Below are 42,438 nucleotides of genomic sequence, written 5' to 3' on the forward strand. Positions count from 1 at the left end.
GTGCGGTCCCGAGGTGCGCGTCGGCCCGTTGTTCACGTTGCCGCGTCGGCCTGCTCGGCCCTGGTTCTTCTCGGAGCTCACAGGGCAACCGCCGTTTCCGTCAGCCGGGCACCGCGCGCCCAGTCGAGTGCTTTCATGAGTTTCTTGCCCTGGGGTTGGACGTCGCCCAGAGCTACTGCGGTCGTTGCAGTCCCGACGAACACCCCGTCCTTGCGGACCAGGACGTGCCCGGCTTCGAGGTCCACGTCCGACACTGCGACCGGGGCTACTTTCAGCCGCACGTCTCCGATCGTCGTCCACGCACCGGGCGACGGGGTCACCGCGCGGACGTGCCGGTCGATCGACGCCGCCGAGGAGGTCCAGTCGATGCGCGCCGAGTCGACGGTGATCTTCGGTGCGTAGGACACGCCGTCTACCGGTTGCGGAACTGCGGAGGCCTCACCGGCCTCGATCGCGTCGAGAGTCGCTTCGAGCAGTACCGCACCACTGAGCGCGAGGCGGCCCAGCAGGTTGCCCGCCGAGTCGGTCGACCCGATGGTTTCGGTGACGACGCCCAGGACCGGGCCGGTGTCCATGCCTTCCTCGAGGAGGAACGTCGATGCGCCCGTCACGTCGTCGCCCGCGGAGATCGCTGCTTGAACCGGGGCCGCGCCCCGCCACGCGGGGAGCAGCGAGAAGTGCAGATTGATCCATCCGAACTTCGGTACGTTCAGCACCGGCCGCGGCAGCAGTGCTCCGTATGCGACGACCGGGCACACGTCGGGTTCGAGCGCGGTGAGAGCGTCGAGGAACTCCGGCTCCGACGGGCGCTGCGGCGTCAACACCGGGATCCCGTGTTCGTCTGCCAGCAGTCCGACGGGCGAGCGTCCGATCTTGCGTCCACGACCTGCGGCCGCATCCGGACGCGTGATCACCGCGACCACGTCGTGCCGATCCGACGAGATCAGTCGCGCCAGCGACGGAACTGCCGGGTCGGGCGTACCTGCGAACACAACGCGCACCAGAGGGCTCCCACGAATAGGTAGAACGGATTTCTCACGAACCACCCATTCTAGGGACCACCCACCGGGCACGAGCACGCCCGTCGATCATGCGTCGGACTCACCGGCGTGCGGTGTCTCCTCCTCGGCCAGAATTCGGTACAGGCGTCTGCGCGCATCGACGAGAACCTCGCTTGCGGCCGCGACCTGACCCGGCGTCCCGACCGCAGCGACCTGACCTGCGGCACCCATCAGCAATCCGATCAGACCCCGCAGGTCCATCGCATCACCTCCGACCGTTCCGCGTACGTCGTCCCACGGAGAACCCAGCTCCTCCCGGTGTTCGTCGACGAACGTCCGGCCGGTCTCGGTCAGGCGAGCCGTCTTGCGACCGTCGACCTTCTCGATCAGGACGAGACCCTCGTCCTCGAGCTGTGAGAGCGCGGGATAGATGGACCCCGGGCTCGGCTTCCACGCGCCCTCGCTCTTCGCGACGATCTGCTGGATCAGCTCGTACCCGTGCATCGGCGACTCGGCCAGGATCAGCAGGACTGCAGCTCGAACGTCACCGCGACGACCTCGTCCTCCGCGGCCGCGGCCGCGGCCGAGGTTGCCCGCAGGCCCGAAACCGCCGGGACCGAAACCGCCGGGACTGAAACCGCCCCGATGATGGGGACCGCCCCGGTGATGCGGTCCCCCGCGCCGTGCGTGTCCGTGGACGTGCTCATGTTCGTAGAAATTTTCCATGTCCGTCTCCTTCTGTATCGTTTGGACGTATTGACGATATATCGACAATACGTTTTCGGCAAGAGTGACGGTCGAGCAGTTCATTGGACGGCGGCCGACAGCTGCCACGAGCGGCTAGCCTGTTCGCACCGAGGTTCGTGTCGATACGAGGGGGCACCATGGCGAACTCACTGAGGAAGCGCGTGATCGCTTCCCTCGGTGCGGTCGCCCTCGTCGTGGCGCTCGCGAGTTCCGGACTTCTCCCCGACGCCGCGTCGGTCGCCCTCGACGACGCAGGCCAACTCGCCGGAGGGATCGCTGCCACCGTCGTGTGCTGGCGCACCGGTGGACGCCGATCCGGCGCACAGCGTCGGTGGCGCCTGCTGATGGCCGCCGGCATGGCGTGCTGGACCGGCGGGATGGTGATCTGGGCCCTCTACCGATCGGTGCTGGATGTGCCCTTGCCATCGCCGTCCTACGCGGACATCGGTTTCTTCCTCTTCCCCATCTTCGCGGTGCCCGCACTCCTGTCCGTGATGCGACGCGCGCCCCATCGCACGGAGTCGGGCAGCACTTACCAGTGGCTCACGTCGGTTCTGGACGGTCTCGTCGTCGTCGGCTCGTTGTTCGTGATCTCGTGGGCGACGGTGCTCGGTCAGGTCGCCCGCTCGGACCGATCCGATTCGCTGCAGTTCCTCATCGCTCTCATGTACCCCATCACCGACCTCGTCCTCCTGGCCATGGTCGGATTGCTCGCCGTGATACCCCGCGTCCTGCGGCGTTACCGGGCTCAGCTCACCCTGCTGGGTGGGGGTCTGACATCGCTGGCCGTCTCCGACAGCCTGTACGCGTACCTGGTCGCATCGGGTGCAAACGAGATGCCGTTGATCGCCGACGCCGGTTTCATCGCCGGACCGGTCCTGATCGCGCTGGCGGCCTCGGCGCCGTCGGTCGTCGCGACGAGCACGGACCCCGAGTTCGCCCCAACACCGGCGCCCATCCGATCACCCGCGCCCATCCGATCACCCGGGCCCACCCGGCCACTCGAGCCCACCGAGTCGCTGCCCGGATCCGGGCACGACCGGACCCAGCTCCTGGTGCCGTACGCGCTGATGGCTCTGACCGGAGTGGCCGTGGCGCTGCAGCGGTTCACGAACGGGACCGTGGACCCTGTCGTCTTCGGTCTGTTTCTCGGCGTGATCGTGCTCGCGGTGGTGCGGCAGGTCATGACGCTCGTACAGAACGACGCGCTCCTGCGCACGCTGTACTCGACTCAGAACGAGCTGACCTATCGCGCGCACCACGACGGATTGACCGGTCTGCTCAATCGCTCCGCCTTCGACGAACACCTCGCCGCCGCCATCGAACGTCACAACGACAACGGCGATGTCGGAGTACTTCTGCTCGTCGACCTGGACGACTTCAAAGCAATCAACGACAGGCTCGGTCACGGAGCAGGCGATCGATCGCTGAAGACTCTGTCGGGTCGACTCGTGGATTCGGTGAACGCTGGAGAACACGGCGGAGTCGTCGCCCGATTCGGCGGCGACGAGTTCACCGTGCTCATCCCGGCATCCATCGATGCCGGCTGCACCACGGCCCGATCGATAGTGGACTCGCTGCGAGAACCACAGGACATCGAGGGCCACGTCGTCTCCATCGGTGCCAGCGTCGGCGTCGTGGAACTCGACGTGTTCGAGCACTCCGTCACCGCTGACGCCCTGCTACGCAACGCCGATCGAGCGATGTACGAGGCCAAGAAGAACGGCAAGGCCGGAGTGTTCGCGTACGACTCCGACGGAACCCTCCGTATGGTCTACAACCTGTCGGTGCAGGGCGCGCCGTTCGACTGGTTCGGTCACGGGCGCTCCGCTGCGGACGCTCAGGGCAGCCGTGGAACCAGTCCGAATATCGTTGCCGGCGAACCGGATCCAGCCCGATTGATCGGACCACCGACCAGAACGTAGGCGCCGGTGGTGGGCAGCTGTTCCAGGTTGCGCAGATTCTCGAGGCTGATGCGATGCCTGTCGTACAGCTTCACCGACACCGGATAGGTGTCGTCGTTGCCGAGGTCGGGCCCGAAGGTGTCGGTTCCCAACGCACCTCGTTCCGCGAGACGACCCGTGTCGATGAGCCACTGCACTGCATCGACGGAGAATCCCGGCTGGTGAGTGACACCGTCGGCGTCGGCGTTCACGTACGCGTCTGTCCCCCAACGCGACTCCCACCCGGTCCACAGAACGACGGCGGCACCGGACGGAATTCGTCCGTTAAACGCCTCCCACTCCTGAAGATCGGCGATCGTCACCGCGTAGTCGGCGTTCGCCGCCGCCTTCTCCCGAATGTCGATCTTCACCGCCGGGAGAAACAGATCCTCCGGAACGAGCTGATCTGCCGTCAGGCCACCGTCCTGGAAATGAGCGGGTGCACCCCAATGCGATCCGGTGTGCTCACCCTCACGAACGTTCTGGAGGTAATAGCCGTCCTCGGCCACCGTCGCAGCCGTCTCGAGCACGAACTCCGGATCGCCGGGGAAGATCGGCGTCGTCGCCGGGTCGTTCACGTGCGAGAGCGACACGATCTTCAGCAGACGGTCCAGCGGTATTCCGAACCCCGGCAGATTCGACGACCCCGACCCCGGTGCCGCCTGGGCGACCGCAGGCCCGGCGAGTTTCGCACCTGCGACGACGGCCAAGCCCGTCGCGACACGTCTGATCAACTGTCTACGTTTCATTTCCCCGACCCCGCTCCGATGTACGACTCGATGTCCAGTCCGACTCGACTGTCGGTATGGACTCTAGGCGCTGAGGGGTGCTGATGGGAGCGTCAACCGATGCGGATCGGATCGATCTGTACGCGAACCGCTTCCGTGTTCTTCCGGGCGCTGCTCGCGGCTTGCGCGTCGGCGAGAGCACGCGCCAGCGCTCCGCCTGCACGACGAGGCACGCGGAGCAGTATTCGCTGTACGTCGCCGGGAAGTCGGTCCTCTCCCCCGCCCGCGGGCAGACGCTGCCCGTCGGGCAGTTCCACGGGCCCGAGGACTTCGGTCTGGGCCGGAAGTTCCGCGGATTCGACGAGCGCCGTGATCGCGGCTGTCGTTCCGTCGACCGCCGCGACGTGGACGGCGGGAGGAAAGCGAACGTCGACGCGCTCGTCCAACTCGCTTCGGGCGTGGCCGACCGGATCCCACCGCACCAACGCCTGAACGGTGGGCAGCTCGGATTCCGCGACCACGACCACCCTGCCGCCGTCGGCACCGGGGCGTACCAGCGCCGACGCCGTCATCCATCGTCTGAGGGTTTCCTCGGCCGCTCGGAGGTCCGCACGCCCGAGCAGTGCCCATCCGTCGAGCAGCAGCGCCGCCCCGTACCCGCCGCTGATCGTCGGTTCCGCACCCACCGTCGAGATCACCAGCGACGCACCGGCATCCACCGAGTCCAGGACAGCGCTTCCACCGGACGTGCGCACCGGAACACCCGGGAAGGCGCGGCCCAACTCCTCGGCGGTGCGGTGCGCGCCGATCACGACCGCACGCAGGGCCCTCGATCCGCACACAGCGCACTTGTGGTTGGTGTCCGCAGCTCCGCACCACCGGCACGTCGGGCTACCTGCTCCGTCGGCACCCGGCGCAGACGGCAACGCGAGCGGTCCGTTGCACCGTCGACATCGAGCGGGGTTGCGGCACTTCGCGCATGCGAGCGACGGTACGTACCCGCCGCGCGGAACCTGAACCAGCACCGCCGTGTCGTTCTTCAGAGCGGTCCTCGCGGCGTCGAACGCGATGGCCGGCAGTCTCGCAGCACGCGCCCCCGGGTCACGTGCCAGCGCATGATCACTGTCCGCCAGCGCGACGATGTGCGGTTGCGCGGCCCGCACCGTCTCACGCGACGCCAACAGGTCGTGAGCCCAGCCCGAGTCGACGAGGGCTTCGGCCTCGGCGGTGCGCGCATGCCCGGCGAGGACGACGCCGCACCCGGTGCCGTGCGCTCGGAGGAGCGCCACCTCGCGCGCATGGGGATAGGGCGAACGTGGTTCGGCGTACCCGTCGTCGCCGTCGTCCCACAGCACCATCAGTCCGAGGTTCTGCACCGGGGCGAACACGGCACTCCTGGTCCCGACCACTACGGACACGTCGCGCCGTAGCGCAGCGAGCCAGCGTCGATAGCGTTTCGCCGGGCCGAGCCCGGCCGACAGTGCCACCACCTGGTCGTCGCCGAGGACGGCCTGGCACGCCGACGCCACTCGGTCCAGATCCCGCTGGTCCGGCACCACTACGACGGCGCTGCGACCCGACGTTGCCGTCACGGCCGCTATCTCCGCGATCCGCCGTGCCCAGTCCTCACCCGGCAGCGCCTGCCAGACCGCTCGGGGTCCACGGCCCGCCCTGAGAGCATCGACGAACGCAGCGCCGTGTGTGTACCTGTCCCACACAGAGGCGTCGACAACTGGGTGGTCGGCAGCGGTGGAGACGGCGGAGACATCCGGCAGCGGCTCCGATTCGACCTTGGCGTGACGCGGCGGGACGGCGAGCCTCAACACGTCGGCGCGCGTTCCTGCGTAGCGGTGCGCAACAGCGTCGACCAGCGTCGCGATCTCCGAGGTGAGGACACGTTCGGGTGAGACGACGCGATCGAGAAAGCCGAGTTTGCCGGTGTGGTCGCTCGTGGCGACACGCTCCACGATGTAGCCGTCGACCAGCCGGCCGGCAAAGCGAATACGCACTCGCACACCGGGATTCGCATCCTCCGAGAGCTCCGCCGGAACGAGGTAGTCGAATTCGCGGTCGAGATGCGGGAGCGGGAGAAGCGGCAACACCCGAGCTACGGGTAGCTCGGGTGCTGCCGCTTTCGGTGCGCTGCTCAGGCGAGTCCCGCGGCCGCGCGGAGCTTGTCTGCGCGGTCCGTCGACTCCCACGGCAGGTCGATGTCGGTTCGGCCGAAGTGGCCGTACGCGGCGGTCTGCGCGTAGATCGGTCGAAGCAGATCCAGATCGCGGATGATGGCGCCCGGACGTAGGTCGAACACCTCCGAGATCGCGGCCTGGATGCGAGCAGGATCGGTCTTCTCGGTTCCGAAGGTCTCCACGAACAGACCGACGGGTGCAGCCTTGCCGATGGCGTAGGCGACCTGTACCTCGATGCGGTCCGCAAGACCTGCCGCCACCGCGTTCTTGGCTACCCAGCGCATCGCGTACGCGGCGCTGCGGTCCACCTTGGACGGATCCTTGCCCGAGAACGCGCCACCGCCGTGCCGGGCCATGCCGCCGTAGGTGTCGACGATGATCTTGCGTCCGGTCAGGCCTGCGTCACCCATGGGCCCGCCGAGAACGAACTTGCCGGTGGGGTTGACCAGCAGCCGGACGTCGGAGGTGTCGAGGGACGGGACGTTCAGTTCCGCCAGGACCGATCCGAGCACCTTCTCGCGAATGTCCGGCGTCAGCAGGTTGTCGAGATCGATGTCCGCGGCGTGCTGCGTGGACACGACCACCGTGTCGAGACGGACTGCGTTGTCACCGTCGTACTCGATGGTGACCTGAGTCTTGCCGTCGGGACGCAGGTACGGCAGGACGCCGCTCTTCCGCACCTCGGTGAGTCGTCGAGAAAGCCTGTGCGCCAGAGCAATCGGCAGTGGCATGAGCTCAGGAGTGTCGGTGTTGGCGTACCCGAACATCAATCCCTGGTCGCCTGCGCCCTGACGGTCGATCTCGTCGTCGGACAACCCCTCGACACGCGCCTCGTGCGAGTGATCGACGCCCTGCGCGATCTCGGGCGACTGTGCGCCGATCGCCACGTTGACTCCGCAGGAGTTGCCGTCGAAGCCCTTCGCCGACGAGTCGTACCCGATCTCGAGCACCTTGTCGCGCACGATCTTGGGGATGTCCGCCCACGCCGTCGTGTTGACCTCACCGGCAACGTGAACCTGGCCCGTCGTGACGAGCGTCTCGACGGCCACGCGTGCACGAGGATCCTCCGTCAGCAGCGCGTCGAGGATCGAGTCGCTGATCGCGTCACAGATCTTGTCGGGGTGGCCCTCTGTTACCGACTCACTGGTGAAGAGCCGACTACCGGACTTGCTCACGTGTTTCCTCTCGACGTGTCAAAAGCGTTCACTTCAGCCAAGCTGTATCTACAAATATTCGACACTAGTCGTGCACAGGATGCCTGTGCACCCTTGCAATCACGGCTGATTCGAACCCGTGCGATGTGTCGATTCCGTGCGCTGTGTCGATTCCGTGCGCTGTGTCGAACCTGCGGACAGTATCGTGCCGACCGCGTCGAGGACGCGGCCTGCGAGCAAGGACTTGGATCCCTCACCCAGTGCGGATTCGGATCCGTCGGCGCCGAGCAACCATCCGTCGTTGTGGTCGACCTCGAACGCCTTGCCTTCGCCCACGGCGTTGACCACCAGTAGGTCGCATCCCTTGCGGGCCAACTTGGCCCTCGCGTAGGTCAGAACGTCGCCGTTCTCGTCACCGGTCTCCGCCGCGAACCCGACGATGACGGTGGAGGCGGGGATTTCGCCTGCTCGACGGGCGTCGACGAGGCCGGCGAGTATGTCGTCGTTCTTGACCAGAGGTATCGAATCGGGCTCGTTCGCGCCCTTCTTGATCTTGCTGCCGGCCACGCTGGCCGGACGGAAGTCCGCTACGGCGGCAGCCATGACGATCGCGTCCGCGTCGGGAGCGAACTTGCGAACCGCGGCCTGCATCTGCTGCGCCGTCTTGACTTCGACGACATCGACAGCGGCGGGGTCCGCCAGATTTGCGGTGTAGCCCGAGATCAAGGTCACATCCGCCCCACGCTGAGCGGCGACTCGCGCGAGCGCGTACCCCTGCTTGCCGGAACTCCTGTTCCCGAGGAACCGAACAGGATCGAGAGGTTCGCGCGTACCGCCCGCCGTGACGACGAGCGTGCGACCGGTCAAGTCACGAGGAAGCGCGTCCGCGCGCTCGGCGAGCAGAAGCGCGAGACCGTAGATTTCGTCTGGGTCGGGGAGTCTGCCTGCCCCCGTGTCGCGTCCGGTCAGCCGACCGGATGCGGGTTCGAGGACGGTGACGCCCCGACTGCGCAGCGTGTCGACGTTGGCGACGGTTGCCGGGTGCTCCCACATCTCGGTGTGCATCGCTGGAGCGAGCAGCACGGGACACCGAGCGGTGAGCAGAGTTGCAGTCAGGAGATCGTCTGCACGGCCGCCGGCGAGTCGAGCCATCAGATCCGCCGTTGCGGGCGCGACGACGACAAGATCGGCTTCCTTGCCGAGCCTGACGTGCGGCACCTCGGGCACGTCGGCGAAAACGCCGGTGTGAACCGGGCTGCCGGACAGAGCCTCGAACGTTGCGCGACCGACGAATTCCAACGCCGATTCCGTGGGCACCACACGAACGTGATGACCTGCCTCGGTGAAGCTACGAATGATGGAACAGCTCTTGTAGGCGGCGATTCCCCCGCCTACCCCGACGACTACGCGCAACGGACCCGGTCCTATTCGATTGTCATTCGCCTTCGGTGTGCTCGAGCAGATCTTCGTGGATCTCGCGGAGCGCGATCGACAGCGGCTTCTCCTGCAGACCCGGCTCGACGAGCGGGCCCACGTACTCGAGGATTCCGTCACCGAGCTGGTTGTAGTAGTCGTTGATCTGGCGTGCACGCTTGGCCGCGTAGATGACCAGTGCGTACTTGGACGACGTGCGAGCGAGGAGCTCGTCGATGGGAGGGTTGGTGATTCCGAGCGGCGTGTCGTAAGCCGGAAGTGCGCTACGCGCGTCGAAGTCGGAACCGGCCAGAGAACTACTGCTCACTATGAATCTCCTGAGTTGTACATCGTGTGTGCTGCGGAGCGCTTTCGTCGATTGCAGGCCGGGGTCAACCGACCGACGACCTACCGACCAACAAGGATACCAACTGAGCACAAGAATGGTCGACATCGGTATTGACAACCACCGTGTCGAACTCCTCCTGCGCAGCCAATTCGACCTTCGCCGTCTCGAGTCTACGTGCGGTGACCGCCGGATCCTCCGTCGCACGCGAGGTCAGGCGCTGGACCAGATCGTCCCACGTGGGCGGGGCCATGAACACCAGAGTTGCCTCCGGCTTCGACACACGTACCGCGCGTGCCCCAGCCAGATCGAGCTCGAGCAGAACGGGCTTGCCGTCCTCCAACGCCGCCTCAACCGGCGCGGCAGGCGTACCGGAACGATGCAGACCACTGTGCACACTCGCCCACTCGAGCAACTCGCCTGCCTCGATCATCCGGTCGAACTCGGCCGCTGTGACGAAGTGGTAGTCCTCGCCGTCGATCTCGCCGGGCCGCGGATCCCGCGTCGTCACCGACACGCTGAACCACAGTTCCGGAAGTTCACGTCGCAACACGCGAACGACGCTGGATTTGCCGACACCGGAGGGACCGGCCAGAACGATCAGCCGGCCCCTCCCGTGCGGTGACGCGTCACTGTCGGACACGTGCCGTACCTCCGTAGATCACGCTTCGAAATCGAATTTGGTCAACAAAGCCTTACGCTGACGATCACCGAGGCCCCGGATGCGCCTCGACGGTGCGATCTCCAACTCGGTCATCAATTCTTGAGCCTTGACCTTACCCACCTTCGGCAACGCCTCCAGCAGGGCCGAGACCTTCATCTTGCCGAGGATCTCGTCGGTCTCCGCATCCGCGAGAACCTGCTTCAGATCGGTCCCGCCTCGCTTGAGCCGCTCCTTGAGCTCGGCACGTACTTTTCGGGCTGCAGCCGCCTTCTCTAGCGCGGCGGCACGCTGCTCCGGCGTCAATTGGGGAAGCGCCACGATTCCTCCGTAACTCGTTCGTCGATGAACCGTGCACCTGTGGTCTCCCGGTGCACGTCGCTGCTGACAGACCAGCGGTAACCAGCAACGACAGCGACGGTACCGACGTGCGGGCCGCGCCGCTAACTCACCCCGTGGCCGACGAGGTCGGTCCTATCGGCTATGAAAGACCCGCCTCGACTTCGTCGCGGAGCGTCGCCGCAGCGCTTCGGAGAGCAGCGACCGACGGCCCGGCAGCGAGAACACCACGCGAGGAGCTGGGAAGCAGCAGCGCTGTCGAGGCGTCGAAGATCTGCGCCAGATCGGCCACTGTCGCACCCTGCGCGCCGAGCCCGGGCGCGAGAATCGGGCCGTCGAAGGACGACAGATCCAGTCCGTGATCACGGGTGGCGCCGACGACGAGGCCGACCGTCGCCGAGCCGTCGCCGTTCGCTGCCGCTGCACCGTCGACGATCGACTGCGCGACCGTCGAGGAACCCGCCGCGGCGTTCTGCAGGGCTGCGCCTTCGGGGTTCGAGGTGCGCGCCAGGACGAACACTCCCCTGCCACCTCGTCGAGCCAGCGAGATCGTGTCCCGCAGGGACTCGAAACCCAGGTACGGCGAGACGGTCACCGCGTCCGACGACAGGTCGGTCCCCTCCCCGAGCCACGTCTGCGCGTACGCGCTCATCGTCGTGCCGATGTCGCCCCGTTTCGCGTCGGCGATCACGAGAGTCCCGGCATCCCGCAGTACCGAGATGGTGCGCTCCAGAACCGCGTATCCCGCACTCCCGTAGGCCTCGAAGAATGCGACCTGAGGTTTCACGACAGCGACCTCGCCGACGAACGCCTCCACGCACTTCTCCGCGAACACCTCGAGCCCCTCGGCGTCCACCGACAGTCCCCACTGCTCGAGCAGTGCAGGGTGAGGATCTATCCCCACGCACAGTCGTCCGCGGTGCTCGATCGCACGGCGGAGCCGTCCGAGCCACCCGTGGTGGCTCATGACGGCCCGGCACCGCCTGCGAGCGCCGCGTGCAGATCCTGCAGCGAACGCACGCCGATACCGCCCGCGATACCTGCCTCGATCCCCAGCACCGCGGCGGACGCGCCCTGCACAGTGGTGATGCACGGAATGTTCTGCGCAACGGCCGCGCTTCGGATCTCGTAACCGTCCACGCGAGGGCCCGAATTGCCGTACGGGGTGTTGATCACCATGGCTACGTCGCCGGCGAGAATGCGATCGACGATGGTCGATTCGCCCGCAGGGACGTCCTCGCCCGATTGCTTGTAGACCTGTTCGCACGCAATCCCGTTGCGTCGCAGCACCTCTGCAGTGCCTTCGGTCGCGAGAATCGTGAAGCCCAGGTCCGTGAGCCGTTTGACCGGGAAGATCAACGAACGCTTGTCCTTGTTGGCCACGGAAACGAACACGGCGCCCGAGGCCGGGAGTGAGCCGTACGCCGCCGTCTGGCTCTTGGCGAACGCGGTACCGAAGTCCGCGTCGATGCCCATGACCTCACCGGTGGACTTCATCTCGGGACTCAGGAGCGTGTCCACGCCCGTTCCGTCGGCACGACGGAAGCGGTTGAACGGAAGCACGGCTTCCTTGACCGCGATCGGTGCGTCGAGCGGCGTCGTTCCCCCGTCGCCTTCCGCGGGAAGCATGCCGCTGGCGCGCAGGTCCGCGATCGACTCACCGAGCATGACGCGGGCGCACGCCTTCGCCAACTGCACTGCCGTCGCCTTGGACACGAACGGCACCGTGCGGCTCGCGCGGGGGTTCGCCTCCAGGACGTACAGGATGTCGTCCTTGAGGGCGTACTGAACGTTGAGCAAACCCTTGACGCCGATGCCCTTGGCGAGCAACTCCGTCGAGCGGCGCACGTTCTCGATGTCCGCTCGGCCCAACGTGATCGGCGGCAGCGCACACGCGGAGTCACCGGAGTGGATTCCGGCTTCCTCGATGTGTTCCATGACGCCGCCGAGGTAGACCTCGCTGCCATCGCACAATGCGTCGACATCGATTTCGACGGCATCCTCGAGGAAGCGGTCGACGAGAACCGGGCGATCGTGCGAGATCTCGGTGGCGCGCGAGATGTAGTCGGCGAGGGATGCCTCGTCGTACACGATCTCCATGCCGCGTCCGCCGAGGACGTACGACGGACGCACCAGCACGGGGTATCCGATGCCGCCGGCGATGTCGCGGGCACCGTCGAACGTGGTCGCGGTGCCGAACTTCGGTGCAGGCAACCCTGCTTCGGTGAGGACGCGTCCGAACTCACCGCGGTCCTCGGCGAGATCGATGGCCTCGGGACTGGTACCGACGATGGGCACACCGGCGGCCTTCAGTCGCTTGGCGAGGCCCAGCGGCGTCTGACCGCCGAGTTGCACGATGACGCCGCGCACGGTTCCCGACGCAGCCTCGGCTCGGTAGACCTCGAGTACGTCCTCGAACGTCAACGGTTCGAAGTAGAGCCGATCGGCGGTGTCGTAATCGGTGGAGACGGTCTCGGGGTTGCAGTTGACCATGACGGTCTCGTACCCGGCTTCCGACAACGTCTGTGCCGCATGGACACACGAGTAGTCGAACTCGATGCCCTGTCCGATTCGGTTCGGGCCCGAGCCGAGAATGAGCACCTTGTCACGTTCACGCTGCTCGGCTACCTCGGACTCCGCCTCGGGGTCGAGTTCGTAGGTTCCGTAGTGGTACGGGGTCTTCGCCTCGAACTCCGCCGCACAGGTGTCGACCGTCTTGTAGACGGGATGGACGCCGAGCTGGTCGCGCAGCGCGCGAACACCGTCCTCGTCCACGAGTTCTGGACGCAGCGCAGCGATCTGGCGGTCCGACAGCCCGTGGTACTTGGCCTGTCGCAACAGCGTCTCGTCGAACTTCTCGGCGGCACGCAGTTCGTTGCCCAGCTCGTGGATCTGCTGGAACTGATCGAGGAACCACGGGTCGATCTTCGTGGCGTCGAACAACTGCTCGAGAGTCGCACCGAGCGCGAAGGCCTTCTCGATGCCGTACATCCGGCCGTCCTTCGGGACCGAGATGTCCTCCAGCAAAGCCTCGAGGCTCACGGCTTCGACCTCGGGGCCGGTCCAGTAGCCCGCGCGCTTGGTCTCGAGCGAACGCATGACCTTGCCGAAGGCTTCGGTGAAGTTGCGCCCGATCGACATGGCCTCGCCGACGGACTTCATCGTCGTCGTCAGGGTGCCGTCGGCGCCGGGGAACTTCTCGAACGCGAACCGAGGTGCCTTGACCACGACGTAGTCGAGCGTCGGCTCGAAGCAGGCGGGTGTTTCCTTGGTGATGTCGTTGACGATCTCGTCGAGCGTGTAGCCGATGGCGAGCTTGGCTGCCATCTTCGCGATCGGGTATCCCGTCGCCTTCGATGCAAGAGCCGACGACCGCGACACGCGGGGGTTCATCTCGATGACGACGAGCCGTCCGTCGGTCGGGTCCATGGCGAACTGGATGTTGCAGCCGCCGGTGTCCACGCCGACCTCACGAAGGATGTCGATCGAGAGGTCACGCATCTTCTGGTACTCGCGGTCGGTCAGCGTCATGGCGGGAGCAACCGTGACCGAGTCCCCGGTGTGCACACCGACCGGGTCGACGTTCTCGATGGAGCAGACGATGACCACGTTGTCGCGGCCGTCGCGCATCAGTTCGAGCTCGTATTCCTTCCATCCGAGGATGGATTCCTCGATGAGCACGTTGGCCGTCGGCGACGCGGCGAGTCCGCCGCCGGCGATGCGTGCAAGGTCCTCGTCGTTGTAGGCCATACCCGAGCCGAGGCCACCCATCGTGAAGGACGGGCGGACGACGACGGGGAATCCGAGATCGGCGACCGTCGCCCGAACCTCGTCCATCGTGTAGCAGACAGCCGAACGAGCCGACTCTCCCCCGACCTTGGCGACGATGTCCTTGAACTTCTGCCGATCCTCACCGCGCTGAATGGCGTCGAAATCGGCACCGATGAGCTCGACGTCGTACTTCTCGAGGATTCCCTGCTCGTGCAGTGCCACCGCGGCGTTGAGCGCCGTCTGGCCGCCGAGCGTCGCCAGCACGGCGTCGATCGGGTTCCCCTGCAGAGCTTCGCGAGCGAAGATCTTCTCGATGAAGTCGGCCGTGATCGGCTCGACGTAGGTGGCGTCGGCGAACTCGGGGTCGGTCATGATGGTGGCCGGATTGGAGTTGACGAGGCTGACGCGCAGTCCTTCCTCGCGGAGCACCCGACAAGCCTGGGTTCCGGAGTAGTCGAACTCACAGGCCTGTCCGATGACGATCGGTCCCGATCCGATGACCAGGACGTGTCCCAGATCTGAGCGGCGTGGCATTACTTGTCAGCTCCCTCGAGGGTGGATGTGAACCGATCGAACAGGTAGGCGGCGTCGTGCGGGCCTGCCGCTGCCTCCGGGTGGTACTGGACCGAGAACGCGGTGCCGCTCAGCAGCTCCACGCCCTCGACCGTCCCGTCGTTGGCGCAGGTGTGGCTGATACGAGCCCGACCGAAGTCGGTGTCGAATTCCTCGCCCGCTTCGCCTTCGAGAGCGAACCCGTGGTTCTGGGCGGTGATGGCGATACGTCCGGTGGTGTGTTCGACGACCGGGATGTTCATGCCGCGGTGGCCGAACTTCATCTTGTACGTGCTACGCCCGAGCGCGCGTCCGAGGATCTGGTTACCGAAACAGATGCCGAAGAGCGGCAGCTTCCTCTCCAGCACCTCGCGAGTGAGCGCAACGTTGGCGTCGGCCGTTGCCGGGTCGCCCGGTCCGTTGGACAGGAACACCCCGTCCGGTTTCAGTTCCAGAATCTGCTCGATCGACGTGGCCGACGGGACGACGTGCACGCGGATACCGCGCTCGGCGAACATCCGTGGGGTGTTGGTCTTGATTCCCAGGTCCACTGCGACGACGGTGTAGCGGGCGTCGCCGCCCGTCGGCTCGATGACGTAACCGGACTTCGTGGTGACTTCACCCGCCAGGTCGGCGCCGAGCATGGAGGGCTGATCCAGGACCTGCTGCAGCATCTCGTCCTGGGTGCCCAGAGCGTCCCCGGAAAAGACGCCCGCACGCATGGATCCGCGTGTACGCAGGTGACGCACCAGTGCTCTGGTGTCGATCCCCGCGATGCCCACGACGCTCTGTGCTTCGAGCTGATCCTGCAACGAACCGGTCGCGCGCCAACTCGACGTGCGCCGAGCCGGGTCTCGAACGACGTAGCCGGCAACCCAGATCTTGTTGGGATCCTGAGCGCTGGCCGCTTCGCCGTCCTCCTGGTTCCAGCCTGTGTTGCCGATCTGCGGCGCCGTGGCGACGACGATCTGGCGGTGGTAGCTGGGATCGGTCAGTGTCTCCTGGTAGCCGGTCATGCCGGTGCAGAACACGGCCTCTCCGAGCGTCCGGCCCTGTGCACCGAAGGTGGTGCCGCGGAAGGTCCGGCCGTCCTCCAGAACAAGAACTGCGCTGCTCACGCCGTTGTCTCCTTCGAATCGTGTCGATCGGTATCGGTGTCCACCCAGATGGGGTAGACGAGTTTGTCGTCGGCGCGGAAGCCTGTGTCGATCTCGGTGCCGGTGGGAAGCGTCCAGCGGATGACGAGCAGTCCGTCCTTGCTCATGACCTTGCCCGCGAGCCCGCGTTCGGTTCGGATCACCGAGATGGACTCCTGCGGAATCCAGATTGTGGACTCCCCGGAACGCTCGAGCAGGATTCCTCGCTCGTGTCGGGACAGCTCACCGGTCGCGCGGTGGCCGATGTCGCCGACGGCGATGCGGTCCTGCCAGCTGGGGGCGATGGTGCTGCCCACGTACAGCCCGGTGGAGGGTTCGATCAGTGTCGCGCCGAGGTCGTCCGGGACCGGTGGGAACGAGCCGATCGAGTCGGCTTGACGCTTCTGCCTGCCTCGCCAACCCCAGAAGATGAGGCCGATCATCGCGATCCAGAACACGATGAACGCGATGACGATAAGAACTCTGTCCATTACTCGCTCACCTTCCGGTCATCGACACTTCCGAGTCCGAGACGGTCGGGGCGTCGAACCACACCGTCGCGAGCGGTGATTCGACCGCGCAGCAGCGTGGTGGTGACCTTGGCGGAGAAGGTCATCTCCTCGAACGGTGTGTTGTGCGACAGGCTGGCCAAGCCCTTGCCTCGCACCGTCCACGGCGAAGCGGGATCGACGAGGACGAGGTTGGCGACCTCCCCCACTTCCACGGGTCGTCCTTGATCCGGGAGGCCGACGATCTCGGCCGGACGCTCGCTCATCACCCTGGCAACACCGCGCCAGTCCAGCAGGTCGGTGTCCACCATCGTCTGCGCAACGATCGCAAGCGCGGTCTCGAGGCCCAGCATTCCTGGACGTGCCTGGGAGAATTCGCAGCACTTCTCCTGCTCCGCATGCGGTGCATGGTCGGTCGCGACGCAGTCGACCGTGCCGTCGGCCAGTCCTCGCCGGAGAGCGTCGACATCCGATGCTTCCCGGAGCGGTGGGTTGACCTTGTTGATCGCGTCGTACGTCTCGAGCCGCGAATCGTCGAGCAGAAGGTGGTGAGGCGTCACCTCGGCGGAGATCGAAATCCCCTGCCCCCGCGCCCACTTCAGGATCTCGACCGTTCCGGCAGTGGACGCATGGCAGATGTGCACCTTCGCACCCGCATCGCGCGCCAACAACGCGTCCCGGGCGACGATGGACTCCTCAGCGGCGCGTGGCCACCCGGTCAACCCGAGCCGAGCCGCAGTCGGGCCCTCGTGCGCCACGGCTCCGACGGTCAACCGAGGCTCTTCGGCATGCTGCGCGACGAGAACACCCAGAGAGCTCGAGTACTCGAGTGCCCGGCGCATGATCAACGGGTCGTCGACGCACTTGCCGTCGTCGGAGAACATCTTCACCTTGCCGACACCACCGGCCATGGTCGCCATCTCGGCGAGCTGAGTACCACCGAGCCCGACGGTCACCGCTCCGACGGGATGCACGTCGACCAAGCCGACTTCCTGCCCGCGACGCCACACGTGGTCGGTGATGACGACGGAATCGGCGACAGGCGCGGTGTTGGCCATCGCGAACACTGCGGTGTATCCGCCCAGTGCCGCGGCAGCAGATCCACTGTCGATGGTCTCGGTGTCCTCACGACCCGGCTCACGCAGATGTGTGTGCAGATCCACGAATCCGGGAAGCAGAATCTGCCCGCTCCCCTCGACGACCTCGGCATCGCCGGCGTCGAGATCGGTTCCGATCGCGGCGATCTGGCCGTCGGACACGAGAACGTCGGTGGCCGGTTGTTCCCCGTAGACGAGGACGTTGCGGAGCAGAACGCTCACAGCGCACCTCCGTCCGAGCCGACGAGCAATCGGAACAGCACCGCCATGCGCACATGAACTCCGTTCGTAACCTGTTGCAATACAGCAGTCCGCGGTGAATCCGCCACCGACGACGCAATTTCCATTCCGCGCAGCATCGGACCGGGATGCAGAACGACAGCGTGCTCGGGCAGAAGATCGAGCCGCTTCTGCGACAACCCGTAGGTGATCGAGTACTCCTTCGGCGAGGGGAAGAACCCACCGTTCATACGCTCCGCCTGCACCCGCAACATCAGCACCGCATCGAGCGCGGGCAACTCGGCGTCGATGCTGTGAGACACCCGAACCGGCCACGTCGACGCTCCGACCGGAAGCAACGTGGGCGGCGCGATGAGCACGACCTCGGCCCCCAGCGTCGACAGCAGAATCGCATTCGACCGCGCCACACGACTGTGCAGAATGTCCCCGACGATTCCGATGCGCTTGCCTTCGATGTCGCCGAGCCGCTGCCGCAACGTCAACGCATCCAGAAGCGCCTGCGTCGGGTGTTCGTGAGTACCGTCGCCTGCATTGATGACCGACGGGCCGCCGGATGCGGAAGCGTCGAAGGACCCACCGGTTCCCAGCCCAGCCGTCCACTTCGCGATCTGGTGCGCAGCACCCGACGCAGGGTGACGAACGATCAACGCATCCGCGCCCGCCGCCCGCAACGTCATCGCCGTGTCACGAAGAGACTCACCCTTGGACACCGACGAGCTGCTGGCACTGACATTGATGACATCGGCACTCATCCACTTGCCCGCCACCTCGAACGACACCCTCGTCCGGGTCGAGTTCTCGAAGAACACCGTCATCACCGTGCGTCCCCGCAACGTCGGAAGCTTCTTTACCTCCCGGCCCAGCAACGCCTGCTCGAACCGGTCCGCGTCGTCGAGCAGTTCGGTCGCGCTCTCACGGCTCAGATCCGCAACCGACAACAAATGCTTCACCGAGCGTCCTTCCCGTCTTCCTCTGGGTCACTCCTGCGGGCTCCGCTCCCGTCTTGATCCGGGTCACTCCTGCGGGCTCCGCTCCCGTCCACTTCCGGGTCACTCCTGCGGGCTCCGCTCCCGTCCACTTCCGGGTCACTCCTGCGGGCTCCGCTCCCGTCCGAAATGCTGACGCGATCGTGGCCGTCGTGCTCGACCAACTGCACCGACACGTCCTCGGTACGCGCGGTCGGTACGTTCTTGCCGACGTAATCCGCCCGGAGGGGTAGTTCGCGGTGACCGCGGTCGACGAGGACCGCCAGTTGAACGGCACGCGGTCGACCGAGGTCGCGCAGTGCATCCAGGGCCGAGCGGACCGTGCGGCCGGAGAAGAGGACATCGTCGACGAGGACCACGAGGGCGTCGTCGACGCCGCCCGAGGGGACGGACGTGCGTTCGAGGGGGCGATGCGGCTTTCCGCGAAGATCGTCGCGGTAGAGGGTGATGTCCAGCGAACCGACGGGCGGGCGGACGCCGGTGAACGTTTCGATCCGCTCGGCGAGTCGCTCGGCCAACGTGGTCCCGCGAGTCGGGATACCGAGGAGGACCACGCGGGGCGCATCCGCGGAGTCGAGTGCCGTCTTCTCGATGATCTGGTGTGCCATTCGAGACACGGTCCGACCAACGTCGGCGGCGGAGAGAAGCTCACGCGACGAGCCGGGTGACGGGGGATCAGGCGTCGAGGGATCGGGGGGCACAACGGACGCAGGCAAACTACGACCTCCTTCTCCGCCTCTCTGGACGGATCGTTAAAGGATGTCTGACGGTGTAACAGCCTAGCAACGACGCTCCCCGACGGCGTAATTCGGGGAGCGTCGCGTGAGCGGTATTACTCGCTGTCGGTGCTGCTGTTCGCGTCGTCCCGGGAGGACACCGCAGCAGCAGCTGCGCGGACCTGTGGGGCGACGAGAACGATCTGGCCGAGAACACCGTTGACGAACGACGGTGAATCGTCGGTGGACAGCTGCTTGGCCAGTTCGACCGCTTCGTCGACAGCGACGACGGGAGGCACGTCGGTGGCGTGGAACAGTTCCCACACCGCGACACGAAGGATCGCCCGATCCACCGCGGGAAGCCTGTTCAGGGTCCAGTCGGTCAGGTGATCGGAAATCACACTGTCCAGCCGGTCCAGGTTCTCCGCTACCCCGCCGACGAGAGTTTCGGTGTACTCGCTGACCGGCGCGATCGAATCGTCGCCGCGAGCGAGCTCGATGCGTTCCTTCGCCAGGTTCACAGGATCGGTGTCCCGAGCCTCGGCTTCGAACAGGAAGTCCACGGCCCGCTTGCGGGCCTTGTGGCGTGCACCGAGCTTCTTCACCGGCTCACCTTTGCCGGCCGAATGGTTCTTCTTCGACGACACGTCAGGAATTCACACGCCCGAGGTAGTTGCCGTCACGCGAATCGATCTTCAGCTTGTCGCCCGTGTTGACGAACAGCGGAACCGACACCTCGGCGCCGGTCTCGAGGGTGGCGGGCTTGGTGCCGCCGGTGGAGCGATCTCCCTGGAGGCCGGGATCGGTGTGCTTGACCTCGAGCTCGACCGTGACGGGCAGCTCGACGTACAGCGGTGCACCCTCGTGCGTCGCGACCTGGACCTTCATGTTCTCCAGGAGGAATCGTGAGCTCTCGCCGACGGTGGCCTCGCTGATGGAGATCTGGTCGAACGTGTCGCCGTCCATGAACACGAAGTCCGAACCGTCGTGGTACAGGTACGTCATGTCGCGGCGGTCGACGGTTGCGGTGTCCACCTTGACGCCCGCATTGAAGGTCTTGTCGACGACCTTGCCCGACAGGACGTTCTTGAGCTTGGTGCGCACGAACGCGGGGCCCTTGCCCGGCTTGACGTGCTGGAACTCGATGATCGACCACAGCTGGTTCTCGATGCTGAGGACAAGACCGTTCTTGAAATCGCTTGTGGAAGCCACTGGCTCTTACGTCTCCTCGTGTTTCTCGTGTTCAGGAACTGCCGTGCGTCACACGAGAGTAAGTTCCTTGCTGGTCATGGTCAGCAGCTCGGGACCGCCGTCACGGACGATGAGTGTGTCTTCGATCCGGACGCCACCGCGTCCCGAGAAATACACTCCCGGCTCGACGGTCACAGCTGCACCGCTCAGCAGTGTACCGGTGCTGGTGCGGGCAATTCCCGGCGCTTCGTGGATTTCCAGTCCGACGCCGTGGCCGAGCCCGTGGAGGAAGAACTCGCCGTAACCGGCCTCCTCGATCACCGAGCGCGACGCTGCGTCGACGGACGCCGTGCTCACACCGGGCGCAAGGGCGTCCCTGCCTGCCGTCTGCGACTGCAACACCAACGCGTACAGATCCTTCTGCCAGTCCTGCGGAGCGCCGATGACGAGTGTGCGCGTCATGTCCGAGTGATAGCCCCCGACCAGCGCTCCGAAATCGAACTTCACGAAGTCACCGGTCGCCAGGACCGCGGACGTCGGGCGGTGATGCGGAACGGCCGAGTTGGGCCCGGCTGCCACGATGGTCTCGAACGAGATTCCGTCGGCTCCGTGCTCGATCATCAGCGATTCCAGTTCTCGGGCGACCTCGAGTTCCGTACGTCCAGCAGCGACGGATCCACGCTCCACCAGCACCGCGAACGCGTCGTCCGCTGCCCGGCATGCATCGCGCAGCAGGGCTACCTCGTGCTCGTCCTTGACCATCCGCAGGTCCTCCACCAGACCGGGACTACGAACGAGATTCAGGGCGGAGTCGAGGCTCGTCCACGCCCGGTGCTGGTCGACCGTGACGACGTGGGATTCGAAGCCGATCGATGCGTTCCTGGGCGCGAGTTCGCCGCCCAGGAGGTACGACGCCGACGCGCGGTCGATCACGGCTCGCAGGTCCGGCACCTGATCGGCGACCTGGGTCACGTAACGCCCGTCCGTGCAGACGACCGTGTTGTCCTCGCGGCCCGGCGAATCGTGAATCGACACGATCAACGCGGCGTTGGACCCGGTGAATCCGGTGAGGTAGCGAATGTTGAGAAGGTCGGTGACGAGCAGGGATTCGAGATCGTTCGCTTCCATGCTTCGCCGGAGCGCGGCGCGTCTGCCGCTGTGATCTACAGGCATTCCTACAAACTACCGCCGGACAGTTCTGTGGGGTCGGACACACCTACCGGCGCGTAGGGCTAGGCTGTCCCCCATGACAGGGTGGGTGGTACGCGGAATCGGCATGTGCTTGATCAACGTGGGGGTGCGAATTCTTCTCGGCGTCACTGTGACTCAGTGGCCTCTGCACGGATCGCAACTCCGGTGGCTGGGCATCGCGGTGGTGTTGATCGCCGTCGTCGTCTGGGCGGGGCTGGACGGCATTCGGGACCGGCGGAAGAATCCAGATCCGGACTACGGCGAGGACTTGACCATGGTCTGGCTCAAGGCTGCGGCATTGGGCGGCCTGGCTGCCGGTCTGGTGACCTGGCTGGTCCAGCTCATCGTCGACTTCAGCGTCGGTCAGAACACCCTCTTCTTCGAACTGACCTCCGGGGCCGCGTTCACGGTGTTGGTCATCTTCATTCCTGCCACCATCGCGGTCTTCCTGGGTCGGCTTCTGGCGGGGCGAGAAGCCAACAAGAAACTTGCGGCCGCGGACGAGGAGCACGCCAAGGAACGGCACGACCGCCATCCGGTGGACAGCACCGCAGGTGCTCCTCAGCAGTCCGGACGGCATCAGTCCGGTCGCGATCAGGCGGGCCGAGAGCAATCGCAATGGTCGGGAGACAACTCCGACACCGAGGTCTTCCCGGCGGTCGAGAAAGACAGGTAGTCCCCTGAGCTGACCGGTGAGGGCATGTGTGCACGTGCACACATGCCCTCACTGGTCAGAGCGGACGGGTCAGAGCAGGTCGGTCAGAGCAGGATGCCGGTGGACGACGAACCCGAGTTGTCCTTCGCGATGGCCGAGTAGGCCGCCACCAGCAGGGACGGGTCCGGTCCTTCGAGACGACCCGGCTTGGCCAGCCCGTCGAGCACAACGAAGCGCAGCAGCCCCGCACGGTTCTTCTTGTCGGACTGCATTCCCTTGAGCAGGTCGCCGAAGGCGTCGCCGTCGTAGCCCACGGGAAGTCCCACTGCTTCGAGCACACTGCGATGACGGTCTGCGGTCGCGTCGTCCAGGCGGCCCGCGAGCCGGCCCAGTTCGGCTGCGAACACCAGGCCCACCGCGACTGCTGCGCCGTGGCGCCAGCGGTATCGTTCACGTCGCTCGATCGCGTGGCCGAGGGTGTGCCCGTAGTTCAGGATCTCGCGCAGGTTGGACTCCTTGAGGTCCGCGGCCACCACGCGTGCCTTGACCTCGACGGAACGCCGAATCAGCTCGGGCAGCACGGTGCCCGACGGGTCGAGCGCAGCCTCCGGGTCGGCCTCGATCAGGTCGAGGATCACCGGGTCGGCGATGAAGCCCGTCTTGATGACCTCGGCGAGACCCGCGACTATCTCGTTGCGCGGGACCGTTTCCAGTGTGGCCAGGTCGACCAGGACCGCCGACGGCTCGTGGAACGACCCGACGAGGTTCTTGCCGGCCTCGGTGTTGATGCCCGTCTTGCCGCCGACGGCAGCGTCGACCATCGCAAGCAGCGTCGTCGGGACGTGGACGATCTTCACGCCGCGCATCCACGTCGCAGCGACGAAACCCGCCAGATCTGTGGCGGCACCGCCGCCGAGGCTCACCACAGCGTCGGATCTCGTCAGTCCGATTCGTCCGAGAACCTCCCAGCAGAAGCCGGCCACGGCAAGTTCCTTGCCGTCCTCGGCATCGGGGATCTCGATGCGGTGAGCATCGATTCCCTTCGCCGCCAACGATTCTCGTACCACTTCGGCGGTCTCGGTCAGCGGAGGTTGATGGAAGATGGCAACGGTCGCCACACCGGCGAGTTCGTCGACCAGATCGTTCAACAATCCCCGTCCGATGATCACCGGGTAGGGAGCAGCCGTTTCGACCATGACGCGCACAGGCTCGGTCATATCGGTCACCTCACACTTTTCTGCTCGTGGTACTGGGTCAGTTTCGAGACGACCTGCCCGACAACCCGCGCCGGACTTCGACCGTCGGTACGTACTCGAATGGACGCGACTCCGCGGTAGAGAGGTCGACGTGTTCGCATCAGATGTTGGTACTTCGCGCGTGGATCGGGCCCGGCCAACAGTGGCCGGGCGGTGTTCGCGCCAGTGCGCCGCAGGCCCTCGGCGACACTGATCTCGAGGTACACGACGGGCAACGGCGCCAGAAGTGCTCGGGTCCGTTCGGACAACACCGAACCACCTCCGAGGGAGACGACGCCGGAGTGCGTCGCCAACGCCTCTGCGACGACGGTCTCCTCGATGCTTCGGAAGGCCGGTTCCCCATCTTGCGAGAAAATGTCCGCGATCGTGCGCCCCGTGGTCCGTTCGATGGCCACGTCGGTGTCCAGAAGCTCGAGCTCCAGCGCCGCGGCGACCCGTCGACCGATCGTGGACTTGCCGGCGCCGGGCGGGCCGACCAGCACCGCGTACGGAGTCATCGCGGAGGTCGGGCAGCTGTGCCCTTCACGTAGTGATCGACGTTGCTGACCGTCTCCGCCAACGAATCTCCACCGAACTTCTCCAACGCTGCCTGCGCGACGACGAGAGCCACCATGGTCTCGGCGACGACCCCCGCGGCGGGCACGGCGCACACGTCGGAACGCTGGTGAATGGCGACGGCTTCGTCGCCGGTACTCATGTCGACCGTCGCGAGAGCACGAGGCACCGTGGAGATGGGCTTCATGGCCGCGCGGACGCGGATGGCTTCACCGTTGGTCATTCCGCCCTCGAGCCCACCGGCGCGGTTGGTGGAACGGAGAATGCCGTCGGGCCCGGGTGTCATCTCGTCGTGCGCGGCGCTGCCGCGTCGACGGGCAGTCTCGAAGCCGTCGCCGACCTCGACACCCTTGATGGCCTGGATCCCCATGAGTGCGGCAGCGAGCCGTGCGTCGAGCCGCCTCTCGCCGCTGACGAAGGACCCGAGACCCACGGGCAACCCGTGCACGACGACCTCGACGATTCCGCCGAGGGTGTCGCCGTCTCGCTTGGCTGCTTCGATCTCGGCGATCATCGATTCCTCGGCCGCCTTGTCGAACGCCCGCACCGGACTTGCGTCGATGGCGTCGAGGTCGTCACCGTGCGGCGGCGGGCCGACGTAAGGGTCGGAGGCACCGATGGAGATGACGTGCGAGACGACGTCGACACCGAATGCCTGCTTCAGGAATCGACGGGCGACGGTGCCGATCGCGACACGAGCCGCGGTCTCACGCGCACTCGCGCGCTCGAGAACCGGGCGGGCGTCGTCGAATCCGTACTTGAGCATGCCCGAGTAGTCGGCGTGGCCCGGCCGTGGGCGTGTCAGCGGTGTGTTGCGTGCGAGATCCGACAGGACGCTCTGATCGATGGGATCGGCCGACATGACCTGCTCCCACTTCGGCCACTCGGTGTTACCCACCTCGATGGCGATGGGGCCACCGAGGGTACGACCGTGCCGCACACCGCCGGTGATGGTGACCTTGTCCGCCTCGAACTTCATCCGCGCACCTCGGCCGTACCCAAGACGGCGACGAGCGAGTTGAGTGGCAATGTCCTCGGAGTTCACCTCGACGCCCGCCACCATTCCTTCGAGAATGGATACGAGAGCGGGACCGTGGGATTCTCCGGCAGTTATCCAGCGCAGCACAGCGACCATCTTTTCACGTCGGGGCCACGGTGATCGCCAGCAGGGTCGCCGCGCACATCGCCGGGCCGTGGGGCACTGCGACGTGGCGTCGCCCGGCGAGGACACAGGCCATCCCGGCCGCCCCGGTGAGCAGCGGCGCAGTCACGGCCGCCATGACCCACGCGTCCACACCGAACTGTCCCGCGACGCCTCCGACGGTGAACGCCAACTTGACGTCACCGGCACCGAACGCGCGTGGCACCGCCAGGTGCACCACCAGATAACACCCGAACAATGCACCGGCGCCCGCGAACGTCGCACCGTACTCGTCACCGGTGACAGCCCAACCGATCAGTCCGGCCGCCCCGACGCCGGTGAGGAGGTTCGGGAGCCTGCGAGTCGCGAGGTCGACCGCGCTGGACACCACGCACCACAGGACGAACAGAGCGCACCACGTCACGGGAATCACTCTGGACCGAGCACCCGAGGGAGCCGACGCGACGTCCCAGCTCGGACATTGCCCTGTGCACAACCGCCGACCTGTGGACAACGCGCAGGCTGTTCACCGGACGGCGCTACGGCGCGGCGAGGGCGGCGCGCATCTCGTCCTTGGGTGCGGGCCGACCCGTGAACTGCTCGACCTGCCCGTACGCCTGGTTCAGCAGCATGGCCAGACCGGAGACGACGGTGCCGCCTGCGCCGCGGACTGCGTCGGCCAACGGAGTCGGCCACGGGTCGTAGATCGCGTCGAGGACGACGGGAGCCTGCGCCATCGCGTGTGCGTACGGTGCGGCGCCGTTCGCCGGAACGGTACTGACCAACACCGACGACGCAGCCGCAGTGTCGGCCAGTTCGGGATCGTCGACGGCCAGAAAAGCTGCGCGCACTCCCGACGCCGCCGCGCAGTCGAGGGTGTCCTGTGCTCTCTCACGCGAGCGTGCGACGACGGTGACCGATGTCGCGCCCAATTCGGCCAGGGCGACGATCGCCGGCCGTGACGTGCCACCGGCTCCGACGACGGTGACGGCCGTTCCCGTCAGATCGTCGGTCCCGGCTTCCCTCAACGCCCCGAGCACACCGTCGACGTCGGTGCAGTCAGCTCGCCAGTGCCCGTCGACGCGAACGAGCGTGTTGGCCGATCCAGCGAGCACAGCACGTTCGGTGCGTTCGTCGGCGTAGGTGAGGGCCGCGACCTTGCCCGGCATCGTCACCGACAGACCGATCCAGTCGGAGGCGAGCCCGTCGACGAGCCCGGGAAGCTGCTCCCCCGTGCATTCGATTCTCTCGTACGTCCAGTCGGTCAACCCGAGGGCGGCGTACGCAGCACGGTGGAGAAGCGGAGACTTCGAGTGCCCGATGGGGCTCCCCAGAACAGCAGCATGCACCGATCAGCGGCCGCTCTCGAGGAAGCCGTCCTCGACCAGTCCGATGTTCGCAAGGTGCTCGTCGTAGCTGCGGGTGAACAGCGTGTCGCCCGCCGCGTTGATGGTGACGAAGTACAGCCAGTCACCGTCGGCCGGCGCTTCGACCGCTTCCACCGCCGCGACGCTCGGCGCGGCGATCGGAGTGGCCGGGAGTCCTTCCATCGCATAGGTGTTCCACGGAGTAACGGTCGCCCGGTCGAGGTCGGTCGTCGCGACCTCGGTGGTGTCGAGCGCGTAGTTGACCGTCGAGTCGAACTCCAGCTTCTGAGGCTCGGCCAGGCGGTTGATGATCACCCGCGCGACCTTGCTGAAGTCCGCAGGCAACGACTCACGTTCGACGAGGGATGCGGCGACCAGAGTCTGATACGGATCGAGGCCGGAATTGGTTCCGGCGGTCAGGATTCCGGTGCTCTCGTACGTAGCGGCGCTCTCGGACACGAGCTGACTCAGGATCTCGCCCGGCGTGGCGGTGGGATCGATGTCCCAGCTGCCTGCCGCGATCAGTCCTTCGAGTTGACGATCACGATCGGGGACCCCACGTACCTGATCGGTTGCCCATGCCGGGACCCCCAACGCAGTCGGGTCGTCGACGCCACCCGCGGCGTTGAAGTCCTCGTACGAGATGCAGGTGGGGGTTCCGCTTCCCGTCGCGTCGACGCAACTGGCCTCGGACAACAGCGTGTAGATGCCCTTCTTGACCGCGTCGGTGTTGACGTCACGCGAGTCGTGCAGCTGGCGTCCCTCGGAGATCACCACACTTCCGACGCGCGACGCCGGGTCCACCAGAGTGGCGACGGCTTCGGATGCCGGCACATTGCTGGGCAGCAGGTAGTAACCCGGCTGCACCGACGCCATCGCGGAGTTCTGGACTGCGGCGCCCATGAACGCCCCCTCGCTGGCGACGACTCCCTTGGCGACGGCCTCGCCGCCGATCTGCTGCGCCGTGTCACCGGGATGGACCCGGACGACGACGGAGTCTCCGCGGGCACCGGCCGGGTAATCCTCCGCGACGACAGCGCCACCGGAGAACCGGTCGTACACGAAGTAGCCTCCGCCCGCGAGCACGAGAATCAGGACGAGGCCGAGTGTGGCCCCGATGATGCGGCCGCGCTTGCGCCGGCTACCGGCTTTGCGTGCGTGCCTTGTCTGCGCCCTGCTCCGGCCGACCTCCTGCGGCAGGCCTCTGGGGGCAGCGCCCTCGTGTACGGCACGATGGAACTCGCTGCCCTCCCCGGTCGGGTAGCCGATCGGATCGGTGTGGGCCTCGTCCTCGTGCTGCCTGTAGTTCACTCGCCGACCTCCGGGATGCGACTCTGCTCTTCCGACGGGGTGGAAACTGGGTGTTCTTGCCGAGCGAGATGCGCCGAACGTTCGTCCAGCCATCCCTGAAGGATTGCGACGGCCGCGGCCTGATCGATCACGCCGCGTTGGGCTTTCGCGCGAACGCCGCTGTCGCGCAGCGCACGCGACGCCGTCACCGTGGTGAGTCGTTCGTCGGCCATACGGATCGGAACGTCCGGTATGTGCCGTGCGAGTACGCGAGCGAAACCCTGGGCTGCTTTGACGGCGGAGCCGCTCTCGCCGCGCAACGTCCGCGGCAACCCGACGACGATCTCGACGACCTCGTATTCGCGGGCGAGCTCGACGACACGAGCGACATCGGATGCGTCCGCGCCTTTCGCCTTGGCTCTGGCCACGGTCTCGACCGGTGTGGCCAGTACGCATCCCGGGTCGCTCGATGCGACACCGATACGGACACTGCCGACGTCGATCCCGAGCCGTCTCCCTGGTCCCGGGTCGTCGAACCCTGGCCGATCCGGCGTCCGACCGGCGCCGGATCGGGCTGTGGATTCACTCACGATCAGGCGTCGACTGCTTCGGAGATACGAGCACGGACGGCCACGAGGGCCTGGGCGATGCCGTCCGGATCGGATCCGGAACCCTGCGCGGAATCGGCTTTACCGCCGCCACGTCCGCCGATCGCCGGACCGAAACTGCCGACGAGTTCGCCTGCCTTCACGCCTGCGTCCTGAGCGGCCTTGTTGGTGACGACGACGAACGGCACCTTGCCGTCCACCGAGCCGAACAGCACGACGACCGCCGGGTCACTGCCGAGCCTGCCTCGTACGTCGGTCGCGAGGGTCCGCAGGTCGTTTCCGCCCACACCGTCCGGTGCCCGAGAGATGACCGCCCGAACGCTGCCGATCCGCTCCGCGCCGGCGGCCAGATCCCCGGCCGAGGACAGAACCGCAGCAGCCTTGACGGCCTCGAGCTCCTTCTCCGCCACGCGGAGCTTCTCCACCAGCGTCTCGATTCGGGCCGGCACCTCCTCGCTCGGAACCTTCAGGGACGACGCGACTCCCGCGAGAAGCGCACGTTCCTTCGCCAGGTACCGGTACGAATCGAGTCCGACGAATGCCTCCACGCGGCGCACACCCGACCCGACCGACGACTCTCCCAGCAATGTGACGGGCCCGATCTGCGAGGAATGCTCGACGTGCGTGCCGCCGCACAGCTCCATCGAGAACGGCCCGCCGATCTCCACGACACGCACCTCGTCGCCGTAGTTCTCACCGAACAGCGCCATCGCGCCCATCGCCTTGGCACTCGCGAGATCAGTCACGGACGTGTTGACCGCGAAGTCGGCGCCGATCGCATCGTTCGCGACGGCTTCGATGTCGCTTCGCTGCGATTCCGTCAGCGCACCCTGCCACGAGAAGTCGAACCGCAGATAGCCGGGCTTGTTCAGCGAACCGGCCTGAGTTGCGTTGGGGCCCAGAATCTGTCGGAGTGCGGCGTGCACCATGTGCGTACCCGAGTGGCCCTGCGTCGCGCCCTTGCGCCACGCCGGATCGACGGACACACGTACCACGTCGCCTTCGGTGATCTGCCCTGTCTGCACCGTCACCTTGTGCGTCCACACCTTCTTGGCGATCTTCTGCACATCGTCGACCTCGACCGACAGTCCAGGCGCCGTGATGGTGCCGATGTCCGCGATCTGACCACCGGACTCCGCATACAGCGGACTCCGGTCGAGGATCACCTCGACAGATTCCCCGGCAGTGGCCGTCGGGACACGGACGCCGCCGGAGATCAGGGCGAGAACGTTCGCCTCCGAGGACAACTCGTCGAACCCGGTGAACTCGGTCGGCCCACGATCGACGACTTCCTTGTACACCGACAGGTCGGTGTGCGCATGCTTGCGGGCCCGGGCGTCGTCCTTGGCGCGTTGACGTTGCTCGGCCATGAGCGACCGGAACCCGTCCTCGTCGACGGTCAGCCCCGCCTCCGACGCCATCTCGAGCGTCAGGTCGATCGGGAATCCGTAGGTGTCGTGCAGCGCGAACGCTTCGGCACCGCCGATCGTCTTCCTGCCCGAGGACTTGACCGTCTCCGCGGCCGTGTCGAACAGCTTGGACCCCGAAGTCAGGGTCTTCAGGAACGCCGTCTCCTCGCCGACCGAGACGTTGAGGATGCGGTCGAACCCGGAGACCAACTCGGGGTACGACTCGGCCATCGTGTCTCGGACGACGGTGATCAGCTGAGCCATCGTCTGATCCGGTGCACCGAGCAGACGTGCGGACCGCACGATTCTGCGCAGCAGACGCCGCAGTACGTAACCGCGTCCGTCGTTGCCGGGGTTGACTCCGTCGGAGATCAGCAGTGCCGCCGTGCGGGCGTGGTCCGCGATGACACGAAAACGAACATCGTCGGTGTGATCGACGCCGTACGTGCGTCCGCTGAGTTCCTCGGCCTTGGCGATGACCGGACGTACCAAGTCGGTCTCGTACACGTTGTCGACGCCCTGCAGCAGGAACGCGACACGCTCGACGCCCATGCCGGTGTCGATGTTCTGCTTCGGCAGCGGACCGAGGATCTCGAAGTCGTCCTTGCTGATCCCCTGGCCGCGCTCGTTCTGCATGAAGACGAGGTTCCAGATCTCGATGTAGCGATCCTCGTCGGCCTCGGGACCACCGTCGACTCCGTACTCGGGGCCACGGTCGTAGTAGATCTCGGAGCACGGACCGCACGGCCCGGGGATCCCCATCGACCAGTAGTTGTCCGCCATGCCGCGACGCTGGATCCGCTCGTCCGGAATCCCGGCGAGTTCCTTCCACAGCGCGATTGCCTCGTCGTCGTCGAGGTACGCCGTCACCCAGATGCGCTCGGGATCGAACCCGTAGCCACCGTCCTCGACGCTTCCCGTCAGCAGCGACCACGCGAACTTGATGGCGTCACGCTTGAAGTAATCGCCGAACGAGAAATTGCCGGCCATCTGGAAGAAGGTGTTGTGGCGCGTCGTGATCCCGACGTTCTCGATATCCAGTGTGCGGACGCACTTCTGGACGCTGGTGGCCGTTGCGTACGGCGGAGTCTGCTGACCCAGGAAGTACGGAACGAACTGCACCATGCCCGCATTGACGAACAGCAGGTTGGGGTCGTCGAGCACGAGCGAGGCACTGGGCACTTCGGTGTGCCCCGCCTTCACGAAGTGGTCGAGGAAGCGCCTGCGAATGTCATGGGTTTGCACTGGTACAGGTTAACCGGAGAACCACGGCGCCCGCGCATGCGCCGCGACCTGCGCGTCATCCACCGCGCACGATCCTGCGGAGCTTGCCGACGCGTGTGCCGATCTCCCGTTCGACTCCGTGATCGGTGGGTTCGTAGTAGTTCACCCCGACCAGCTCGTCGGGCGGGTACTGCTGACGAAGAACCCCACCGGGATCGTTGTGCGGGTATTTGTATCCGACCGCGTTGCCGAGCGCCTCGGCGCCCTTGTAGTGGCCGTCACGAAGATGAGGAGGGACGGTGCCGGACTTCCCTGCCGCGACGTCGGCCATGGCCGCACCGAGTGCAGCGATCACAGCACCCGATTTGGGTGCCGTCGCCAGATGGATGGTGGCCTGAGCCAGCGCCAGCCGCGCCTCCGGCATACCGATCATCTGCACCGCCGTCGCGGCGGCCGTCGCGGTCTGAAGCGCAGTGGGGTCTGCCATACCGACGTCCTCGCTCGCATGAACGACGAGTCGCCTGGCGATGAACCGAGGGTCCTCCCCTGCCGTGATCATCCGTGCCAGATAATGCAGTGCCGCATCGACATCCGACCCACGAATCGATTTGATGAACGCGCTGATGACGTCGTAGTGCTGGTCTCCGTCGCGGTCGTACCTCACCGCCGCCTTGTCCACGCTCGCTTCGACGGTCGCCAGATCCAGCACCGGCCCGGTAGCCGCACCCGCCGCTGCCTCCAGCGCGGTCAGTGCGCGTCGGGCATCACCTGCAGCGAGTCGGACGAGATGTTCCATCGCGTCCTCGTCGATGGACACCGCACCGTCGAGTCCGCGTGGATCGTTCGCAGCGCGGGTCAGCAACATCTCGATGTCCGACGACGCGAGAGGCTGCAACTGCAGCACGAGCGACCTCGACAGCAACGGTGACACCACCGAGAACGAGGGATTCTCCGTCGTCGCGGCGACCAGAAGCACGATGCGGTTCTCCACCGCGGCGAGCAACGCGTCCTGCTGTGTCTTGGAGAACCGGTGTACCTCGTCGATGAAGAGGACGGTCTGTTCACCCGCCGTCAGTCGACGTCGCGCGAGATCGATGACCCCGCGGACTTCCTTCACACCGGCCGACAACGCGGACAGGGCCTCGAACTTGCGTCCGGTTGCGCCCGAGATGAGCGAGGCGAGCGTGGTCTTGCCCGTCCCCGGAGGTCCGTAGAGCATGACCGACGACGCGCCGGAACCGTCGACGAGCCGCCGCAGAGGTGCTCCCGGCTTCAGCAGATGGCTCTGGCCGACGACCTCGTCCAGCGTGACGGGGCGCATCCGCACCGCCAACGGCGCCTCGGGTGGCGTGTACGGACGCGCCTGAAACGACTGTTCGGGGACCGAATCCAGCTCACCCGGGGTGGATGGCTCGTCGGTCGGCGCGTCGAACAGACCGTGGTCGTCGTTGTCGTCCAGACCGGAGCCGAAACTCGCGTTCATTCCCCGATCAGCGATCCCACTTGCTCTCCAGCGCCGTGACGACGCGGAGGGCGAACGCGGCGACATCGGTGTCACCCGTCCGAGTTGCTTGGTCGACGAGGACGTTCCATCGAGAGATGAGCGCATCCGAACGCGGCACCGACAGATGATGCGCGCGCGCAGCAGCGATACGGGTGTGGTCGTTCGGGAGGAACCAGTACGTCGTCAACCAGACCCAGATGAGCTGCGCATCCAGGATCTTCGACGCCAGAACACCGTCGTCGGCCAGATGCGGCCAGATGCCGACGACCTCGGCGCGCCACGCGTCGATCATGGCCTGCGCTCGGTCGGCGGACAGCTCGAAGTGGCACAGGCAGCCGGGGAACGACGCCAGCGCGTACGTGATGTCCAGTGTGGCGTCGCGGAAGCCACCCCACTCGTAGTCCAGGAAGCGGACACCTTCCTCGTTGACGAGGATGTTGTCCGGGCAGAGGTCGGACGGACTGAAAGCACGAAACGCACCGTGGGCGAACAGGCGGCCGCTGCGCTCGACACGTTCACGCACAGCGTCCGGAGTGTCGGTGATGCCGAGGTCCTCCTCGAGCATCCGGGGGACGGCGACGAGCGCGTCGGGGATCTGCGCCGAGATACCGTCGGCACTGGTCGGTACACCGGCCCGACGGAGCAGTGCCGCGAAATCGTCTTCTCGGCCCACCGTCGCAGCGTGCATACGCCCGAGCGCCTGCGCCATGGCCATCAGCGAGTTGGTGACCGACGCTGCATCGGAGTGCTTCAGTAGCGCCGTGATGGGGCTCGCGTCGCCGAGATCGCTGAGAATCAGCAGACGTGCACCCAGATCGTAGGCGAGCAGATCCGGACCTGGCCTGCTGTCGGTGGCGAGTGCCGTGGCGAATTGGTACGACGCGGCTTCCCGAAGAAACGCGGAGGGGCCACCGGACTCGGTGTCGGCCGCCGAGTCGACCTCGGGACCGAGATCGGCAGACGCTTCCCTGACCTGCTTGATCACGAGAGTGCGTGGCAGCTGAAAGGGGTTTTCCGCCACCCGAACTCGGAGGACGGTTGCTTGACCACTGCCTCCGAGATCGACTGGGTCCACCAGCCTGACAGGTGCGCCGGTGCGCCTCGTCAGCAGGTGCTGAGCGGCGGCCACCACCTCGGATACAGGGTCTGCCAATGTCGCGGTCATCGGCTACCAAGATACCCGGTAGTTCCGACAGACTGTGGCGCCTGACGGCACCTACTGGAGGAACCTACGTACCGATTTCGTCACGACGCAGGAAAACCGACCGGAGCGACGTCCACGGACACCGAGATGCTGCTTTCCTCCGCCTCGGTGTAGATGACGCCTCGTAGTGGCGGAACGTCGGCGTAGTCACGGCCCCACGCCACCGTCGTGTACCGCTCGTCGACGAGTTGGTCGTTGGTCGGGTCGAAGGCGAGCCATCCAGCCGCGCCGGTCCACACGGCAGCCCAGGCGTGGGTGGCGTCCACCCCGATCATCCGTTCCTTGCCCGGTGGGGGTTCGGTAGCCAGGTAGCCGGACACGTATCGAGCAGCAAGACCTTTCGCCCGCAGGCACGCGATCGCGAGCCTGGCGAAATCCTGGCACACGCCCGATCGCGCCTCGAGCACGTCCGCGACCTTCGTCGACACCGTCGTGGAGCCGGACTGGTAGGTGAAATCGGTGAAGATGCGGTGCGTCAGATCGACGATCGCCTCTCGGAGTGGCCGACCTGCCGGAAAGCTCGCCTCCGCGTACTCCACGACGCCGTCGGTGATCTCCGGCGTGACGAGGTCGAGAACGAACTCCACGGCCGTGGCACGTGCACCGGACGCGGTGTACTCCCCCGGTGCCTGCGGCCTGGCCGTCTCCCACGGTTCCGTCGCACCCGACTCCAGGTCCCGAGTGGACGGCTCGTCGACCTCCACGAGCGAATCGGCGGTCACGACCAGTCTGTCGTGGTCGCTCGTCACGTGGAAGTACACGTCCTCGTTTCCGAAGACATCGACGCCGTAGGACTGATCCGTCGGCGCCGGCAGCACCTCGACCGACTTCTCGAGGCAACGTTGACCCTCGAACTCCCGCGGAGCGAGAAACCCGCGTCCGTACGACGAGGTCACGCGATCCGAATACGTGTAGGTGGTGATGTGCCGGATTCTGTACCGCCTGCTCATCGGAAATCACCACTTCCCGTCGTCTGACGTTGCGAGAGGTTACCGCCGACCGTCCCCCACAGCGGCTGAGTCCCGCCGGGAAGCACCATGTGCGTCGCCAGCACCACACGAGAGAGTTCCTCGAGCTGATCGTGAATGCCGTCCACCAATTCGACGAGGTCCACCCGCCTACCCGAGGCGTCGACGCTTTCGAGGTCGCCCGGATCCACGCGTCGCAGCCGCACCGCGATCTGTTCGACGAGTTGTTCCGCCCGCGACGTGCCCGACGCGTCGGGAAGCGCTCCGAGATCGTCCTTGACTCGATCCAACTGATAGACCAACGATCGTGGGTTGTATTCGTCGAACAACAGCAGCTGCGCGACGGCGGCGGGGCGTGCACGGCCCCGGTTGCGACGACGATAGATCACCGACGATTCCGCCGCGCTGAGCACGGAATCGATGACCGCCTGCTCGGTCGACGGTGTCAACGCATGGCTCAGCGTGGCGGACAGCAGTGCCGTCAGCTGAAGCCCGCGCTCGATCCGGCGGCCGCAGTCCATCAGGTACCAGCCCGCGTCACGCACCATCGACTCGGACGCCAGACCGGACAGTGACAGCAGACCGCGCAGCACCGAAGACTGCGACGCCGCCAGTTGTGCGCCGTCGGCGGTGTCGGTGTCGGTTAGCTCGCCCAGCGCTGCCTCGATCCGGCTCAGAACAGCCCAGGTGTCGTTCGACAGCTGATCCCTGACACCTCGCGCGGCTTGCTGCAGACGATCCACCGACTGTGCGACCGAGCCGAGTCGGTCCACGTCGAGCATCAGCGACCGAAGCTCGGCGACCGCGTCGGCGCAGACGTCCTCGTCGAAGAAGCCGGGGCCGGTACGAGACACCTTCGTCACGGCCTGCAGCAGGATGGGCAGGCTGTCGCTGCCGTCCAGCCACGGCATCGAGCGGTAATCCTGGTGTCGTTCGCGCGCCGCGATCAACAGACGTGTCATGTCCTCGGCGCGTTCGCTGTAGCGCCCGAACCAGAACAGATCGCCGAGCACGCGAGGCGAGCTGACGACGTCGACGTTCTCGGTCGCCGCGTACTGCGGCAACTCCTCGACCGAGGCGGGCGGCGTGTGGGCAGCCGAATCGGCCGTGGTCACCCGCTCGGCGGAACGCACCCACACGTCCTTCGACGCCACCGTGATCAGCGGGTCCGCCACGGGCGAGGTGACCAGGACCTGCCCCAGGCCGCCCGTCATCGGCGTGTATCCCGTTCGCTGGGCGACGCTGAACAGCCTCATCCCCACTTCGGCGGCACCGATCGTGCCGCCGAAACCCGACCCGGCGGGTGCACTGGAGAACTCGGGGACTTCCTGACCGACCCACGTCCACGGCTCGGCACGCAGACGATCGACGAATTCGCCTGCCGCGGCATCGGTCAGGTCGTGGCCGACGACGGTGTCACGAGTCGTCACGGATCGGAAGATCAACGAGCGAACGCCTGCCGTCAGACGCGAGACCCCGTGCCGCTCCCCGCCCCAGATCGACGGCGTCGACTCGAGCAGCAGGTCCTCGTCGAGCAACGCGCGACTCAGCGCGGGCAGAAGAGAAGGAAGTGCCGGATTCTCGAGCACACCACTGCCGAGGGTGTTGACCACGGTGACTGCACCGCGACGTAGAACCTCGACCAGCCCCACGACACCCAACCGCGAATCGGGACGCAGATCCAACGGGTCGGTGAACTCGGCGTCGACGCGCCGCAGGACCACGTCCACCCGGCGAAGTTTGCCGAGCGAACGCATCCACAGGCATCCGTCGCGCACCACCAGATCGGCGTTCTCCACCAGCGGGAACCCGAGCACAGTAGCGAGGTACGCCTGGTCGAAAGCCGTCTCCGAGTGCGATCCGGGACTGAGGACCACGACGACGGGGTCCTCGGCAGCCGCGGGGGCGGCGTCGATGAGCGCAGACCGGACGGCGCGAGCGAAGGTCGACAACGGGCGCGGATTCGTGTCCTGGAACAACTCGGGCGTCGCCCGCGACATCACACGGCGGTCCGCGAGCGCGTACCCGATTCCCGACGGCGCCTGTGTTCGATCGGCGACCACTCGGAACCGACCGTCGGATGCCCGGCCCACGTCGGCGGCGTGGAAGAACAGTTGCCGTGGACCTGGCACGGTGATCCCGTGCGCCTCACGGACGTACCCGGGGTCGCCGAACACCAGTTGCGGAGGAATCACACCGTCGGTGACCGTGCGCATGTCGCCGTAGAGATCGGTGAGAACTGCATCGAGCAGACGCGCGCGCTGGATCAGTCCGGCCTCGAGAACATCCCAGTCCTCGGCGGCCAGCACCAGCGGGATGCCGTCGAGGCCCCACCTCACCGGAGTCGTGAGCGCCTCGGACGCCCCCACCGACACGGGGTTGTACGTGATCCCGTGCTCGTCGACGAGGCTGCGAACTCGATTCTGCAGGGCGCGTTCGCCTCCGCGACCGGCCCGATCGAGCCCGACGATCAGTTCCGACCACTGCCGACGGAGGCCCGAGACTTTCCCGTCTCTCTCGCCGGCGCCGTCACTCAGCAGTTCGTCGTACCGGTCGTCCGAGCCCGGCAACCCGCGCCGACGGCTGCGATACGCCTCGACCGCTTCCGTCGACGCGAATCCGACCGCCGAACCGGGCGCACCCGACGACGTCACCGACTCGGGCGACGCGCCGACAGGGGCCACGCTGCTCGGTGTCGCATCCACGGGCACCATCGAGTCGTCATTCCTTCCGTCGGGCGTCGCGGGTGGCCGCGCGGGCCACTAGCCGGCGTAGACACCCGTACGCCGGAGATCCAACATGCCAGGCGCCGTCACGTCGATCGATTGGCGCGCCTGCAACTCGAGCAATCTTGCTACGTCCACCTTGCCGGAGGTGAACCCGCCCTCCTCGAATCGACCGTTGCGGCGCGCCTCGGCCTCGACCGAGTTCACCGGCGGCCCGTCGTAGGACCGCCCACCTGGATGAACCACGTGGTAGGTGCAGCCTCCGACTGCTCGTCCCGTTTGCTTTTCCACGAGGTCGAACCGAAGCGGACTCTGTACCTCGATGGTCGGGTGCAGTTCACTCGGCGGCTGCCACGCCCGGTAGCGGACGCCGGCGACCTGAACGTCCTGCCGTTCGGTCCGCAGCATCGGCACCGGAACCCCGTTGCACGTGACCATGTATCTGCCGTCGTCCGCACCGGCGATCTTCACCTGAAGCCGCTCGACGGACGAGTCGACGTACCGGGCGGTGCCGGACGACGTCGACTCCTCACCCAGTGTGTTCCACGGTTCGATCGCGCCGCGCAGTTCCAATTCCGCATCACCGATCACGGTGGTCCCCAACCGCGGAAACCGGAATTCGGTGAAGGGGTCCAGCCAGCTGGTGTCGAATTCGATATCGTGCTCTCTCAGGTCCTCCGCGACTCGGCCGATGTCGCTGATCACGAAGTGCGGCAACATGTATCGGCCGTGCAGGTTCGACCCGTGCCGAATCAGCGGCGCGTCGAGCGGTGTGTCCCAGAACCTCGACACCATCGACCGCACGAGCAGCGACTGCACCATCGCCATCTGGTGGTGCGGCGGCATCTCGAATCCGCGCAGTTCCAGGAGACCCAATCGGCCGCGTGTGCTGTCCGGGCTGTAGAGCTTGTCGATGCAGAACTCCGCACGGTGTGTGTTGCCGGTGATGTCGGTCAGCAGATGGCGAAGCGCGCGATCCACCACCCATGGCGACGCCGTCCGGTCCGACCCCGTCAACCTCTGGATTTCACTGAACGCGACCTCCAGTTCGTACAGCGCCTCTTCGCGGCCCTCGTCGGCGCGCGGCGCCTGCGACGTCGTTCCGATGAAGCGACCCGAGAACAGATACGACAACGACGGATGTCGCTGCCAGTGAGTCAGGAGCGACACCAGCAGGTCCGGTCGGCGCAGAATCGGCGAATCCGACGGCGTGACGCCACCCAGAGTGATGTGGTTGCCGCCGCCGGTCCCCCGCGTCGTGCCGTCGTTGTCGAATCCTTCCGTGCTCAGCCGTGATCGGCGTGCTTCGCGGTACAGCGTCTCCATCAGCTCGTTCTGTTCCGCCCAGGACGACGACGGTTGAACGTTCACCTCGATGACGCCGGGATCGGGGGTGACTGTCAATGTCTGCACGCGTGGATCCGACGGAGGTCCGTAGCCCTCGATGACGACGGGCGTCTCGATCGCCGACGCGGCGTCCTCCACCCGAGCGACCAGATCGACGAAGTCCTCCAACCGGTCCACGGGAGGCATGAACACATGCAGGACGCCCTCCCGCACTTCGGCGACGAGCGCCGTCACGCCGTTGCCGCCGACGACGCCCCGATTCGACTCGTTCGCCAGTGCGAGTCGCGCGTATCGCGCCTCGGCCGGGTCGACGGGCCGAGGTGGACGCTGCGTCATCTGACGCGCAGGCAACGGATCCTTGCGGTCGGTCGGGTCCGACGGATTCTCCGGCGGACCACCGGTCCACGAGATGGCACTGAGCGGAAGCCGCAAGCCTGCAGGCGAGTCGCCCTCGAGAAGCACGATGCGACCACGGCGGAGAGTCCAATCCGCGCTGCGCCACCCCGTGCCGTCGGGAGTTCTGCCGATGGGCAGAACGAACGCCGCTGGTTCGTCGGTACTGGACTCGAGCTTCGCCAGCAACGCCGCACGGGCGTCCGGGGTGTCGGTGCCGGGTTCGATGTCGGCGTCGACGGGCGGATCGCCGTACGGCTGCCGGACGTAGTCGAGTAGCCGCACCAACGGATCCTCGAACGCCGGTCGTGCCTGCTCTGCCGGTAATCCCAGGCCTTCCACCAGTTTTTCCACCAGAGCCCGGGACGCGGAGTTGTCGACGTCGGCGGGCCGCTCGTCGGCAGGAAGCCACGGATCGGCGATCAGATCGGAGTCGCTCCACAACGATTCACCGTCGGTCCGCCAATACAGACCGACCTGCCACCGCGGCAACGGCTCACCGGGGTACCACTTGCCCTGGCTGCGTTGGACCAACCCGTCGGGTGCGTAGATGGTGCGCAGACGCTCGGCGAGTGCGCTGGCCAGGATTCGCTTGTGCGGACCGTCGGCGGTGGTGTTCCATTCGGGCGCGTCCTGATTCTCGATGGCGACGAACGTCGGCTCACCTCCCACCGTCAATCGAATGTCCTGCGCACTCATGCGGGCATCGAGCGTCGATGCAGTCCGCCGGATGGCGTCCCACTGTTCCTGGGTGTACGGCAGTGTCGTGCGCGGGTCCTCGTGTACCCGAACCACGGTGTTGGAGAAGTCCAGCTCTGCAGTGCATTTGCTCGTGGCGCCGGAAATGGCTGCAGCCGTGGACGGGTGCGGCGTCGCCGACAGAGGGATGTGGCCTTCGCCCGCGAACAATCCGGAGGTCGGGTCCATCCCGACCCACCCCGCACCCGGGAGGTAGACCTCCGTCCACGCGTGGAGGTCCGTGAAGTCGGCTGCAGGCCCGGACGGACCGTCGAGAGACTTCACGTCGGACGCGAGCTGCACGAGGTACCCGGACACGAACCGCGCGGCCAATCCCATCTGGCGCAGAACGGACACCAGCAACCACGCCGAGTCTCGACACGAACCGACAGCTGTGGTCAGCGTGTGGTCCGGGCTCTGCACACCCGGTTCCATCCGCACCGAGTAGCCGACGTCGCCGAGGACGGCTTGGTTCGCCATCACCAGAAAATCGATGGTGCGCAGCGTGTCACCGCGTTCGCGTGCCGCCGCCTCCAACTTCTCCACCCACGTGGACACGACCGGCCCTGGGCCACTTCCTTCTTCGTCCTCGTCGACGGGCCGCAGATACGGCTCCAGATCCGGCAGGTCCGCCTTGTCGTACTGAAAACCGAAATGCTCCGCCCAGTCCTCGACGAAGAAGTCGAGCGGGTTGATGACGGCCATGTCGGCGACGAGCCCGACAGTGATCGACATGTGATCGGTTCGTTCCGGAAAAACGACGCGTGCCAGAAAGTTTCCGAACACGTCCTGCTGCCAATTCACGAAATGCTCGGCAGGTTCGATCTTCAGCGAATACGCTTCGATCGGTGTCCGAGAATGCGGCGCAGGCCGCAGTCGGATCTCGTGCGGAAACACTTGGACCGTGCGGTCGAACGAGTAACTTGTTCGATGTTCCAGAGCGACCTTGATGCCCACGGCGAGCCCCTCACAAATTTCGAATCGGTAAGAACCACCAACCTTAGAGGTCCTCAGCTGTGCCCGCTCGGTGAAGAATCGACGACGAAACCAAACGGGCGGTGGGCGCGTAGTGCTTGACACGCACCCCCGGGTGCGGTTCGCTCAGCGTCGAAATCCAGACATTTGTCAACGACTCAACATCACGTCAGTCGAGGGGAACATCAGTGAGCGAGAACCCGCCCAACGGACCTCAGTACGGTTCGGATCCGAATCAGCCTCAGTATCCCCAGAACCCAGCCGGCGGGTACCCGCCTCCCGGAAACGCCGGTGGATATCCGCCTCCCGGTAGCTACCCTCCCCCCGGCAACTACCCACCACCTCCGGGCAACTACCCGCCGCCGCCGGTCGGCGGTAACGCCGCATACGGGTCCGGTTCACAGTTGCCCGGAGGCGGGCAACCAGGGAGCCTCGGACTACGTTTCGGCGCACGTCTCATCGACGGCATCATCGTCGGAATCGTGCTCGCGGTCTTCTACGTGATTCTTCCATCCGGGTTCGTCGGCAGCCTCCTCTTCGGAATCATCTCCGCAGTCCTCGGATTCTCGTATTTCGTCTTCCTCGAATCGTCCCGCGGACAAACCTTCGGCAAGCAGTTGCTGGGACTGCGCACGGTGGGAGTCGCCGGAGGCAACCCAACTCAGGCAGAGGCTGCGAAACGCAACGCCTTCATGCTTCTCAATGTCGTCCCCCTTCTCGGCGGACTCCTGGTGTTCATTGCATACATCGTCATCGCGGTGACCATCAATTCCAGCCCGACCAAGCAGGGCAAGCACGACGAGATCGCCGGCGGAACCCAGGTCATCACCACGAAGTGACCCGCTGAACGATCAGCGAGCGGGCCCGCCTCCACATCGGCGGGCCCGCTCGCTGCGTTTCACCCTTCGATTCACCTGCCGGTTCGGTCCGCAGACGCGGATCGGTGCGGCACAATCGATCGACCACTGATGAGGAGACATCGTGAGCGAGAACCCACCGAACGGACCCCAGGACGGCAAGGACAACGATCCCGAGCAGTCCGGTCACCCGGGCAGTAACACGCCTCCGGGCAATTACCCACCGCCTCCGGGCAATTACCCACCGCCTCCGGGTAGTTATCCCCCGCCGCCCGGAAACTATCCGCCACCGTCCGGCGCCTACCCACCAC

34 protein-coding genes and 2 pseudogenes are annotated in these 42,438 nt (G+C 66.1%); 4 read left to right on the forward strand and 32 right to left on the reverse strand.

Going from position 1 to position 42,438, the window contains the following annotated elements:
* Window positions 1-77: 77 nt before the first annotated feature.
* Complete coding sequence (gene fmt / locus CH289_RS22995; protein WP_027498524.1) at window positions 78-1,001, reverse strand: methionyl-tRNA formyltransferase; 924 nt, start codon at window positions 999-1,001, stop codon at window positions 78-80.
* Window positions 1,002-1,088: 87 nt separating this feature from the next.
* Window positions 1,089-1,727, reverse strand: a complete 639-nt coding sequence (locus tag CH289_RS23000) for a PadR family transcriptional regulator (protein WP_081631833.1) — start codon at window positions 1,725-1,727, stop codon at window positions 1,089-1,091.
* A 158-nt stretch (window positions 1,728-1,885) separates the two neighbouring features.
* Here CH289_RS23000 and CH289_RS23005 point away from each other — a divergent pair, with 158 nt between their 5' ends.
* Window positions 1,886-3,673, forward strand: a complete 1,788-nt coding sequence (locus CH289_RS23005; RefSeq protein ID WP_020110124.1) for a GGDEF domain-containing protein — start codon at window positions 1,886-1,888, stop codon at window positions 3,671-3,673.
* Here CH289_RS23005 and CH289_RS23010 read toward each other — a convergent pair.
* The 17 genes and pseudogenes from CH289_RS23010 to CH289_RS23090 form a co-directional block, all read right to left on the reverse strand.
* Entirely contained in the window at window positions 3,589-4,440 is an 852-nt protein-coding gene (locus tag CH289_RS23010) for a cyclase family protein (RefSeq protein WP_094728672.1), read from the reverse strand. The two genes, CH289_RS23005 and CH289_RS23010, sit on opposite strands and share 85 nt — an antisense overlap.
* Before the next feature lie 92 nt (window positions 4,441-4,532).
* Window positions 4,533-6,569: a primosomal protein N' gene (locus CH289_RS23015; RefSeq protein ID WP_179276859.1), complete on the reverse strand. Its 2,037-nt coding sequence runs from the start codon at window positions 6,567-6,569 to the stop codon at window positions 4,533-4,535.
* A complete protein-coding gene (metK, locus tag CH289_RS23020) occupies window positions 6,566-7,783 on the reverse strand; it encodes a methionine adenosyltransferase (RefSeq protein ID WP_019666379.1) in 1,218 nt (405 codons plus the stop codon). The genes CH289_RS23015 and metK overlap by 4 nt, the downstream gene beginning before the upstream one ends.
* Before the next feature lie 99 nt (window positions 7,784-7,882).
* Window positions 7,883-9,175, reverse strand: coding sequence for a bifunctional phosphopantothenoylcysteine decarboxylase/phosphopantothenate--cysteine ligase CoaBC (gene coaBC, locus CH289_RS23025; RefSeq protein WP_094728674.1), 1,293 nt, complete (start codon window positions 9,173-9,175; stop codon window positions 7,883-7,885).
* A 22-nt stretch (window positions 9,176-9,197) separates the two neighbouring features.
* A complete protein-coding gene (gene rpoZ / locus CH289_RS23030; RefSeq protein WP_019666381.1) occupies window positions 9,198-9,503 on the reverse strand; it encodes a DNA-directed RNA polymerase subunit omega in 306 nt (101 codons plus the stop codon).
* 64 nt (window positions 9,504-9,567) lie between these two features.
* Complete coding sequence (gene gmk, locus CH289_RS23035; protein ID WP_019666382.1) at window positions 9,568-10,164, reverse strand: guanylate kinase; 597 nt, start codon at window positions 10,162-10,164, stop codon at window positions 9,568-9,570.
* Window positions 10,165-10,182: 18 nt separating this feature from the next.
* Window positions 10,183-10,503: an integration host factor, actinobacterial type gene (gene mihF / locus CH289_RS23040; protein WP_019666383.1), complete on the reverse strand. Its 321-nt coding sequence runs from the start codon at window positions 10,501-10,503 to the stop codon at window positions 10,183-10,185.
* Window positions 10,504-10,663: 160 nt separating this feature from the next.
* Window positions 10,664-11,488 (reverse strand): orotidine-5'-phosphate decarboxylase, encoded by an 825-nt coding sequence (pyrF, locus tag CH289_RS23045; RefSeq protein WP_179276858.1) that lies wholly within the window; start codon window positions 11,486-11,488, stop codon window positions 10,664-10,666.
* Complete coding sequence (gene carB, locus CH289_RS23050; RefSeq protein ID WP_094728676.1) at window positions 11,485-14,826, reverse strand: carbamoyl-phosphate synthase large subunit; 3,342 nt, start codon at window positions 14,824-14,826, stop codon at window positions 11,485-11,487. Before carB ends, pyrF begins: the two co-directional genes overlap by 4 nt.
* Window positions 14,826-15,962 (reverse strand): glutamine-hydrolyzing carbamoyl-phosphate synthase small subunit, encoded by a 1,137-nt coding sequence (carA, locus tag CH289_RS23055; protein ID WP_019666386.1) that lies wholly within the window; start codon window positions 15,960-15,962, stop codon window positions 14,826-14,828. Before carA ends, carB begins: the two co-directional genes overlap by 1 nt.
* Window positions 15,959-16,471 carry a PH-like domain-containing protein gene (locus CH289_RS23060; protein WP_019666387.1) on the reverse strand — a complete coding sequence of 171 codons (513 nt, stop codon included), beginning with the start codon at window positions 16,469-16,471 and terminating at the stop codon, window positions 15,959-15,961. Before CH289_RS23060 ends, carA begins: the two co-directional genes overlap by 4 nt.
* A complete protein-coding gene (locus CH289_RS23065; protein WP_019666388.1) occupies window positions 16,471-17,808 on the reverse strand; it encodes a dihydroorotase in 1,338 nt (445 codons plus the stop codon). The genes CH289_RS23060 and CH289_RS23065 overlap by 1 nt, the downstream gene beginning before the upstream one ends.
* On the reverse strand, window positions 17,805-18,776 hold the full coding sequence (locus CH289_RS23070; RefSeq protein ID WP_019666389.1) for an aspartate carbamoyltransferase catalytic subunit: 972 nt from the start codon (window positions 18,774-18,776) through the stop codon (window positions 17,805-17,807). The genes CH289_RS23065 and CH289_RS23070 overlap by 4 nt, the downstream gene beginning before the upstream one ends.
* 155 nt (window positions 18,777-18,931) lie before the next feature.
* Window positions 18,932-19,513 (reverse strand): annotated as a pseudogene (gene pyrR / locus CH289_RS23075) (bifunctional pyr operon transcriptional regulator/uracil phosphoribosyltransferase PyrR); the annotation flags it as partial.
* Window positions 19,514-19,644: 131 nt separating this feature from the next.
* Entirely contained in the window at window positions 19,645-20,133 is a 489-nt protein-coding gene (gene nusB / locus CH289_RS23080; RefSeq protein ID WP_026348015.1) for a transcription antitermination factor NusB, read from the reverse strand.
* A gap of 43 nt (window positions 20,134-20,176) precedes the next feature.
* Window positions 20,177-20,740 (reverse strand): elongation factor P, encoded by a 564-nt coding sequence (gene efp / locus CH289_RS23085; RefSeq protein WP_019666392.1) that lies wholly within the window; start codon window positions 20,738-20,740, stop codon window positions 20,177-20,179.
* A 48-nt stretch (window positions 20,741-20,788) separates the two neighbouring features.
* Window positions 20,789-21,892 (reverse strand): M24 family metallopeptidase, encoded by a 1,104-nt coding sequence (locus CH289_RS23090; protein WP_026348016.1) that lies wholly within the window; start codon window positions 21,890-21,892, stop codon window positions 20,789-20,791.
* A gap of 73 nt (window positions 21,893-21,965) precedes the next feature.
* On the opposite strand from CH289_RS23090, the gene CH289_RS23095 reads away from it, so the two are divergent.
* Window positions 21,966-22,586, forward strand: a complete 621-nt coding sequence (locus tag CH289_RS23095) for a B-4DMT family transporter (protein ID WP_019666394.1) — start codon at window positions 21,966-21,968, stop codon at window positions 22,584-22,586.
* 83 nt (window positions 22,587-22,669) lie between these two features.
* Here CH289_RS23095 and aroB read toward each other — a convergent pair whose 3' ends face one another.
* The 13 genes from aroB to CH289_RS23160 all read right to left on the reverse strand — a co-directional run bounded on the left by aroB (window position 22,670) and on the right by CH289_RS23160 (window position 41,252).
* A complete protein-coding gene (aroB, locus tag CH289_RS23100; RefSeq protein WP_094728692.1) occupies window positions 22,670-23,782 on the reverse strand; it encodes a 3-dehydroquinate synthase in 1,113 nt (370 codons plus the stop codon).
* Window positions 23,783-23,787: 5 nt separating this feature from the next.
* Window positions 23,788-24,318 (reverse strand): shikimate kinase, encoded by a 531-nt coding sequence (locus tag CH289_RS23105; protein WP_019666396.1) that lies wholly within the window; start codon window positions 24,316-24,318, stop codon window positions 23,788-23,790.
* Window positions 24,315-25,502: a chorismate synthase gene (gene aroC, locus CH289_RS23110; protein ID WP_026348018.1), complete on the reverse strand. Its 1,188-nt coding sequence runs from the start codon at window positions 25,500-25,502 to the stop codon at window positions 24,315-24,317. The genes CH289_RS23105 and aroC overlap by 4 nt, the downstream gene beginning before the upstream one ends.
* Before the next feature lie 13 nt (window positions 25,503-25,515).
* On the reverse strand, window positions 25,516-25,941 hold the full coding sequence (locus CH289_RS23115) for a prepilin peptidase (RefSeq protein ID WP_256977466.1): 426 nt from the start codon (window positions 25,939-25,941) through the stop codon (window positions 25,516-25,518).
* A 115-nt stretch (window positions 25,942-26,056) separates the two neighbouring features.
* Window positions 26,057-26,866 carry a shikimate dehydrogenase gene (locus CH289_RS23120; protein WP_020110132.1) on the reverse strand — a complete coding sequence of 270 codons (810 nt, stop codon included), beginning with the start codon at window positions 26,864-26,866 and terminating at the stop codon, window positions 26,057-26,059.
* Between the two features lie 3 nt (window positions 26,867-26,869).
* A complete protein-coding gene (locus tag CH289_RS23125; RefSeq protein WP_033189681.1) occupies window positions 26,870-28,195 on the reverse strand; it encodes an endolytic transglycosylase MltG in 1,326 nt (441 codons plus the stop codon).
* Window positions 28,192-28,764, reverse strand: a complete 573-nt coding sequence (gene ruvX, locus CH289_RS23130) for a Holliday junction resolvase RuvX (protein ID WP_019666401.1) — start codon at window positions 28,762-28,764, stop codon at window positions 28,192-28,194. Before ruvX ends, CH289_RS23125 begins: the two co-directional genes overlap by 4 nt.
* A gap of 2 nt (window positions 28,765-28,766) precedes the next feature.
* Window positions 28,767-31,436, reverse strand: coding sequence for an alanine--tRNA ligase (gene alaS / locus CH289_RS23135; RefSeq protein WP_094728682.1), 2,670 nt, complete (start codon window positions 31,434-31,436; stop codon window positions 28,767-28,769).
* A 55-nt stretch (window positions 31,437-31,491) separates the two neighbouring features.
* Window positions 31,492-32,898, reverse strand: coding sequence for a replication-associated recombination protein A (locus CH289_RS23140; protein WP_020110135.1), 1,407 nt, complete (start codon window positions 32,896-32,898; stop codon window positions 31,492-31,494).
* Between the two features lie 7 nt (window positions 32,899-32,905).
* The gene (locus CH289_RS23145; protein ID WP_019666404.1) at window positions 32,906-34,084 is read right to left on the reverse strand and encodes a protein kinase family protein; all 1,179 of its coding nucleotides are present in this window, start codon (window positions 34,082-34,084) and stop codon (window positions 32,906-32,908) included.
* A gap of 80 nt (window positions 34,085-34,164) precedes the next feature.
* Window positions 34,165-35,073 (reverse strand): transglutaminase family protein, encoded by a 909-nt coding sequence (locus CH289_RS23150; protein WP_020110136.1) that lies wholly within the window; start codon window positions 35,071-35,073, stop codon window positions 34,165-34,167.
* Window positions 35,070-37,805, reverse strand: a complete 2,736-nt coding sequence (locus tag CH289_RS23155; protein WP_020110137.1) for a circularly permuted type 2 ATP-grasp protein — start codon at window positions 37,803-37,805, stop codon at window positions 35,070-35,072. Before CH289_RS23155 ends, CH289_RS23150 begins: the two co-directional genes overlap by 4 nt.
* 48 nt (window positions 37,806-37,853) lie before the next feature.
* Window positions 37,854-41,252 (reverse strand): transglutaminase family protein, encoded by a 3,399-nt coding sequence (locus CH289_RS23160; protein WP_094728684.1) that lies wholly within the window; start codon window positions 41,250-41,252, stop codon window positions 37,854-37,856.
* Window positions 41,253-41,458: 206 nt separating this feature from the next.
* Between CH289_RS23160 and CH289_RS23165 the strand changes: the two genes are divergently transcribed.
* Window positions 41,459-42,109: an RDD family protein gene (locus tag CH289_RS23165; RefSeq protein ID WP_027498529.1), complete on the forward strand. Its 651-nt coding sequence runs from the start codon at window positions 41,459-41,461 to the stop codon at window positions 42,107-42,109.
* Window positions 42,110-42,251: 142 nt separating this feature from the next.
* Window positions 42,252-42,438, forward strand: a pseudogene (locus tag CH289_RS28525) (hypothetical protein); the annotation flags it as partial.

The sequence above is a fragment of the Rhodococcus sp. RS1C4 genome, from assembly GCF_002258225.1.
Lineage (GTDB): Bacteria > Actinomycetota > Actinomycetes > Mycobacteriales > Mycobacteriaceae > Rhodococcoides > Rhodococcoides fascians_E.

Bases quoted from the DNA above. Each gene is read 5' to 3' on its own strand.
- CH289_RS23105 (WP_019666396.1), bottom strand. From the start codon at position 24,318: ATGACTCCGTACGCGGTGCTGGTCGGCCCGCCCGGCGCCGGCAAGTCC.
- carB (WP_094728676.1), bottom strand. From the start codon at position 14,826: ATGCCACGCCGCTCAGATCTGGGACACGTCCTGGTCATCGGATCGGGA.
- CH289_RS23005 (WP_020110124.1), top strand. From the start codon at position 1,886: ATGGCGAACTCACTGAGGAAGCGCGTGATCGCTTCCCTCGGTGCGGTC.
- pyrF (WP_179276858.1), bottom strand. From the start codon at position 11,488: ATGAGCCACCACGGGTGGCTCGGACGGCTCCGCCGTGCGATCGAGCAC.
- CH289_RS23155 (WP_020110137.1), bottom strand. From the start codon at position 37,805: ATGGTGCCCGTGGATGCGACACCGAGCAGCGTGGCCCCTGTCGGCGCG.
- CH289_RS23140 (WP_020110135.1), bottom strand. From the start codon at position 32,898: ATGAACGCGAGTTTCGGCTCCGGTCTGGACGACAACGACGACCACGGT.
- CH289_RS23150 (WP_020110136.1), bottom strand. From the start codon at position 35,073: ATGAGCAGGCGGTACAGAATCCGGCACATCACCACCTACACGTATTCG.
- CH289_RS23010 (WP_094728672.1), bottom strand. From the start codon at position 4,440: ATGAAACGTAGACAGTTGATCAGACGTGTCGCGACGGGCTTGGCCGTC.
- CH289_RS23060 (WP_019666387.1), bottom strand. From the start codon at position 16,471: ATGGACAGAGTTCTTATCGTCATCGCGTTCATCGTGTTCTGGATCGCG.
- CH289_RS23090 (WP_026348016.1), bottom strand. From the start codon at position 21,892: ATGCCTGTAGATCACAGCGGCAGACGCGCCGCGCTCCGGCGAAGCATG.
- aroB (WP_094728692.1), bottom strand. From the start codon at position 23,782: ATGACCGAGCCTGTGCGCGTCATGGTCGAAACGGCTGCTCCCTACCCG.
- CH289_RS23095 (WP_019666394.1), top strand. From the start codon at position 21,966: ATGACAGGGTGGGTGGTACGCGGAATCGGCATGTGCTTGATCAACGTG.
- CH289_RS23145 (WP_019666404.1), bottom strand. From the start codon at position 34,084: ATGACCGCGACATTGGCAGACCCTGTATCCGAGGTGGTGGCCGCCGCT.
- CH289_RS23000 (WP_081631833.1), bottom strand. From the start codon at position 1,727: ATGGAAAATTTCTACGAACATGAGCACGTCCACGGACACGCACGGCGC.